At 43.0% G+C, this 55,437-nt stretch carries 66 protein-coding genes (1 of these 66 only partly in view); 41 read left to right on the top strand and 25 right to left on the bottom strand.

Features of this window, described 5'->3' with window-relative positions:
* The 4 genes from AB5Z12_RS10200 to guaA all read left to right on the top strand — a co-directional run.
* A protein-coding gene (locus AB5Z12_RS10200; RefSeq protein ID WP_118579365.1) for a V-type ATP synthase subunit B crosses the window boundary here: on the top strand, positions 1-1,297 show its 3' portion. It extends 86 nt beyond the left edge of the window; 1,297 of the gene's 1,383 nt are visible here — the last part of the coding sequence; the start codon falls outside the window, past its left edge; the stop codon is at positions 1,295-1,297.
* Between the two features lie 17 nt (positions 1,298-1,314).
* The gene (locus tag AB5Z12_RS10195; RefSeq protein ID WP_118579368.1) at positions 1,315-1,935 is read left to right on the top strand and encodes a V-type ATP synthase subunit D; all 621 of its coding nucleotides are present in this window, start codon (positions 1,315-1,317) and stop codon (positions 1,933-1,935) included.
* A 232-nt stretch (positions 1,936-2,167) separates the two neighbouring features.
* Positions 2,168-4,393, top strand: coding sequence for a hypothetical protein (locus tag AB5Z12_RS10190; RefSeq protein ID WP_368357187.1), 2,226 nt, complete (start codon positions 2,168-2,170; stop codon positions 4,391-4,393).
* A 673-nt stretch (positions 4,394-5,066) separates the two neighbouring features.
* Positions 5,067-6,644: a glutamine-hydrolyzing GMP synthase gene (gene guaA / locus AB5Z12_RS10185; protein ID WP_148462113.1), complete on the top strand. Its 1,578-nt coding sequence runs from the start codon at positions 5,067-5,069 to the stop codon at positions 6,642-6,644.
* Between the two features lie 77 nt (positions 6,645-6,721).
* Here the strand turns inward: guaA and AB5Z12_RS10180 are convergent, their stop codons facing one another.
* From AB5Z12_RS10180 to AB5Z12_RS10170, 3 genes are all read right to left on the bottom strand, one after another.
* Positions 6,722-7,903, bottom strand: a complete 1,182-nt coding sequence (locus AB5Z12_RS10180; protein WP_005333347.1) for a tyrosine-type recombinase/integrase — start codon at positions 7,901-7,903, stop codon at positions 6,722-6,724.
* 34 nt (positions 7,904-7,937) lie between these two features.
* On the bottom strand, positions 7,938-8,132 hold the full coding sequence (locus AB5Z12_RS10175) for a DUF3173 domain-containing protein (protein WP_005333349.1): 195 nt from the start codon (positions 8,130-8,132) through the stop codon (positions 7,938-7,940).
* A gap of 381 nt (positions 8,133-8,513) precedes the next feature.
* On the bottom strand, positions 8,514-8,831 hold the full coding sequence (locus AB5Z12_RS10170; protein ID WP_005333350.1) for a helix-turn-helix domain-containing protein: 318 nt from the start codon (positions 8,829-8,831) through the stop codon (positions 8,514-8,516).
* Between the two features lie 186 nt (positions 8,832-9,017).
* Between AB5Z12_RS10170 and AB5Z12_RS10165 the strand changes: the two genes are divergently transcribed.
* From AB5Z12_RS10165 to AB5Z12_RS10130, 8 genes are all read left to right on the top strand, one after another.
* Positions 9,018-9,212: a hypothetical protein gene (locus AB5Z12_RS10165; RefSeq protein WP_005333351.1), complete on the top strand. Its 195-nt coding sequence runs from the start codon at positions 9,018-9,020 to the stop codon at positions 9,210-9,212.
* Between the two features lie 398 nt (positions 9,213-9,610).
* A complete protein-coding gene (locus tag AB5Z12_RS10160) occupies positions 9,611-10,750 on the top strand; it encodes a hypothetical protein (RefSeq protein ID WP_005333353.1) in 1,140 nt (379 codons plus the stop codon).
* An 11-nt stretch (positions 10,751-10,761) separates the two neighbouring features.
* Entirely contained in the window at positions 10,762-11,802 is a 1,041-nt protein-coding gene (locus tag AB5Z12_RS10155; protein ID WP_259320787.1) for a YqaJ viral recombinase family protein, read from the top strand.
* A gap of 51 nt (positions 11,803-11,853) precedes the next feature.
* Complete coding sequence (locus AB5Z12_RS10150) at positions 11,854-14,091, top strand: ATP-dependent RecD-like DNA helicase (protein ID WP_005333356.1); 2,238 nt, start codon at positions 11,854-11,856, stop codon at positions 14,089-14,091.
* An 83-nt stretch (positions 14,092-14,174) separates the two neighbouring features.
* A complete protein-coding gene (locus tag AB5Z12_RS10145; protein WP_005333375.1) occupies positions 14,175-15,122 on the top strand; it encodes a hypothetical protein in 948 nt (315 codons plus the stop codon).
* A gap of 54 nt (positions 15,123-15,176) precedes the next feature.
* On the top strand, positions 15,177-16,397 hold the full coding sequence (locus AB5Z12_RS10140) for a CHC2 zinc finger domain-containing protein (RefSeq protein WP_005333381.1): 1,221 nt from the start codon (positions 15,177-15,179) through the stop codon (positions 16,395-16,397).
* Positions 16,394-17,176 carry a class B sortase gene (srtB, locus tag AB5Z12_RS10135; RefSeq protein WP_005333383.1) on the top strand — a complete coding sequence of 261 codons (783 nt, stop codon included), beginning with the start codon at positions 16,394-16,396 and terminating at the stop codon, positions 17,174-17,176. The genes AB5Z12_RS10140 and srtB overlap by 4 nt, the downstream gene beginning before the upstream one ends.
* A gap of 62 nt (positions 17,177-17,238) precedes the next feature.
* Entirely contained in the window at positions 17,239-17,655 is a 417-nt protein-coding gene (locus tag AB5Z12_RS10130) for a hypothetical protein (RefSeq protein ID WP_020436703.1), read from the top strand.
* Between the two features lie 577 nt (positions 17,656-18,232).
* Here the strand turns inward: AB5Z12_RS10130 and AB5Z12_RS10125 are convergent.
* The 3 genes from AB5Z12_RS10125 to AB5Z12_RS10115 all read right to left on the bottom strand — a co-directional run bounded on the left by AB5Z12_RS10125 (position 18,233) and on the right by AB5Z12_RS10115 (position 20,254).
* A complete protein-coding gene (locus AB5Z12_RS10125; RefSeq protein WP_005333388.1) occupies positions 18,233-19,039 on the bottom strand; it encodes a hypothetical protein in 807 nt (268 codons plus the stop codon).
* A complete protein-coding gene (locus tag AB5Z12_RS10120; protein WP_173769169.1) occupies positions 19,011-19,604 on the bottom strand; it encodes an RNA polymerase sigma factor in 594 nt (197 codons plus the stop codon). Before AB5Z12_RS10120 ends, AB5Z12_RS10125 begins: the two co-directional genes overlap by 29 nt.
* Positions 19,605-19,753: 149 nt before the next feature.
* The gene (locus tag AB5Z12_RS10115; protein ID WP_021650057.1) at positions 19,754-20,254 is read right to left on the bottom strand and encodes a hypothetical protein; all 501 of its coding nucleotides are present in this window, start codon (positions 20,252-20,254) and stop codon (positions 19,754-19,756) included.
* Between the two features lie 217 nt (positions 20,255-20,471).
* Between AB5Z12_RS10115 and AB5Z12_RS10110 the strand changes: the two genes are divergently transcribed.
* Positions 20,472-21,410: a ParM/StbA family protein gene (locus AB5Z12_RS10110; protein ID WP_020436706.1), complete on the top strand. Its 939-nt coding sequence runs from the start codon at positions 20,472-20,474 to the stop codon at positions 21,408-21,410.
* A gap of 4 nt (positions 21,411-21,414) precedes the next feature.
* Positions 21,415-21,786, top strand: coding sequence for a hypothetical protein (locus tag AB5Z12_RS10105; protein ID WP_005333400.1), 372 nt, complete (start codon positions 21,415-21,417; stop codon positions 21,784-21,786).
* A 150-nt stretch (positions 21,787-21,936) separates the two neighbouring features.
* On the opposite strand, the gene AB5Z12_RS10100 is transcribed toward AB5Z12_RS10105, so the two are convergent.
* Positions 21,937-22,266, bottom strand: coding sequence for a helix-turn-helix transcriptional regulator (locus AB5Z12_RS10100; protein WP_005333402.1), 330 nt, complete (start codon positions 22,264-22,266; stop codon positions 21,937-21,939).
* Between the two features lie 413 nt (positions 22,267-22,679).
* Here AB5Z12_RS10100 and AB5Z12_RS10095 point away from each other — a divergent pair, with 413 nt between their 5' ends.
* A complete protein-coding gene (locus tag AB5Z12_RS10095) occupies positions 22,680-23,120 on the top strand; it encodes a sigma factor-like helix-turn-helix DNA-binding protein (protein ID WP_023921559.1) in 441 nt (146 codons plus the stop codon).
* Positions 23,120-23,308, top strand: coding sequence for a helix-turn-helix domain-containing protein (locus AB5Z12_RS10090; protein ID WP_005333406.1), 189 nt, complete (start codon positions 23,120-23,122; stop codon positions 23,306-23,308). The genes AB5Z12_RS10095 and AB5Z12_RS10090 overlap by 1 nt, the downstream gene beginning before the upstream one ends.
* A 130-nt stretch (positions 23,309-23,438) precedes the next feature.
* On the opposite strand, the gene AB5Z12_RS10085 is transcribed toward AB5Z12_RS10090, so the two are convergent.
* Positions 23,439-24,794, bottom strand: coding sequence for an MATE family efflux transporter (locus tag AB5Z12_RS10085; protein ID WP_148462115.1), 1,356 nt, complete (start codon positions 24,792-24,794; stop codon positions 23,439-23,441).
* 210 nt (positions 24,795-25,004) lie between these two features.
* On the opposite strand from AB5Z12_RS10085, the gene AB5Z12_RS10080 reads away from it, so the two are divergent.
* Complete coding sequence (locus tag AB5Z12_RS10080) at positions 25,005-25,529, top strand: PadR family transcriptional regulator (RefSeq protein WP_005333410.1); 525 nt, start codon at positions 25,005-25,007, stop codon at positions 25,527-25,529.
* A gap of 153 nt (positions 25,530-25,682) precedes the next feature.
* On the opposite strand, the gene AB5Z12_RS10075 is transcribed toward AB5Z12_RS10080, so the two are convergent.
* Positions 25,683-26,024 carry a helix-turn-helix domain-containing protein gene (locus AB5Z12_RS10075; RefSeq protein WP_005333412.1) on the bottom strand — a complete coding sequence of 114 codons (342 nt, stop codon included), beginning with the start codon at positions 26,022-26,024 and terminating at the stop codon, positions 25,683-25,685.
* Positions 26,025-26,331: 307 nt separating this feature from the next.
* Between AB5Z12_RS10075 and AB5Z12_RS10070 the strand changes: the two genes are divergently transcribed.
* The 6 genes from AB5Z12_RS10070 to AB5Z12_RS10045 all read left to right on the top strand — a co-directional run bounded on the left by AB5Z12_RS10070 (position 26,332) and on the right by AB5Z12_RS10045 (position 28,694).
* Positions 26,332-26,589: a helix-turn-helix domain-containing protein gene (locus AB5Z12_RS10070; protein WP_005333415.1), complete on the top strand. Its 258-nt coding sequence runs from the start codon at positions 26,332-26,334 to the stop codon at positions 26,587-26,589.
* Between the two features lie 205 nt (positions 26,590-26,794).
* Entirely contained in the window at positions 26,795-27,454 is a 660-nt protein-coding gene (locus tag AB5Z12_RS10065) for a recombinase family protein (RefSeq protein ID WP_040015506.1), read from the top strand.
* Positions 27,455-27,500: 46 nt separating this feature from the next.
* Positions 27,501-27,722 carry a DUF5348 domain-containing protein gene (locus tag AB5Z12_RS10060; RefSeq protein WP_005333419.1) on the top strand — a complete coding sequence of 74 codons (222 nt, stop codon included), beginning with the start codon at positions 27,501-27,503 and terminating at the stop codon, positions 27,720-27,722.
* Between the two features lie 9 nt (positions 27,723-27,731).
* Entirely contained in the window at positions 27,732-28,088 is a 357-nt protein-coding gene (locus AB5Z12_RS10055; protein ID WP_005333420.1) for a hypothetical protein, read from the top strand.
* A gap of 2 nt (positions 28,089-28,090) precedes the next feature.
* Positions 28,091-28,348, top strand: coding sequence for a type II toxin-antitoxin system HicA family toxin (locus tag AB5Z12_RS10050; RefSeq protein ID WP_005333422.1), 258 nt, complete (start codon positions 28,091-28,093; stop codon positions 28,346-28,348).
* On the top strand, positions 28,332-28,694 hold the full coding sequence (locus AB5Z12_RS10045; protein WP_005333424.1) for a type II toxin-antitoxin system HicB family antitoxin: 363 nt from the start codon (positions 28,332-28,334) through the stop codon (positions 28,692-28,694). Before AB5Z12_RS10050 ends, AB5Z12_RS10045 begins: the two co-directional genes overlap by 17 nt.
* Before the next feature lie 63 nt (positions 28,695-28,757).
* On the opposite strand, the gene AB5Z12_RS10040 is transcribed toward AB5Z12_RS10045, so the two are convergent.
* The 4 genes from AB5Z12_RS10040 to ligA form a co-directional block, all read right to left on the bottom strand.
* Complete coding sequence (locus AB5Z12_RS10040) at positions 28,758-30,122, bottom strand: ATP-binding protein (RefSeq protein WP_005333425.1); 1,365 nt, start codon at positions 30,120-30,122, stop codon at positions 28,758-28,760.
* A gap of 89 nt (positions 30,123-30,211) precedes the next feature.
* The gene (locus AB5Z12_RS10035) at positions 30,212-30,685 is read right to left on the bottom strand and encodes an LPD11 domain-containing protein (RefSeq protein ID WP_005333427.1); all 474 of its coding nucleotides are present in this window, start codon (positions 30,683-30,685) and stop codon (positions 30,212-30,214) included.
* A gap of 21 nt (positions 30,686-30,706) precedes the next feature.
* The gene (locus tag AB5Z12_RS10030) at positions 30,707-31,210 is read right to left on the bottom strand and encodes an NADAR family protein (protein WP_023921566.1); all 504 of its coding nucleotides are present in this window, start codon (positions 31,208-31,210) and stop codon (positions 30,707-30,709) included.
* Positions 31,211-31,287: 77 nt separating this feature from the next.
* Positions 31,288-33,282 (bottom strand): NAD-dependent DNA ligase LigA, encoded by a 1,995-nt coding sequence (gene ligA, locus AB5Z12_RS10025; RefSeq protein WP_040015507.1) that lies wholly within the window; start codon positions 33,280-33,282, stop codon positions 31,288-31,290.
* Between the two features lie 277 nt (positions 33,283-33,559).
* Between ligA and AB5Z12_RS10020 the strand changes: the two genes are divergently transcribed.
* The 8 genes from AB5Z12_RS10020 (at position 33,560) to AB5Z12_RS09985 (ending at position 39,224) form a co-directional block, all read left to right on the top strand.
* Complete coding sequence (locus tag AB5Z12_RS10020; RefSeq protein WP_005333435.1) at positions 33,560-33,814, top strand: hypothetical protein; 255 nt, start codon at positions 33,560-33,562, stop codon at positions 33,812-33,814.
* Between the two features lie 73 nt (positions 33,815-33,887).
* Positions 33,888-34,136 (top strand): winged helix-turn-helix domain-containing protein, encoded by a 249-nt coding sequence (locus tag AB5Z12_RS10015; protein WP_005333437.1) that lies wholly within the window; start codon positions 33,888-33,890, stop codon positions 34,134-34,136.
* A gap of 94 nt (positions 34,137-34,230) precedes the next feature.
* A complete protein-coding gene (locus AB5Z12_RS10010; RefSeq protein WP_023921570.1) occupies positions 34,231-34,905 on the top strand; it encodes a response regulator transcription factor in 675 nt (224 codons plus the stop codon).
* Positions 34,893-36,095 carry a HAMP domain-containing sensor histidine kinase gene (locus AB5Z12_RS10005; protein ID WP_173736255.1) on the top strand — a complete coding sequence of 401 codons (1,203 nt, stop codon included), beginning with the start codon at positions 34,893-34,895 and terminating at the stop codon, positions 36,093-36,095. Before AB5Z12_RS10010 ends, AB5Z12_RS10005 begins: the two co-directional genes overlap by 13 nt.
* Before the next feature lie 70 nt (positions 36,096-36,165).
* Entirely contained in the window at positions 36,166-37,230 is a 1,065-nt protein-coding gene (locus AB5Z12_RS10000; protein WP_005333443.1) for an ABC transporter permease, read from the top strand.
* Positions 37,227-37,883: a hypothetical protein gene (locus tag AB5Z12_RS09995; RefSeq protein WP_022415113.1), complete on the top strand. Its 657-nt coding sequence runs from the start codon at positions 37,227-37,229 to the stop codon at positions 37,881-37,883. The genes AB5Z12_RS10000 and AB5Z12_RS09995 overlap by 4 nt, the downstream gene beginning before the upstream one ends.
* 4 nt (positions 37,884-37,887) lie before the next feature.
* The gene (locus AB5Z12_RS09990) at positions 37,888-38,760 is read left to right on the top strand and encodes an ABC transporter ATP-binding protein (protein WP_005333452.1); all 873 of its coding nucleotides are present in this window, start codon (positions 37,888-37,890) and stop codon (positions 38,758-38,760) included.
* A 62-nt stretch (positions 38,761-38,822) separates the two neighbouring features.
* Positions 38,823-39,224 (top strand): response regulator transcription factor, encoded by a 402-nt coding sequence (locus tag AB5Z12_RS09985; RefSeq protein WP_005333454.1) that lies wholly within the window; start codon positions 38,823-38,825, stop codon positions 39,222-39,224.
* A 32-nt stretch (positions 39,225-39,256) separates the two neighbouring features.
* On the opposite strand, the gene AB5Z12_RS09980 is transcribed toward AB5Z12_RS09985, so the two are convergent.
* From AB5Z12_RS09980 to AB5Z12_RS09925, 12 genes are all read right to left on the bottom strand, one after another.
* A complete protein-coding gene (locus AB5Z12_RS09980; protein ID WP_005333456.1) occupies positions 39,257-39,541 on the bottom strand; it encodes a hypothetical protein in 285 nt (94 codons plus the stop codon).
* Positions 39,542-39,596: 55 nt separating this feature from the next.
* Positions 39,597-40,205, bottom strand: a complete 609-nt coding sequence (locus tag AB5Z12_RS09975) for a hypothetical protein (protein WP_005333458.1) — start codon at positions 40,203-40,205, stop codon at positions 39,597-39,599.
* Positions 40,205-40,582 (bottom strand): hypothetical protein, encoded by a 378-nt coding sequence (locus tag AB5Z12_RS09970; protein ID WP_005333460.1) that lies wholly within the window; start codon positions 40,580-40,582, stop codon positions 40,205-40,207. Before AB5Z12_RS09970 ends, AB5Z12_RS09975 begins: the two co-directional genes overlap by 1 nt.
* Complete coding sequence (locus AB5Z12_RS09965; protein WP_005333462.1) at positions 40,563-41,141, bottom strand: hypothetical protein; 579 nt, start codon at positions 41,139-41,141, stop codon at positions 40,563-40,565. The genes AB5Z12_RS09970 and AB5Z12_RS09965 overlap by 20 nt, the downstream gene beginning before the upstream one ends.
* 5 nt (positions 41,142-41,146) lie before the next feature.
* On the bottom strand, positions 41,147-41,395 hold the full coding sequence (locus AB5Z12_RS09960; protein ID WP_005333464.1) for a hypothetical protein: 249 nt from the start codon (positions 41,393-41,395) through the stop codon (positions 41,147-41,149).
* 19 nt (positions 41,396-41,414) lie between these two features.
* A complete protein-coding gene (locus tag AB5Z12_RS09955; RefSeq protein ID WP_005333466.1) occupies positions 41,415-41,933 on the bottom strand; it encodes an AbrB/MazE/SpoVT family DNA-binding domain-containing protein in 519 nt (172 codons plus the stop codon).
* Between the two features lie 62 nt (positions 41,934-41,995).
* Entirely contained in the window at positions 41,996-42,682 is a 687-nt protein-coding gene (locus AB5Z12_RS09950; protein WP_005333468.1) for a hypothetical protein, read from the bottom strand.
* A gap of 16 nt (positions 42,683-42,698) precedes the next feature.
* Positions 42,699-44,816 (bottom strand): nitric oxide reductase activation protein NorD, encoded by a 2,118-nt coding sequence (locus AB5Z12_RS09945; protein WP_005333469.1) that lies wholly within the window; start codon positions 44,814-44,816, stop codon positions 42,699-42,701.
* The gene (locus tag AB5Z12_RS09940; protein ID WP_005333471.1) at positions 44,813-45,079 is read right to left on the bottom strand and encodes a helix-turn-helix domain-containing protein; all 267 of its coding nucleotides are present in this window, start codon (positions 45,077-45,079) and stop codon (positions 44,813-44,815) included. The genes AB5Z12_RS09945 and AB5Z12_RS09940 overlap by 4 nt, the downstream gene beginning before the upstream one ends.
* A gap of 9 nt (positions 45,080-45,088) precedes the next feature.
* Positions 45,089-46,900 (bottom strand): AAA family ATPase, encoded by a 1,812-nt coding sequence (locus tag AB5Z12_RS09935; protein ID WP_005333473.1) that lies wholly within the window; start codon positions 46,898-46,900, stop codon positions 45,089-45,091.
* 16 nt (positions 46,901-46,916) lie between these two features.
* On the bottom strand, positions 46,917-47,693 hold the full coding sequence (locus AB5Z12_RS09930) for a hypothetical protein (protein WP_022415111.1): 777 nt from the start codon (positions 47,691-47,693) through the stop codon (positions 46,917-46,919).
* Positions 47,694-47,834: 141 nt separating this feature from the next.
* Positions 47,835-48,536, bottom strand: coding sequence for a single-stranded DNA-binding protein (locus tag AB5Z12_RS09925; RefSeq protein WP_005333477.1), 702 nt, complete (start codon positions 48,534-48,536; stop codon positions 47,835-47,837).
* Between the two features lie 325 nt (positions 48,537-48,861).
* On the opposite strand from AB5Z12_RS09925, the gene AB5Z12_RS09920 reads away from it, so the two are divergent.
* From AB5Z12_RS09920 to AB5Z12_RS09875, 10 genes are all read left to right on the top strand, one after another.
* Positions 48,862-49,560, top strand: coding sequence for a response regulator transcription factor (locus tag AB5Z12_RS09920; protein WP_005333481.1), 699 nt, complete (start codon positions 48,862-48,864; stop codon positions 49,558-49,560).
* A 77-nt stretch (positions 49,561-49,637) separates the two neighbouring features.
* On the top strand, positions 49,638-50,564 hold the full coding sequence (locus AB5Z12_RS09915) for an ABC transporter ATP-binding protein (protein ID WP_008373911.1): 927 nt from the start codon (positions 49,638-49,640) through the stop codon (positions 50,562-50,564).
* Positions 50,557-51,408, top strand: coding sequence for an ABC transporter permease (locus AB5Z12_RS09910; RefSeq protein WP_005333484.1), 852 nt, complete (start codon positions 50,557-50,559; stop codon positions 51,406-51,408). The genes AB5Z12_RS09915 and AB5Z12_RS09910 overlap by 8 nt, the downstream gene beginning before the upstream one ends.
* Positions 51,409-51,459: 51 nt before the next feature.
* Positions 51,460-52,305 carry a sensor histidine kinase KdpD gene (locus AB5Z12_RS09905; RefSeq protein WP_243024529.1) on the top strand — a complete coding sequence of 282 codons (846 nt, stop codon included), beginning with the start codon at positions 51,460-51,462 and terminating at the stop codon, positions 52,303-52,305.
* Positions 52,306-52,426: 121 nt separating this feature from the next.
* Positions 52,427-52,717, top strand: coding sequence for a hypothetical protein (locus AB5Z12_RS09900; RefSeq protein ID WP_022415108.1), 291 nt, complete (start codon positions 52,427-52,429; stop codon positions 52,715-52,717).
* A gap of 3 nt (positions 52,718-52,720) precedes the next feature.
* A complete protein-coding gene (locus AB5Z12_RS09895; RefSeq protein ID WP_005333489.1) occupies positions 52,721-53,053 on the top strand; it encodes a hypothetical protein in 333 nt (110 codons plus the stop codon).
* A 229-nt stretch (positions 53,054-53,282) separates the two neighbouring features.
* Positions 53,283-53,717: a hypothetical protein gene (locus tag AB5Z12_RS09890; protein ID WP_005333491.1), complete on the top strand. Its 435-nt coding sequence runs from the start codon at positions 53,283-53,285 to the stop codon at positions 53,715-53,717.
* 3 nt (positions 53,718-53,720) lie between these two features.
* Positions 53,721-54,080 carry a YccF domain-containing protein gene (locus tag AB5Z12_RS09885; protein WP_173736254.1) on the top strand — a complete coding sequence of 120 codons (360 nt, stop codon included), beginning with the start codon at positions 53,721-53,723 and terminating at the stop codon, positions 54,078-54,080.
* Between the two features lies 1 nt (position 54,081).
* Positions 54,082-54,918 carry an EcsC family protein gene (locus AB5Z12_RS09880; RefSeq protein WP_005333496.1) on the top strand — a complete coding sequence of 279 codons (837 nt, stop codon included), beginning with the start codon at positions 54,082-54,084 and terminating at the stop codon, positions 54,916-54,918.
* A complete protein-coding gene (locus AB5Z12_RS09875) occupies positions 54,875-55,207 on the top strand; it encodes a DUF5301 domain-containing protein (RefSeq protein WP_005333498.1) in 333 nt (110 codons plus the stop codon). Before AB5Z12_RS09880 ends, AB5Z12_RS09875 begins: the two co-directional genes overlap by 44 nt.
* Positions 55,208-55,437 lie beyond the last annotated feature (230 nt).

Raw genomic sequence — 55,437 nt, 5'->3', positions numbered from 1 at the left:
CGTCTCCTTCCGTATGGATGACGGTACCGAAAAGCTTGGCCGTATTATTGAAATATACGAAGATAAAGCAGTAATTCAGGTTTTCGAGGGTACAGATAATATGTCCCTTGGAAACACTCATACACGTCTTAGCGGTCATCCTATGGAAATCGGGCTCTCTCCGGAAATCCTGGGACGTACCTTTAACGGTATTGGACAGCCAATCGATGGGCTGGGCGAGATCACACCGGAGGTAAGCCTGAACATCAATGGTCTGCCGCTGAACCCGGTTACCCGTGAGTATCCGCGTAACTACATCAATACCGGTATTTCTGCAATTGATGGTCTGACCACCCTGATTCGTGGACAGAAGCTTCCGATTTTCTCCGGAAACGGTCTTCCACATGATAAGCTGGCGGCACAGATCGTGCGTCAGGCATCTCTGGGTGCTGATTCCGATGAAAATTTCGCCATTGTGTTTGCTGCAATGGGTGTTAAGTATGATGTTGCAGAGTTTTTCCGCAGAACATTTGAGGAGAGCGGTGCTTCCGATCATGTTGTTATGTTCCTGAACCTGGCAAATGATCCGACTGTTGAGCGTCTTCTGACTCCGAAGATTGCCCTGACTGCAGCAGAGTATCTTGCTTTTGAAAAAGGTATGCATATTCTGGTTATCCTTACAGATATTACTTCTTTCTGTGAGGCAATGCGTGAGGTTTCTTCCTCCAAGGGAGAGATTCCTTCCCGTAAAGGTTATCCTGGATATCTTTACAGTGAGCTTGCTACTTTATATGAGCGTGCAGGTATTGTTTCCGGTGGTACAGGTTCTGTTACACAGATCCCGATTCTGACCATGCCTAATGATGATATTACCCATCCGATCCCTGACCTTACCGGTTATATTACTGAGGGTCAGATTGTTCTGGACAGACAGCTTCATGGACAGGGTATTTACCCGCCAATCAATGTTCTGCCGTCTCTTTCTCGTCTGATGAAGGATGGTATTGGTGAGGGCTTCACAAGAGCAGACCATCAGGATGTTGCCAACCAGCTGTTTTCCTGTTATGCAAAGGTTGGAGATGCGAGAGCCCTTGCTTCTGTTATCGGTGAGGACGAGCTTTCTCCTCTGGATAAGAAGTATCTGCAGTTTGGTAAGGCGTTTGAGGCTGAGTTTGTCGGTCAGACAGATACAGAGAACAGAAGTATTATCGATACTCTGAATAAGGGCTGGGAGCTTCTTGGTATGCTTCCGAAGGATGAGCTTGACCGTATTGATACTAAGATTCTGGATCAGTATTATCACGAGACTACCAAATAAAGAGTGAGGTGACTTGAATGGATCCGAATACCTTTCCTACCAAGGGTAATTTAATTCTGGCTAAGAATTCACTTGCTCTTTCCCGTCAGGGTTATGAACTGATGGATAAGAAGCGTAATATTCTGATTCGTGAGATGATGAATCTGGTTGATCAGGCGAAGGATATCCAGGGACAGATTGACGAGACGTTCCGGACTGCGTATGAGGCTTTGCAGAAAGCGAATATGGAGATGGGTATCGCGTTTGTGGATCAGATTTCCCATACGGTGCCGGTGGAGAATTCTATCCGTATTAAGACACGTAGTGTTATGGGTACGGAGATTCCGCTGGTAGAGTATGATAAGTCGGGAAATGTGCCGACATATGCTTATTATAGTACGAAGATGTCTCTGGATGAGGCGAAGGCGGCTTTTGAGAGGGTGAAGGAGCTTTCCATTAAGCTGTCTATGATTGAGAATTCGGCGATTCGGCTGGCTAGTAATATTAAGAAGACTCAGAAGAGGGCGAATGCGCTGAAGAATATTACGATTCCGAAGTTCGAGGCTCTGACCAAGGATATTTCCAATGCTTTGGAGGAGAAAGAGCGTGAGGAATTTACGCGATTAAAAGTTATTAAGAGGATGAAGCAGGGTGCATGAGGCACCCTGTTTTTTTTCTATATGTATGGTCAAGCGGATATTCCAGGTCCGCTTCGCTGCTTGCTCATAACCGAATGCTGCTTCGCAGCTTATGAGACATCAATTCACAGTTTCTTGCGAGATTCCCCATAGAATGAACACATAATGCCCATTTGTTGAACACATTTTGTCTGTATATTATTAGCCATAAGGAACACAAAACAAGGCAAATACAGAAAGGAATTAAATGGGTATGAAACGTAAATATGTGGCAGTTTTAATGGGAATTATGGTAGCAACTACTTCTGTACCGACGATGGTTTATGCTGAGGACAGTAAGACCGAGGCGGCTGCAGATGCAGTAGATACAACAGATGAAAGTGTTGAGGCGGATGCTTCGGGTGAGAGTAGTGACGAGAGTCAGGAGAATCAGGAGAGTCAGGAGAATGTGGTACTTGGTGAGGTTAAGTCGGTTTCAGTTTCCGATTCTGAGATTACCATTGCAGTTGGGACTATGAAGGAGATGGGACAGCCTGGTGATGATGGTCAGAACGGCGGAGAACCGAATAGTCAGGGTGGCGAAGCGCCGAGTGACCAGGACGGAGAGGCGCCTGAGAAACCAGAAGGTGACAATCAGGATGGCGAGGCGCCTTCTATGTTGGATCTGACTGGTGAGGAGCAGACGATTACGGTTACTGCAGATACTGTGATCACAAAACAGGCGGGCGGCATGCAGCCTGGCGGAGATGGACAGAATAGCGATGCACCGGAGAAGCCGGAAGGAGATGACCAGAGCGCAGATTCTTCTGATGGAGAAGCACCGGAGAAACCGGAAGGAGATGACCAGAGCGCAGATTCTTCTGATGGCGGAGCACCGGAGAAGTCGGAAGGAGATGACCAGAGCGCAGATTCTTCTGATGGAGAAGCACCGGAGAAACCAGACGGGGATGCTCGGGATGGCGGTGCTCCAGAGGAAAATGGACAGTCTGCAGAGGCTGAGGAAATTTCACTTTCTGATATTCAGGAGGGCGATACCGTTTCTGTCACGTTAGATGAAGATGGAAATGCAGCTTCCATTACAGTAATGTCCATGGAAATGGGTGGCCAGGGAGGTCCTGGTGGTGATGGTCAAGGTGCTCCGGGTCAGGGAGGTCCTGGTGGACAGTCTCAGGGTGTGGACAGCTATACTGCGGTAAATGAGTATATAGAAGATACAACTGTATCAAATGAGACAATTGAGTCAACAGGAACTGACGAGAATGCAGCATTGATTTCTTCCGGAGCAAACGTAACACTTGATAATGATACGATTACAAGAACTTCTGCAGACAGCCAGGGCGGAGACAATTCCAGCTTCTATGGCGTAGGCGCAGCAGTTCTGGCAACAGACGGTACTGCTTATGTGAAAGATGGCAGTGTGACTACAGATGCAGCTGGCGGTGCAGGGCTTTTTGCATATGGAGATGGAACTGTATATGCATCTGATACAACTGTAAAAACTGCCCAGGATACATCAGGCGGTGTTCATGTAGCTGGCGGCGGTACTCTTTACGGATGGAATCTGGATGTGGAGACAAATGGTGAGTCGTCTGCAGCAATCCGAAGTGACAGAGGCGGCGGAACAATGGTGATTGATGGCGGAAACTATGTTTCCAATGGCGTTGGTTCCCCGGCTATTTACAGTACAGCTGATATTGCGGTAAGCAATGCAACTCTGACAGCAAATGGTTCAGAGGCTGTTTGTATCGAAGGTCTGAATTCTATTCACCTTTATGATTGTGACTTGACAGGAAATATGAGTGATCTGGATCAGAATGATAATACCTGGACTGTAATCCTTTACCAGAGCATGTCTGGTGATTCTGAGGTCGGAAACAGTACTTTTCAGATGGATGGAGGCAGCCTGACTTCTGAGAACGGCGGTGTATTCTATACAACCAATACAGAGAGTACAATTACTTTAAATAATGTAGATATTAACTATAACGACGAGAATGAGTTTTTCCTGCAGTGTACAGGTAATACCAACCAGAGAGGATGGGGACAGTCTGGAGCAAACGGAGCTGACTGCCACTTTACCGGTATTAGTCAGGATATGCAAGGAAATGTGATCTGGGATTCTATCAGTGATCTGGATTTTTATCTCACAGATGGCAGCAGCCTGACAGGTGCAGTTGTAGATGATGAGAGTTATGCAGGCGAAGGCGGAGAGGGATACTGTAACGTTTATGTAAGCGCAGATTCCACCTGGACTGTAATTGGCGACAGTACTGTCTCATCTCTGGAAAATGAGGGAACAATTGTAGATAGTAATGGAAAAACTGTAACAATTCAGGGTACAGACGGAACTGTGTATGTACAGGGCGACAGCGAGTACACCATTACAACTGGTTCCTACAGCGACACAGCAGATCTGTCCGGAGCAACGGCGATCCAGGATCAGAGTGTTTATACAATTGAGAAACCGGATCAGCTTTAAAATTGGATAAAGAAACTCTCCAATTTGAAGATTATGGGCTTGATGAGTTATAAGAAAAAACACTGGGCTACACTTTATTGTGGCTCAGTGTTTTTTCGCTAAAAGAAGAGTGAACCTGAATTATAAAAATCCCGGTCAGAAAAGAAGTATCAAGACAGTTCTTTTCTAAAGACCGAGATTTTTTATGTTAAATTTAAAATCAAATTCGAATTCTCCGACGTAAGCAACTTCCGAAAATTCTCCTAAAAGAAGGAGGGCCGGACCTTTTGGCCCGGCAAGTATGAAAAAGAAAAAGTATATTTATAATCTATGTAAAAAAGCTTTCGCTTTATTTGTTTATTAATATACGCGGAATTTGTGATGAATCTGTGAGGACAAATTGAAAAATATATGAGGAAAATCTAAAGAACTTATAAACTGGAACGCACCTGAAGTGACCGGCTTAGGAATATACAGTATGAAAAAGCTGTGCATTTAAACCCAACTTCATGGTGATAAAATCTATCTACGATATATTGAAAATTTTATTCAGCTAAGAAAATTAGTCGTTGTAAAAGTTGTAATACTCATTTATAATGGAAAGAAGATTCAAGGTTATTGTTTACCGGAGATTTTCCAGCGTGAACAGTAACGATTCCAATGAGAATTTATAGGGAAAAACAGGAGGAAAACCTTGAAGAAAGAATTAGTTATTGTAATTGATTTTGGTGGTCAGTACAATCAGCTGGTTGCAAGACGTGTCAGAGAATGTAATGTATATTGTGAAATCTATTCTTACAAGACCGATCTTGAGAAGATCAAAGCCATGAATCCAAAGGGAATCATTCTTACCGGTGGACCGAACAGTTGTTACGAAGCTGATTCACCGACTTACCAGAAAGAATTATTCGAACTTGGTATTCCGGTGCTTGGGCTTTGCTACGGTGCACAGCTTATGATGCATGTTCTCGGCGGTAAAGTTGAGAAAGCAGATGTAAGTGAATACGGCAAAACAGAGCTGCTGGTTGACAAAAAAGACTCCAGAATTTTTGAAGGAGTATCAGAGAAAACAATTGTCTGGATGAGTCATACAGACTATATCTCCCAAGCAGCACCAGGATTTGAGATTTCTGCACATACAGCAGACTGTCCAGTGGCTACAGCCGAGAATGCGGAGAAGAAACTGTATGCGATCCAGTTTCATCCGGAAGTTCTCCATACAGTAGAAGGAAAGAAGATGTTATCCAATTTCGTACTTGGTGTATGCGAATGTGCCGGAGACTGGAAGATGGATGCATTTGTTGAGCATACAATTAAAGAAATCCGTGAGAAAGTGGGCGACGGCAAAGTCCTTCTGGCACTGTCTGGCGGTGTTGATTCTTCTGTAGCAGCAGGACTTCTTTCCAGAGCTATTGGCAAGCAGCTGACATGTGTGTTTGTAGATCATGGCCTTCTTCGTAAAGACGAGGGCGATGAGGTTGAGGGTGTATTTGGTCCTAATGGACAGTTTGACCTGAATTTTATCCGTGTGAATGCACAGCAGAGATATTATGATAAACTTGCGGGAGTTACTGAGCCGGAAGCGAAGCGTAAGATCATTGGTGAGGAATTTATCCGTATCTTTGAAGAAGAGGCTAAGAAGATCGGTGCTGTTGATTTTCTTGCGCAGGGAACCATCTATCCAGATGTGGTAGAGAGTGGTCTTGGCGGAGAGTCTGCAGTGATCAAGTCTCATCACAATGTAGGCGGACTTCCTGATTTCGTAGACTTCAAGGAGATTATTGAGCCGCTTCGTGACCTCTTCAAAGATGAAGTCCGCAAAGCAGGACTGGAGCTTGGAATTCCAGAGAAGCTGGTATTCCGTCAGCCATTTCCGGGACCGGGACTTGGAATCCGTATTATCGGCGAAGTTACTGAAGAGAAAGTTCGCATTGTGCAGGATGCTGATTTCATTTACCGTGAAGAAATTGATAAGGCAGCAGAAGCTTATAAAATTGAGAACGGCAAAGAACCATCCTGGATGCCGAACCAGTACTTTGCAGCTCTTACCAATATGCGAAGCGTAGGCGTTATGGGCGATTTCAGAACATACGATTATGCGGTGGCACTTCGAGCAGTGAAGACGATTGACTTTATGACAGCAGAGTCCGCAGAGATTCCGTATGAAGTACTGAACAGGGTTATGAATCGTGTTATTAATGAAGTTAAGGGAGTTAACCGCGTATTCTACGACCTGACCAGTAAGCCACCGGGAACGATTGAGTTTGAATAGTTGACGCTGGGCTACAAAGCCCGTAACCACGGGGCTTTGCGGCTTTGGGTGTTTGAAATTGCATTATCATTGCATTTTTATATTTCTTTGTGATACATTGCAGTATGCTGATTACTGGTATAATTAGCAATACTTTGAGAAGCTGACTGGTAGCTGAGAACCCCGGTCAGCTTCTTTGCAATCTCAATATTGGTGTTTGGATACAGATGACCATAAGTTCCTAGTGTCGTCTGTATTTTTTCATGTCCAAGACGCTCTTTAATCAGCAGTGGATTTTCGCCCATGCTGATAAGCAGGGAAGCATGCGAATGTCTCAGGGCATGAATTTTGATTCTGTGGACACCAGCTAAATTTGCCAATTTCTCTAATGCTCTTGGAAGCGTTGTTTTGCTGGTGGGTGTACTGTTATAACTCAGTACGAATCCACAATTTGGTAAAACCTTTGCCTGGACCGCCTTCCATTCTTGTAATTCCTTGATGGTATCAGCATCAATATAAATGGTACGGTTGCTTGCCTGCGTCTTAGGTTCAACGAATTTGTAGTCATTCATTGTTTTATAGTACAGTGTTTTACTAATAATCAGCATACCTGTTTCAAAATCAATATCATCCCACTGTAAGGCGGCAGCCTCTCCAATACGCATTCCAGTCATAAATAAAAGCCAGAACGAGATGAAGAGATAGTGCTCGTAGTAGTCACCTTTGTACAGCAGGGATATTACCTTCTGAAACTCCTCCAAAGTCCAGAAGTCGATCTTTACTTTTTTAGATTTGATATTGCCGATCATGCGGGCAGGATTCTTCTTTGCAAGTCCGAGGATAATCGCCCGGTCAAAAGCTAAACATAACATTCCCTGAACAATGCGTACATAGTTTGGACTGAATTGTTTTGCCAACTTGAGCTGCCAGGTCTGTACATTTATCGCTTCTATTTCGGACACTTTCTTCTTGTAGAAATAGGCAAAGTGTTTTTGAATGGTCGAGTAACGATTCTTGTAGGTACTTTCTTTCACCTGAGTTTTGTACCACGGAAGATAGATTTCTTCAATAAACTTTTTGAAGGTAATGTCTTCCTTCTTATCAGCTAATTCTTCCGTTGATGCAAGAATCAATTTGGAATACTCGGCACGGGCTTCTTTTTTTGTTGAGAATCCGCTGCGGTATTTTTGAATCTGTTTTCCGGTTACAGGATGATATCCGAGGTTGGCTCGAAAATAATAAGTGCCGTTTTCTGCTTTTTTAATTGGATCTTTTGCCATGATTTCACTCCTTACTAAAATGCAAAAAGCACGATCATTCTTGCTTATCGGGCAAAGTAATCCCTAATAATTCTTCAACGGCTTCTTTTGGAACCCTGTCTAATTTTCTGGATTGATAATAGGTATGCCCCTTTTCTACCATAAGTTCCTTTGCTTTTTTGATAATATCAGCAGCAAAGGAAGGACCGTAGCCTAATTCAATCAAATCCCTTTTTGTTACAGTTATCATGAATCTCCTTTCCACAGACAGGGAATCAACTTGATACCTGTCTATTATTATATCAAATTTTGAGTAAAAGTTCTCTAATAAAAGCGCTATAAGCTAAAATCCCAAAAGTCTATGTTATTCTTTCAGAAGCCAGTTCCTATGCCCGTTCCGGCCACGTAAAACGGTGTTACTTTGTAACTATTAAGCTGCAGGCGTGCGAAGATGCAAACTATCTGCAGTCACCTATATCAATCTCCCGAAAGATTTCTTTTGTTTTCAAGGTACGGCGAATGGATATATTACCCATTCAATTAAGGAATAGGGGGCTTTTCTTTAAGATTGAAAAATTTTAAGAAAAAATGATAAAAATAAAAGCTGCCTTGATTTGGCAGCCACGGAAATCTATTTGCGTTTTAGAGCCAGACGATTCAGCATGGAAATGAGCGCAAGCATATCCTCGTCATCGAGTTGTTTCATCAGATCAGTTGCTTTGTCAATCAGAGGAAGATTGTGCAGCTCTGAATCGAAGAACTGTTGAGGAGTGACTTCCAGATAGTCACAGATATCCAGAAAGCTCTGCATGGTAGGCAGAGAACGTCCGGAAGTGAGGGACTGGATGTAGCTTTTATTTTTGCCAAGATCCAGACTCATCTGATATTCAGATACATTTTTCTTTAAACGCAGTTCGCTGATGCGTTCTCCAATAAAGTTTTTATCCATACATTTACACCTCTCTTCCACATTTTAAACTATTTACTTACAGCAAATTACGGAATAAAATAGAGATATATTTGAAATATAGTGATTATTCCGTAATATAACCGTAATTTACTAAAATGATACAAAAAAAGAAATTATGGATGATAGAAAATGGATTTTGGGGTATGATGATAGCAAAGGAAGTGGATGTCTGTGCGGATTATAGGAAATGAGCAGGAAATTGAATGGGCGAAGGAAGCACTGCGGAATCAATGTAACGATTGTCCCTACTTGGACTGCTGTAATGAAAAGGCGAAAGAGGAGTCAAAGCAGTGTGGAACGGTTCGGTTTGGCTGCCGGGAGTATCTGAAAGAGAAGATTGAATTCGTAGTAGAAAAATAGATGTAGTATTTTGAACAAATATAAACACCATATATAGTATAAGCCTGAATTGACATGAGGAATATCTTGTGCTAGTATACTGATATAGTTTATTTTATGCACACCCTTTTTGGGGAGTTTCGGGATTCATAAGAATCTCCAAACTTACAGGAAACAGCAGGAGCTGATTCCTGGCATAAGTAGTTTATGTTTGTAGTGAGTGTCACGGTATGCCTTTTTTGGCTGCGTGGCACTTTTGTTTTTTCAGGAAGAAACCAGACTTTTAAGAATGAACAGAGAAAAGACTCTCTTTTCATTCTTTTTTTGTGCTTACATTTAGGTTTCGGCATAGTTGCATGCCACAACCAGCTTCGGCTGTTGATGGATAAATATTATTTTAAGAAAGGTGGAATAAGAACATGAATGAAGCAAGAGTGTATGCAGATGGATTTGAGAGATCCTTTGCAGAAGTAAAAGATCTGCTGGAGTTTCTGGCAGAGAGAGGAAGAAATGCCAAATGGATCAGAAAGCCAACGAATACGTTACGGCTGGCACCACTGGAAAAGGAGGCTCAAAATCTGGATGCGGCAGATGCATCCATGGAAGAAATTTTGGAGGATACAGAGAAGAATACGCAGCTTGTACTGAAAATGAGAGGAGAATCCTATCCGGTACGTGACTGTGCCATCCGCACCATTTTAAGCCGCGCAGGTGTCAATGGAGACGGGCTTCGCAAGCTGGATAAGGCAACATATGCGAAGGTAGTCAATTACTGCCTGCGGGTTGCAAAAGGGGATGCCCTGATTAAGATTGCGGACGGAAAGGTTTCCGCAGTACATGGCGGGGATAAACATGATTATTGCATCCTTGATATGAAAGCCATGTTTGAGACAACCTGCGAATATCTGAATCTGAATTTCAAAGGCAGTGTTTACATGGAGGGCTCTGGTATCTATGACCATTCCATTGTATCTGCCATGTGGAAGCTCGGAGGAAGTCAGGAACTTCTGGATACTTACCGAAAAGCACTGGATGCACACGGAATGGATGAGAAGATCCTGTCACCGGCACTTCGTTTTACCACATCTGACGTGGCAGCGAGCGGTGCAAATCTGTATCCGATGCTTTTGACAGACGGACCAAACGGCGTTATCAGTCTGGGAAGTCCAATCAAGCTGGCTCACGATAAAGGGGCAACGATTCTGGACTTCCGGAAAAATCTGGAGCAGGTATGCGCCCGCTATGTGGATGCGATGAAGAATCTTACTCAGCTTATGGACATTGAGATCCGTAATCCGGTGAACTGCCTGAAGCTGCTGATGAAGGAACTTGGCATTAAACAGAAGATCCGGAATGAGGTGGTGGAGCTATTTGTATCCCAGAACGGGGAAGGTGCCTGTACGGCACATGATCTTTATTATGCCATGAATGAAGCCTCCTTTTTTGCAGCCTGTGAAGGAATGTCCGGACAGGGCATCCTGAAGCTGGAGGAGGATATTACGAAGGCGCTTATAAAAGACTGGAAAAAATATGACGTTTATGGAGCAGTCAAATGTTAGGAGGAATTGGAATGAATAACAAAGCAGAGTATACACCGGAAAAGGTTGTGGATATCAGTAACCTGTCAAGAGAAGACTGGTTGGAATACCGCAAAAAAGGAATCGGCGGCAGTGATGTAGCGGCAATCATGGGGATCTCTCCATTTGCCACTATCCGGGATCTGTTTTACAACAAAACAGGTGTGCAGCCGGTCATTCAGGAGGAAGAGGAAAGCAACTGGGTTGCCAAGGAAGTCGGACACCGGCTGGAAGATCTGGTGGCAGAAATCTTTTCCAAAAAGACCGGACTGGAAGTATTTCCGGTACGTGTCATGTTCCGGCATCCATTATATCCGTTCATGCTTGCAGATGTGGATTTTTTTGTTCGTATGCCGGATGGGACATTTGCGATTCTGGAATGTAAAACCTGCAATTATAATGCGAAAGATAAGTGGGCTGATGAGGGTATTCCAGCTCATTATGTGCTGCAGGTAAGGCATTATCTGTCTGTGATGAATATGCAGAAAGCCTTTATCGCATGCCTGTATGGAAATAACGAGAATGAGTTTGTGTATCGCACCATTGAGCGTGATCTGATTGAGGAAGAAGACATCATTGATCAGGAAACGTATTTCTGGCAGGAACATGTATTGAAAAATGTAGTACCGCCGCATAACGGGAATTCCGATCTGGTTCTGGCAAATATCCGTAATTATGGTGGTTTTGCAGACAAATCTATTCCGGAAATTGTGCTTTCCGGTCTGGAATCAAAAAATCTTGAGAAGTATCTTACCCTTTCGGAGGAAAAGTCACAGTTGGAAAAACGGAAAAAGGAAATCGAAGCAGAACAGCGGGCAATCAGTGTTCCTTTTGTGGAACAGCTGGGGCAGGGCTGCAAGGCAGTGCTGGAGGACGGTACGAACCGTTACCGTATTACCTATAATCCGACCAGACGTACTTCGGTTGGGAAAGACCAGATGGAGAAGCTGAAAAACCAGCATCCGGATATCTATGAGGAATATACAAAAACAACGGAGAGCCGTACTTTCCGAATTAAGAAGGAGGCGGCGTAATGAGAAAACCAAATGAACGGATGCGGATAAAAAGCTGGAGGGATATAAACAATGAGGTGCAGATTTAAACATAAGATTTTCCAGAATGAGGAGAATGGGTATACGATTGCCATATTCACCACACAGGATACGTCTGTCCCCCTGTCAGCCAGAGACAAATATCTGGCATCCCGGAATATCATCGGCTTCTCAGCGATTGGATTCGGTCTTCCGCTTACAGACGAGATTGAGCTTGAGATGGAAGGCAGATGGGAGAGCGGAGAGCATGGAACTCAGTATCAGGTGGAAAATTTCATGGAGGTTGTACCACGGACAAAGGAGGGTATCTTAGGATACCTTTCTTCCGGTGCAATCAAAGGTATCGGTCCCAAGATGGCAGATACTATTTTCCGGAAGTTTGGGCTTCAGACACTGGAAATCATGGAAAACAACCCGCAGGAACTCTTGAAGATCCGTGGAATTTCCGAGAAGAAGCTGGCTGCTATTGTGGAGTCCTATGGAAAAAACCAGGTGTTCCGGGAACTGATGACGTTTCTGGCGCCTTTTAAGGTAACACCCAAAAAAGTGAATATGATTCTGAAGAAATTCGGAAATGAATCGGTGGATATTATCCGGCACCGCCCTTACATGCTGAGTGCAGTCAAAGGCTTCGGGTTTCTGACTGTGGATGCGATCGGAAGACAGTGCTGCTGTGCACTCAATGATCCCATGCGGATATCCGGGTGCATCGGACATATCATGAATCAGGCAATGAAAGAAGGACATCTGTTTAAGCAGCGTCAGGAGGTTATCAGGGAAGCACTGGAAATGCTGAACCGGGATCTGCAGGTCATGGCAGTATCGGAGCAGGATGTCAGTCAGGTGCTTTACCGGCTGGTGCTGCAAAAAAGCATTGTTGTGGAGGAAGAACGGATCTATTCTATCCGGCAGTATGAAGAAGAAACACAGACCGCTTCCATGATAGCCAGACGGCTTTTGGAGAAGCCGGTTTTGCTGTCCATTGAACCGGAGCTGGAAAAGGCACAGAAGACACTGGGGATCACGCTGTCAGAAACACAGAAACAGGCAGTGCGGATGGTGTTTGCACATCCCATCAGTATTATTACCGGAGGTCCCGGAACCGGAAAGACAACGGTTCTCAAGGTGATTCTCTATATCCATCAGGCGTTATGCAGGTCAGAGGTACAGCTTATGGCTCCGACCGGACGTGCGGCAAGACGTATGGTGGAGAGTACCGGCTGTGAAAATGCATCCACGATGCATCTGGCCCTGGGGCTTTTGGGAGATGATACGGATTTTGAACCGGATTTTGAGTACCTGTCTGCCGGATTTCTAAATGTAGATGAGGTGTCCATGGTGGACATGCATCTTGCCTATGAATTTTTCCGGCGGGTTAGCAGACATGCCAGAGTCCTTTTAGTCGGGGATAAGAACCAGCTTCCATCCGTAGGAGCCGGGGATGTGTTCCGGCAACTGATTGCCTGCGGGCTGATTCCGGTCACGGTACTGGATCTGGTTTACCGGCAGGGCGCTTTGAGCAGCATACCTTATAATGCAAAACTGATGCAGGAGAATAAGACTAATCTGAGCTTTGGGGAGGATTTTCAGTTCATTGCCTGTAAAGGAGCAGATGAAGCGGCAGAGATTGTCCGGAGGATTTATCTGGACGAGATTGCAAAAAACGGCATGGATCAGGTACAGATCCTGACTCCGTATCGGAAACGCAGTGCTGCCGGAGTGGATGAATTGAACAAATCTCTGGAGGATTTTGTAAATCCGCCAATCGCAGGGAAGAAGGAACTGCATATCGGCAGTCAGGTGTTCCGGGTTGGCGATAAGATTTTACAGAATAAAAATACCGAGATGGCGAGTAACGGCGATCTGGGCAGGATACTGGACTGTATCACGGATGAGGATGGAAATGCCAGGGCAGTGATCGGATTCCCGGATGGGCGGCAGGTGCAATATGAAGCTGACCAGATGGAAATGATCGAACATGCTAACGCAACAACCATCCATAAGGCACAGGGTTCCGAATGTCCGGTTGTCATCATCCCTTGGGTAAAAGCCTTTTATATGATGCTGAAGCGCAATATTCTCTATACCGGAGTGACCAGAGCGAAAAGCAAGGTTTATCTGGTAGGGGAATGGGCTGCAGTCTGTCAGGCAATCCATACGGATGACAGCGGGACAAGGAACACCATTCTGAGTGAGCGGATCGTACAGTATTACGATCAGTATCAGAGTGAACAGAAACCGGAAATGGAGCAGTTAAAACTTGTTGTTTAAAAATATTTTTCAATTTTTGAAATAAGCGGACTATTACTCTTATATAGGGGAACGTCTGCTTTTCTAAATGAAAGGAGCAGAGAATGAAAGAATTATTGTATAAGAAATCAGAGGCAGTTGCCGCTTTGAACCGTGTGGATGGCTTCCATCCGATGGAACTGGCAAGAAAGATTGGAGAAGAAGGGCAGGAGGAGCAGCTTTATCTGGATGTGAAATACCGGAAGCTATGGTTTCGTCTGGTCAATCCGGCAGGAAAGATCATCAGCCGGATTATCACTTTCACAGAGAACATGGCAGTTGTGGAAGCACGTATCTATCTGGATAAATGTGATCAGGAAGACAATTATGTAGCCAATTCCTTTTCGCAGAAATTCCGGAGCGATGACCCGAAGTTTGGAGACAAATTTCTGGAAATGGCAGAAACAGCAGCCGTAGGAAGGGCATTATCGGATGCCGGATATGGTGTGCAGTTTGCGGATGTGGGAGAGGAAAATGATCCTGCACAGGTAGATGCCGGAATTCCATATCAGAATCCACAGATGCCGGATTCAGGTGCCATGGAAAATGCAGCCATGCCGGATTCGGGTGTCATGCCAAATGCCCCTATGCCAACTTATGGAGAGATGCCAGGTCAGCCGGAATATGCAGGCCAGCAGATGATGAATCAGTTCTATCAGCAGGCACAGGCGGCGGGAAGCACCATTTACCATGGCAGTGGACAAATGCCTGGCTACGGTTCCGCTCCGGCTGCCTCTACGCCGCCAAAGACCGGACAGATGCTGCAGGGAGCATTACAGAATCTGGATACGTCCCTTCCGGTAGAAGAACTGATGAAACACATGAACTATGAAATGGCAGTCGGGACTGTGATTCCGGGAAAGGGAAAATACGGCGGAAAGACCATGGGACAGGTGGCAGTTGAAAGCCCGTCAACGATCCAGTGGTTTGCCGAGCAATATTCCGGACCGAACAATCTGGTTCCGGCGGCAGCAAAGGTAATTTTACAAAAAGCAATGCCGATGGCTGGTTAAGGAAGAACCCCGCAGAGAGCTTTTTTCTGCGGGGGAAAGGAGGAAGAGACCGGGATGTATTATGATATGTCTGGGTTTGATTATGGAATACTGGATGTGGTGCAGGTGCTGCATCTCAGAAAGCGGCGGGGAAACTATTATGACTGCCCGTTTTGTGGAGAGACGCATGGAAAACTGAATATCAATGTGGAAAAGAATGTATTCCGGTGCAACCGCTGTGATGCGTCCGGGGGGATGCTGAAGCTTTATGCGGATTTGCACAATGTTACACTCTCCGAAGCAAATCAGCAGATCCGGGAAGCATTAGGAAAAGGAGAATACCGGACGGATTATATCAAAGCAACGCCGGTACAGGAAGAAAAGGCAACGGCAGAGCTTGCACCCATAGAGGAAATCCACCGGACGTATCAGAGAATGCTGTCCATGCTCACGCTTAACAGGAAGCATCAGGAGGATCTGCAAAGACGAGGATTAAAACCGGAACAGATCGAAGCACAGCGTTACCGGAGTGTCCCGCTGTTTGGAATGAAGAAGCTGGTCAAAAGGCTGGCAGAAGAAGGATATATGGTGAAAGGCGTGCCGGGATTCTACCGGGATACAGACGGAAACTGGACGATTAACTTCAAAGCAGAAAACTCAGGAATCCTGATTCCCATAGTTTCTTTGGACGGGTTCATCCAGGGTTTTCAGATCCGGGTAGATCATGTGACTGACACGAAAAAATATATCTGGCTGTCCAGTGTCAATTATGACCAGGGAGTTTCCTCCGGAAGTCCGGTACATGTGATCGGTGATCTTGCCGCAGAACGTGTCTATCTGACCGAAGGAGCCTTAAAAGGGACCATAGCCCATTATCTGTCCGGCGCTACCTTTGTGTGCGTTGCCGGAGTGAACCAGTACCGGAATCTGAAACCGGTGCTGGAGCGGATGAAAGGATATGGGATGAAACAGCTTTTGGAGGCGTATGACATGGATAAGAAGATGAAAGTAGCCTGCAATAAGCATGACAGTAAGTGTGCGGTCTGTTTTGAGCGTTCCCCTGTTATCTGCCAGCATAAGGCGGAGAAACGGAGGATTATCCAGAACGGCTGCAATAAGGTCTATGAAATCTGCCGGGAGCTTTCCCTGCCGATGAACCGGATGGTCTGGGATATGGACGAGAGCGGGGAGTGGAACGGGAAACACAAGGGGATTGATGACTATTTAGCCGCCATCAAACAGAAGGAAGGAACCGGGGCACAGACTTCGGCTCTTCCGAAAGGAGAACAATCATGAGAAAAAAAGGAAATACGGTTCTTGCAGGACTCATTATCTGCCTGTTGCTTGTTTTTCTCGCAGCGGCAGGAAAACTCTTTGGTGCTTATCTGAAGTATCAGAAAGGGGACGTAAGTTACGAGAAACTGCAGGAATATGTTCAGGAACCAGAGGAAGAAGAATCACCGGAGTCTGAGAAAGAAAAGGAGGAACCTAAGAATAGGTATCTAGAAATTGATTTTGCAGGTTTAAAAGCGGTTAATCCGGATGTCATAGCGTGGATTCAGATTCCGGCACTGGATATTAGTTATCCGGTGGTACAGGGGAAAGATAATGCATATTATCTTCATCACCTTTTTTCGGGAGAATCCAATATCAACGGGAGCATCTTTGTGGACTGCCATAATCAGCCGGACTTTACGGATCAGAATACGATCGTGTACGGGCATAATATGAAAAACGGGAGCATGTTCGGAACTCTGGATAAGTACCAAGACAAAGAGCTATTTGAACAACATCCGGAGTTTTATCTCTATTTGCCGGACAAGATCCTCAAGTATCGTATCTTTTCCTGCTATGCGGGAAGAACCGGAAGTGAGGGATATAGGTATCATTTCCCGGAAGCGGAAGATTTTCAGACGTTTCTGGATACGGTGTCTTCTTATAGGGATTATGATACCGGCACCGAGCTGTCGGCAACGGATCGGATAGTTACGCTGTCTACCTGTGTCAATTCCAGACGGAATTATCGCTATCTGGTACATGGAAAATTAAGCAGTGAGATCATCACAGAGGAATAAAAGAATCGTGCTGGTGTGAGAAGAAATTTCTTATGCCAGCTTTTATTATGGGAGGAAATGTAATGGGAACAGCATTGGTTATGGAACATGCAAACGCACTGGCACAGATGATAGTCAGTGAAAAGGACAAGTTATTTGATGAAAGAGTGGAGGCTCTTGTAAAACTTTATAGAAGGGCGGAATTTTATCTGAAGCAGGGATTTCTGGAGAGCATCGTCTGCGAGTTCCATCGGAAGAAAGTGGAAATGATTATGCAGGCGGAAACAAAAGGAGAGATTACGGAAATACTGAAGTTATCAAAACCGCATTTTGACGGGAAAAAATTTGTCTATACCTCTCCGTATGCTGTGGAAGAGGAAGAGCTTCTCCTTTGGTCTCTGACATCACTGCAAGGTCCACTCCGGGATGAAGGGTATCGAAGATATCGGGAATTATTTGAGAAGTGCCTGCCGGAGATGGCAGAAAAGATTCCGGCGTAGAACAATGGCATAACAAAGGAACGAAAAAACTATCTTTTATTTTACTGTAATTTCACTCTTTATTGAATCTGCAATACTTTACAAAGTTTTTTACGGAAAAATGCTTCGGATTAATATACTTAACACCAGTATCTATCAGCTTAAATTTTGAATAACCAAACACCAGTGTTTCATTATTCACAAAAATCGTCATCTATCCAGAAAGCAGGTAAAATATGTTCACAATAATCAGAGTATTTTCTGCATTCAATACATTCTTCATCTAAAGAATCTACGCCGACATAATGAATATGATAATCTACAGTATCGTTTACAAATCTTTCAAGGAAGATGTTCAAAACAAAGGCTACTCTATCATCACAATAAACATAACCAATTAAATTCTTATGAATGATACAGTAAACGAGATAAACACAGCGTGTATCAACGATGCAGTTGAAATTGTATCCAGATTAAAGCCTATTTATACTTTAAAGCATGCACGGAGACAGCAAGAAGACCTATTCCTGTACGGAAGAGGTCTTCCTGTCCTTATACTAAAGTTAATTGGTATGCTGAAGTCCCGCAAAAGCAACATTTAATTTACCTCCAGATTACCGCTTTTAAGAGATAGATAATCGGAACTTCCGCTAAGCAGATAGAAAAAATATTCCCCTTTTTCATCTGGTGAGAAACTATATTTTCCACTCAGTTCATCGAACACTTCTCCTTCATACATTATCCCGTCTTTTACATAACCGATAATCAAATCTTGGGATACTGTAATGTCTGATTTATATTTATCAAACGAAATGACTATATTATCTTTATCAGTTAGTTCCCATCCCTTTCCATTGTCTTGTGTAAGTACACAAAGTGAATTGTTGATTAGAATTATTTCTGGAATGATATACATTTCATCTGATTTATCAGTAGGAATCTCTACTATTGATGATGGTATGAAATTAGGCATCAGACTGCTTTTAACAATTCTGCTTTCAGGAAATTCTGATGAAGATTTGGCTAATTCCTCAATATCAACAACTTTCCCCTTTTCATTGGTATATACACCGTCTTTTAATATGATGTAGCTTCTATCATTGGTTTCTGTCCCGATTAAATGTCGATTGCTGTCATCAATTAAAGCCGATGTTAACAGATGACTGATTGCAGCATATACAGGCATACACAAAAACACTGAAACCACAGTTACAATAATTGCAGTTCTATAAGTGAACTTTAAAGGCTTATGTTTTGAAGCTGTTTTACAAAATACATTTTGACGTATCTTTTGTTTGGAATATTTTTTCAGTATTTTATTGCAATCATGAAAATACACTTCCTCAATAAAAGATTCATCAATTTCACTCATTAACTCATTCAAAGAAAATTTTACAGTCTTCATATCTAAATCCCTTCTTTTCCATTTTTAGTTTTAATTTTTTACGTCCGCGTAACAGTTTGGATTTTACTGTAGATTCTTTTAATCCGGTTTCTTCTGCTATTACAGCGATTGTCTTAGTGTAATAGTAGTACGAGATAAAACATTTTCTTTCGTCAACTGATAGTTCATATATGCTTTCTTTTAAGCATTTGATTACTTCTTCTTTTAACGGCCCGTATTCAATATGTTCGTTCGTTCCAACCTGAAACGCATCTTCGTAATTTTCAAAATGCATCTTAGAGGTTTTTCGTAATGCGTTTTTTGCCATGTTTCTTGCGATTGTTCCTAAATAGGGTTTGAATGTGCTGTAGTTATCTGTATCTAAATCTGTACTGTAATTCCATAGAGCTACAAAAACATTAGACACGACCGCCTCCTTGTCTTCATATGGCAAAGCACTTCCAATAATATTCTCGACTATGTATACAACATATCTGTAGTATTTGTTCATACATATTTTTAAAGCGCGCTCATCTTTATTTTTTAGTTCGAGCATCAGTTGTTTCTCATCTATGTTAAATAACATGCTTCTACCTCATAAATTCAGTGAATACTATAGCAGTGGTTTAATAATGGGAATGTGTATTTTCAAAAAAGGGAACCGAGAAACCAAGTTAAAAAGCTTCAATTAAAATCAGGATAAGTACTCACCAGCACTTGAAATATTTTCCACTATTAAAATGTAATAGAAAATGATTTGATTGTAAAGGCATCAGAGGACAGATTAGTTACCATGCCGTAATAGTAATCTGTTGCCTGTGTCGTAAATCCTGAACGCAAACCACTTGCTGTAATCTCACGCACAAATTCTGATGAAGGTCCAGCTACGTATGCGCGTACTCTTGAACGATGAAAAGCAGAACGGCTCAAAGTGTAATTTATAGTTATGTATCTGCCGCTATTACAATAAAGTCCCATACTGTTATTTGATGGTGTTAATATGGCGACTTCGCCATTTTTCAATGTGATTCCGCGCCAAGTATATCGGGCATATGCATTTGGAATAACACCTTCTTCAACAACTTTCTGCAGGCTTTCGTTAGCAAACACAGTGTACTTCCATTCAATCATATTAGGGTCATCTGTAAGCGGCTCTGCTGCAAAAACATTAACACTTAGCGACAGCATCATAACGAGTGTTAGGATAAAACTGATTATTTTTTTATAAGCCTTCATATATGTACACGACTCCTTTCCAAGGTTCCCTTTGTAATAAGATACACAGTAAATATTGTAACGGTTGCATTTATTTAAAAAATTAAAAAAGATAATTTTTAATTTTTGTTTTTTGAATTTTTTGATTGGTAAAATAAGAAAATGGATTATAAAGAGTTGCACTCTAGGTACCTCCTACGTACAGAATAAGTATCAAATACAAAGGAGTGAAATCATTATGATTAAAAAATTAAGAGTAGCCGTGGATCACGGGAACCGGAACATGAAAACCTGTCATTTTATCTTTACCACAGGACTGACGGAACAGGATAAAAAGCCTGCCAGGGGAGAGAAGTATCTGAAATATCAAGGAAAGTATTATACCCTTAGTGAGAAGCGGATTCCGTACCAGAGGGACAAGACGCAGGACAGCCGGAACCGATTCTGGATTCTGACTTTATTTGCCATTGCAATGGAGCTGGAGCAGAAAAGCCAGATCCAGCCGGAGGATGTCATTCAGGTGGAACTTCCGATTGGGCTTCCGCCGAAGCATTTTGCAGAGCTTTGTGAGAGATATGAACGCTATTTCAAAGGGGACGGGAAGGTGCAGGAACTGTGCTTCAACGATAAAGTCTATCACCTCTGTATACAGAATGTAATGGCGTTTCCGCAGGATTATGCAGCCATGATGACGAGGATGATGGAAATCCGTGAGATTCCGAAAGTCGTAGGGATTGATATTGGCGGATTTACTTCTGATTATCTTCTGATGAGAAGTGGCAGACCGGATATGGATTATTGTGATTCTCTGGAAAAAGGTGTGATTACCATGTATAACGATATCATTTCCAGTATTAACAGTGAATATGACATGCTTCTGGAGGAGGCAGATATCGACAGTATCATCAAGGGAAAAACGCAGTATTATGAGGAAGCTGTTGTACAGGCAGTAGAAACCATGGTTCAGAATTTTGTTACCGATCTTCTGAACAGCATCCGAGAGCGGGGCATTGATACAAAATCTACTTATACGGTGTTTATCGGCGGCGGAGCAGTGCTTCTGGAACGATTTCTGGAGCAGGCAGACCGGTTGGGAAAACATACCTTTATCCGGGATATGAAAGCAAATGCCGATGGATATGATCTTTTGTATCGCATGACACAGGCTGGAGTGTGATTTTATGGGAAAGAAAAATCCGTTTGTATTCACTATTGGTTTTGATAAGTCGGATCCAGATCACGTGTATGTGACAGAACTTCTGAATACGACAGAGAAAAAAGCAAAACTGATCGTTGCGGCAATTCTGGCATATACGGGAAGAACGGATGAGACAGGTAATGGCAGTATAAGCATGGAACCGGATATGCTCCGGCCAATGATGCAGCAAATCATCCGGGAAGAAGTAAGAAAGGTATTGGAAGGGCAGGACGTTTCTAAGATAAATAGAGAAATGCCCACAGAAGTTGATTTGATGGAAGAAGAACCGCTGCGGATGGATCAGACTATGAGACAGAATGTAGTGGATGCTATCAGTGCATTTCGCAGGGCATAAAAAAGCAGGAGAGATACACATGCTTATGGCAGTGTACTCTCCTGTTCTTTGTATCAGAATGGGAATAGACAGAAAACTCACAGACTATTCACAGATTACTCACAGATTGTCTTTGTATAATGTGTAGATGATGAAGGATACGGGAGAGCCTTAACTTAGGTTCTTGAATCCATCCAGAAGTCCACGCAGTGTAGAAAGGGCAAGCTGTTTCTGCTCCTCCGGGCAGGAATTTAGTTCTGCCATGATTTGCTGCATGGTAGAATCCGGGTTCGTTTTCTGGTTAGAAAATATAGCATCTATGGAAATATGTAAGTAAGTTGCCAAGGCATAAAGTGTTTCCAACTGTGGATTGCCAATATAGTTTTCAATATCAGAGACAGTCCGTAAAGAAATCTTTGCCTGTTCCGCAAGGCTGTTTTGCGAAAGATTGCGGCGGAGACGTTCTTCCCTGACTGCATCTCCCAATAATTTTTTCACCATCTATATCACCTCACTTAATGCATATATTTTATCGTAGATTAACACTATACGAAATGCGTTAAAGTGCGTTATGATAAGCAGGATAACATATGCACAAATAGAGAAACATGGAAGTAAGTACGACAGACATGAATGGACAGCATAAGATAAAAGCCAAAGAGGAACTGAATCTGTTAAAAAAATCTTATCCATACAATGTGTCGGAGAGAAGTTAGAATATGCAGTATATGAGATACTATCATCGCATATCCTACACAATTACATAGAAAGAGAAGTATCGGCTGGACTACGAATAGAGTGGTCCAGCCTTTCTTTTTTTCGAAAAAATGAAGGCAGTGTCACGTTTTGTTGCCGCTCACCGCCATCCTCGGAATTTTTTGGAACGTGATAAAAAATTTCGGAGGATAAAACAAATGAACAAAAAAACATATACAGGATCAAAGATACAAAATCACTTTACAGCATATCTGATACAGTTTGTCCGTGGAAAACGACATGATTATCTGGAGAAGAAAATCCAGATGGCTGATGCAGAAGAACTGTTGGAGGATATTGGACAGATGGAGGCAAGAATTGTAATCGAAGAATTGCTGGAGAACCAAACGAGGGAGCAGCTTTTATTGCAGGAGGCACAGGGGAAATATCCAGAATGGAATAAGATGTCAGATGAAAGACTGATGAAAGCGCTTCATACGCTGCGGGATGAAGAACGGAAGCTGATTTACCAGCATGTGTTTGAAGAACGTACTTTTGAGGAAATGAGCAGGCTAAACGGGTTATCAGAGGAGCGATGCAAGGGTATTTATTATTATGCAATCCGGAAGATCCGCAAGGTGATGGGAGGTGAAAACTAATGAATTTTGAACGATTACTTTTAAAGGCAAAAGAAGGAAATGCAGATGCGGTACTGAAGATTTTAGAGATATATAAGCCGCTTTTAATTAAGAATGCGATTGTGAATGGCAGATTTGATGAAGATCTGTATCAGGAACTGGTAAGTACATTGCTTCAGTGTATCCAGAGATTCCAGATAATTGAGTAAGTTATCTTAAACAAAGGCTGCAATCACTCTCAGGGGAGTAACATCCTCTGGGAGTGATTGTTTTTTGAAGGGTGATATTGCCTCAGTTCGAAGCGGCAGACGGTGTTGATCTATTATGTTGCCTGATGCTTTAATGCTCTTTTGTTGTTGCCAGTTCTTTATGAAGATATAGAGCCATAAACACAGTAACAATAGCAGAAATTACATCGGCAATCGGTTGTGCATATAGTATTCCATTTATGCCCCAGAATGATGGGAGCAACAGAATGATCGGAACAAAGCAAATACCTTGTCGGCAAGCCCCAAGAACGAATCCGGCGGTGCCTTTTCCAAGTGCAAGAAACAGAGAAGAATACACTGTGTAAAATCCAAATACGAAGAAGGAAAATCCATTTGCCATTAGCGATTTTTGACCTACAGAAATCATCTCTGTATTGCCTTCTGTAAATTGCGAAATAATCTGTGTGGAAAATAGGGCTATTGTCAATCCCACAACTACACAAAATATTGTTGACCATAAGATAGAAGTTTTAATTGCTTCCCTGAGCCGATCAAACTTTTTGGCACCATAGCTAAAGCCGGCAATTGGTTGGAAACCTTTTAAGAAGCCGAACACAACCAGAGTTCCCATTGAAGTGATTCTTGTAACAGCGCCCATTCCGGCGATAACAGCATCTCCATAGATATTAGCTTCCCGGTTTATGAATGCGATAGAAAGGCTTGTAAGAAGCTGGAAAGTCAATGTGGGTATACCGATTTTCAGAATTTCAGTTATGATCTGCTTAGAAGGACAAAATTCCTTAATGGAAAATGTAAAAGCGCTTTTTTTCTGTAATGCATAAATTAAATATACAAGAGTAGAAGCCATTTGAGAAATTGCTGTAGCGATTGCCGCACCAGCAACCCCCATGTCGAGAGTATAGATGAAAATAGGATCTAAACCAATATTCAATACAGCTCCTAATAATAATGCACACATAGTTGTTTTTGCGGCGCCTTCACTTGCAACGATATTGTTCATCGTTACATTAAATACATTGAAAATACATGAAATAACATAGATTCTTCCATAAGAAAGGGCGTATGGCATAATCGTGTCTGTTGCACCTAACATGGTTAAAATAGGTTTCAAAAAAATTGCAGTTCCGATAATAATAACTGCGCCAATACAAACACTGCTGTATAATGCAGTACTGGCGACTTTACTTGCAGCTTCCCTATCTCCTCGCCCTAAAAGTCTTGATAAGTAGGAGGCGGCACCATTGCCAAACATCAGACCTAAACCAACAACTACTTGTCCTAAAGGAAACGCAATGGAAATTGCACCCATTTGACTCTCGCCAAGTCCTCCTATGAAATAAGCATCCACCAAATTGTAGAGAGCGTTAATAAGCATACCAATCATTATCGGTATACCAAGAGCCATTAGTGCTTGGGGAACAGGTGCATTTCCTAATAAATCCATTTTGTTGTTATTCTTGTTCATTTCAAATACTCCTTTCAATTAAGAATATAAATTATAGTAGTATAAATTATAGTATACTACGTGAGAGAATACTACTATAATTTATAGTAGTTGTCAAGCGTGTATCCTGCAATTTCCTTGACAAGAGGTATAAAATCAAATACTATAAATTACAGTATATATAACCGTAAGTATTTTATAGCTTTCGTGGATATAGAAAGTGGGTGAACTATGGCTACAATAGATTTAATTGTGTTAGGAATATTGAAAAAGGAACCGATGGGAGCCTATGATATTCAAAAATTAGTGGAATATCGTAATATATCAAAATGGGTAAAAATCAGTACACCATCCATTTACAAAAAAGCAATTCAGTTGGAGGAAAAAGGCTTCATTAAAGGAGAAATTGTGAAAGAAGGTAAGATGCCTGAAAAAGCAGTTTATTCATTAACAGATGAAGGCGAAAAAGAATTTGTAAAGCTTATGATGGAAACAGCCTCTAAACCCATTCACTTTTTTTTAGATTTTAATGCAGTAATTGTAAATTTGGATAAGTTACCGCCTGAAAGTCAACAATCATGTATTGCCAGTATTGAGGAAAATATTGAAATATTAAAAACTTATCTGGAGGAAAATCTTCGAGAGAAAGAGAATGATCCGGAAATCCCTAAGACTGGTATGGCAGTATTGCAACAGCAGATAGTTTTGGCGGATGCTATTGAAAAATGGATTATTTCTCTAAAAAAAGACTTTTGATGAAGAAGTCACTAGCTGATTTCTTATTAGGTCTGCAGGATTGGGAAGAAACAGGGATGGATGCCGACCTATGTTCCGGCTTTGTAGCCAGAACATAGAAATTTTCTTAGTGGGGAATCTCCCTCAAACCCGGTGCTCCTTATATCCTGCAGATTAAACTTCAAATTTATACCCATATCCAACTACTGTTTTTATGTAATTCTTGTCGCTGGAATACTTTTTTATCTTCTTGCGTATTTGAAAAATAGTGTTTTCCACGGCGTGGAAATAACCATTTGCTTTTTCATGCCAAACTGCTTCATAAATCTGTTGTTTAGTAAAAGCCATCCCTGGATTAGAATATAGCATATAAAGTACATCAAATTCTTTTACAGAAAAGTTAATGTCTTTTCGTACTATTAAGCCGTAGGTCGTAAAGGTCTGCGACTTTAACTTTACCCGGAAAGGAGCTGCCACATATATAGGCAGTGCTGTAATTTTAACAGTAACGGTCACCAATCTATGGGGATGGCTTGTATATCCGGCTGAAATGCTAAAAAATCAGTGGTTCTTATTTATCACTTCACTCTGCCCCGGTAATTATGTGTTTGCCGTTTCTGGCTCTTGCAGCTATTGCGATTCTACTGGTCTATTACCAGACTATTTGCAGGTAAAGCATTGCTCTGGTTTTGAATTTGAGTTTTGGCAGTCTAATAATAGCATTTTAGATTAGCTGTGATAAGGTGAAACAGATTAGGAGGAAAGTAAATTGCATTACAAAGACAAAAACCTACAGATAGATATTCGCTGTCATACTGTTTTTATGAATGATCAAAAGATTGAATTGAGTCTGAAAGAATTTACGGTACTAAAATATCTAACAGAACATCCTGGCTGGGTATTCTCTCACGAGGAGATTTATCGTAATGTCTGGAAGGAAGAACCGATTGACTGTGCTAATGCGGTTATGTGCTGCATTAGCCAGCTTCGTAAAAAGTTAAAAGTAGATTCACGGAACTGGAATTACATCCGCACCGTCCGAGGTGTGGGCTATAAGTTTCAACCACTCTCAGGGGAGTAACATCCTCTGGGAGTTTTTTGTCATATTTGTTGCACTTTTCGGCTCTGGTACGTACAGAAATAGAAAAGAAACATATCCCAAAATGTATACATTTTAGAAGTACGTTCCGGAAAGAGGGATTATATTTCAAAAAGGTTACACACACAGTTTTGAAATATACCAATAAAAGTGTGGATATTTTGGGACATGGAAAGGAGAAATGTGGATGCAGATATATGGATATCACCGTACCAGTACAAAGGAGCAGCATCTTGACCGTGGCATACAGGAAATTGAGCGGTACTGTAACGAGCATGAGATGGCACTTACGAATATTTTTACGGATCAGGAGACAGGGAAGAATTTTAATCGTCCGAGATATACCGTTTTAGTGGAGGATGTCCTGCGGCCGGGAGATATTTTGATTGTTACAGAATTGGACAGACTGGGAAGAAACAAGTATGACACCATGCAACAGATCCAGCGGATTAAGAACATGGGAGTGCGGCTTATGGTTCTGGAACTGCCGACTACGCTTATGGATTTATCTGTGATGGATAATGCGATGGCAAGGATGATGCTGGAAACAATCAATAACATGATGCTGGAGCTTTATGCTTCTATGGCGCAGGCAGAGCTGGAGAAAAAGGAGAAGCGACAGCGGGAAGGGATAGAAGCGAAGAAATTGCGGGGCGAATGGGATGATTATGGAAGACCAAGTGTGATGAAGCAGGAAACTTTTGATGAGAACTTTCAAAGCGTAGTTTCTGGAGAAACGACACCTACACAGCTTCGTAAAAATTTGGGAATGACGCACTCAACTTTTTATCGCTATCGAAAAACTTTTTATGAAAAATACCCGGAACTTTCAAATTCTGCAAATTAAAGTCCTATTACTTATATAGACCAAAGAATTTCAGGAGGAAAGAAATATGAGTGAAAAGAGAATAGGTACTTTAATTTATGATCCATCAATGGGAAGATTTGATATCCGGTTTGGGATTGAATCTTATTATGGAGGTCTTCATTGCGGAGAATGTTTTGATGTGAAGGTAAAGGATGCATGGATTCCGGTTCGGATTGAAATGGATGAAGACTGGTATCTGGTAGGGCTTCCTAAGACGAGTCTCAGTGGACTGACGGTTCGAATGTAGGAGGAGCATATGATGGAAGCTAAAAAGAAATATGAAAAGCCGGCATTCCGATTGGTGACAGATTTGGGGAGTATTTTGGAATGTCTGTATGAGGTATATGGAACGGATGGAACGATGTTGATTGCTGGGAACAAGTTATCGGATACGGTAATCTATCCGTTTATCCGCATGATTAAAAAGAAATGCAAAGCAGTGGATGCGGAAAAGCTGAATCTGATGCTCTGGAAGATTTATATGGTAAGTTCGAGAAAAGAAGAATTTGTGACGGCTGCTAAGAAAGAGCTGCAGCCTTATTTGACCAAGAAAGATGAAAAACAGATTGACACCACATATGACACCACATATACTATAGATAGGAGGCATTAAAGATGTCGAAATGGGATAAACTATTGACAAGAATTTGCTCATTATCGAAAGACCTTCGTTTTGATGAACTAAGAAAAGTATTAGAAAGTTATGGATATGAGATAAATGCTCCGAGAAGTGGGAGCAGCCATTATACATTCCGTAAAGCGGGATGCCAGCCGATAACAATACCGAAACACGAACCAATCAAGAAAATTTATGTTGAAATGGTAAAGCAGATTGTAGAAAGTGAGGCGAAAAACGATGAAGACACTGAATGATTATTTGGCAATGTCCTATCGCATGGAAATTGTGGAAGATAAGGATGAAGGTGGATTTGTGGTTTCTTATCCGGAACTGCCGGGATGCATCACCTGTGGAGAGACGATAGAAAGGGCAGTTGAAAATGCAGCGGATGCAAAAAAAGCATGGTTAGAAGCTGCACTGGAAGAAGGGATTGAGATTCACGAACCGGGAAGCCTGGAAGAGTATTCGGGACAGTTTAAAATAAGGATGCCACGCAGCTTACACCGGGATCTGGCGGAACACTCAAAAAAAGAAGGCATCAGTATGAATCAATACTGTATATATCTTCTTTCAAAGAATGATGCGCTGTTAGTAAAATAAATATACAAGAATATAGATGAAAAGAGCCGTCCGGATGGGCGGCTCGAAGTATTCTTTCTTTGATTAAAAATGATATTGTTCTAGCAGATAGATAGGAAGTGTTTGTACGTTTCCAACGGTTCCGCCTTTGGTATCACCTTTCAGATATAGTAGTTTATTGGCCTTCCCCTGTTCCAATGCCTTCAAGGCAGTAGATGCAGTTCCCTTACCGGCTTTAACTTCAATCAGATAGCGGATGTGAGTTTTCAATGTCTGAGCTACAAAATCAATTTCACCACCTTTATAAGTAGCAAAAGCCGGTGTCTCAAAGATAATTTCTTCCGGGAATTCCTGGCGTTTGGACAAGTTAATGTAAACATAGTTTTCGTTCAATGAGCCATCCATAGTTGATACAGTAGCACCAGTTCTGGAGAGATAATAATATGCAACTCCAAGATCCATGAAGAAGCAGCGGCTTCCCGGTTTGAAATTCAAGATGTCCAGTTCTGTGATTTTGCCACAGAAACCGATGATTCCAGAATGGTAAAGCCAGTTGATAGCACGATAGCAGGTTGCTTTAGAAAGATTACTGGAGTAATTCTTTGTAACGAGCTTTTGCAGTTCTTCACTTATACTGTCCTCATCTAATCCTTTCTTTTCACGAAGCAGAATACGGCAGATGCTTAAAAAGATGTTGGTAAAAACACTAATATCTGTGATGTCATCAAAGTACCGCATAGATTCGTTTAAGAAAATGCGGATGATTCTAACAAGCTCTTTTTGAGCTGCTTCCACGTCTTTTGTGTTAAGGTATGTTTCCACAACCTTTGGATAGCCGCCAATCTGTCTATAGATGTCGTAAACATTCTTTAATTCGTCATATAGTTCCGGTACGGTGTCATCTGCATGATCCAGTGGAAGTGATAGATACTTCTGAAAAAGCTGGTCATCCAATGCTTCCAAAAACTCTTTAAAGGAAAGGGTATAAATACGGATACTGGTAATATCTCCACTGGAGAATTTGAATTCCGGTTCCAGTACACGTCCCAGATAACTTCCAGTTACAATGAAATGCGCTTGAAAATAGCGGGTAAATTCTCGGATACGGTTGAATATCTCTGAGGATTCCTGAATTTCATCAATAATGATGACTGTATCGTTGGTATCTTCAAAATCCGGATCGAAGAGTTTAAAAGCATCGTGAAGCGGCTGCTCCGGTCGTTTTGTACCGGGAGTCCAGTCTGTGGCTTTTTTGTAACATTCCATAAATTGTTTGCCGGACAAATCAAACAGGTTAATGTAGATCTTGTGCCTGAAGTTCTCATCCGCAAATTTATTGATAATATATGTTTTTCCGACCTGTCTGGCACCATTCACTTCCAAGGTGCTGTGGACGGTATCGTTTTTCCAATCCAGAAGCTGATCGTAAACTTTTCTTTTCAGATACATGGGAAATGCTCCTTTCTTTCAACTGTTCCTATTATATCAAAATATGAATGGATAATATAGAGGGTAATTTCTGATAAATGATGAATTGTCTAGTCTGAGCAGTTCTTCACGGGTATTCCGGTTTCTGTCATTACTTTTTCGTACTGAAGAAGCTGTTCCCAGGTCAGCCATTCCGGTTTCTGATCTGTGGGAAAACCATTCCATAATTCTTTCATACGGGCAATATGGTTTTGAACGCTATGATTGCATAGGATAGACGGACTGCGATTTCCGTAGCCCAGATAGTATTCACAGTCAGACTGTAATTTACTTAACATCCGGTACTCGAATTCATAGGAACTTCTTTGATACGGAGCCGGATGAAATGTGTACTCCTGCTGTATGGGATGGGAAGGTTCTCCATCAATATGGTTAAAAGATAAAGAATAAAGATTCGGTTCAGGCTCTTTGCCAAGGTCAATATCCTTCCACAACTTTCCGAATTGGTCCTTATATACCGGACAGGAAAAATCATCCATGCCAGTATACTCAAGCACTAATTTTGTTTTTGCATTTTCATTCATTCTATTAGACCATCCTTTCCTTTATTGCAGACATTGAGGTATATTATTGGGCGCTGTTTCTGCATTCCACTGCAGCTTCGCACGTACATCCATCAGGATGATTCCTAACTGGTTTTCTCCGCAGTTATTGACTTTGCCCCAGAAATAGTCACCCCAGTTGTTTCCTTCAATAAGTGTGGACTCTCCGGTTGCAAGAAGTTTATCCCGGAGTTCCGGGTTCTGCATGAATTTGCACATGCAGATTTCATACATGAGCCGGACTTTCACTTTTTCCCAGTCCGGGCGTAATGTAAGATCTCTGCCGAGTTTCTTTGCATCAGAAGGATTATGCATCCGAAAAATACAGAATTTGCGTTGCTCTCTCGCAGAGAGTGTTTTCTGCGCTTGAAAAGCAGCTTCATTATTTGCATAGGTTTGTCCCATGTAAGAGACCGGTGCCGGATAGAAATTGCTTAGAAAAGCATAATCTCCCCGAAATTCATTGATCTGTGTAGGTATGCGCTTGCTTGTATTTGTTTGATTCATTATAAATTCCTCCTTTGTAAAAGAGGTGCGGCCTTTCAGCCACACCTCAAAATAATTCTCATCTATTGCAGAGATGGTTATGCAATCATCTCCAAAAATTCAGCTTCTGTAAGAATTGGAATACCAAGGCTCTGGGCTTTTGCCAGTTTGCTGCCGGCTTTTTCCCCGCAGATCAGGTAATCGGTTTTCTTTGTTACAGAGCTGCCAGGTTTGGCACCAAGCTCCAGAATCTTATCGTTGATACCGTCTCTGGTAAAATGCTCCAGTTTCCCTGTTGCTACGATGGTACATCCTGTAAATTTGTTTTCTTTTGTCATAATGGTCTCTTCCTTTCTTTGTTCAAATGTGAATTCGTTCTGTAAGTTTTTCCATAAATCAAGATTTGCTTCATCTGCAAACCAGGAATGGATGTTGTGATTTAAGATTTCGCCAAAATCCTCTAACTGAGTGAAGTCGTAATCTCCGACAGCCGCCTGTTCAAATGCAGTTAAATTTCCGGAAAATACGGTGTCCAGAATCCGGCTTTTGGTTCTGCCGATCATAGGAATATCCATGGAAACCAGATAGCGGACAAAGCTGGTCCTCCGGCTGGCGTTGATGGATTCCCACAAGCGGTCGAAAGATTTCTCACCATATCCGTCCAGTGCCACAATATCTTCCCGGTGTTCCTCCAGATGATAGATGTCCTGAAAAGAGTGCAGATAGCCCAGATTCAGGAATTTTTCTAAAGTGGCTTCTGACAGTCCTTCGATGTTCATTGCCTTCTTGCTGGCAAAATGGACAAACCTTCTTGTGATCTGGCTGTCGCACTGCGGATTATCACAATGCAGAGTTTCTACGGTGCGACCGTCGCTGGTCTTACGGCTGTAGGTTCTGGTTTTGGAACCACAGCAAGGGCAGACCGGAGGCGTGATGTCGGTATACCTTCCACGATCCAGATTATCCTCTATATGTGGGATGATCATGTTTCGTTTGGAAACAAGAATCCGGCATCCGGGTACAAGCTCCAGATTTTTGATAAAGGTCAGATTATGAAGGGAAGCTCTGGAAACATCACAGCCGTCAATCTCCACGGTATCGAAGATGCCGACCGGAGCAATCTCTCCGAATCTGGTCGGTGTCCATTCAATTTCACGCAAGAAAGTTTCGTAGGTATCATCCTCAAACTTATAGGCGAGGCCGTCCTTATAGTGGTGTCCGGTTTTTCCGCAGCTTTTGGAGTAGCTGAGACTGTCAAAAATCATGACAATGCCATCGATAGGAAGATGTAAATTTGCTGCTGTGGATACCAATTCCTGAATGAATTTCTCCGCATATTCTTTTGAAAGTCCGGTTCCTGAAATTGAGAAAAACGGGCAGTAACCAAAGCCCAGGTGTGTTAAACCTTCTAATTTGCAGGCTCTGCTGTCCGGGAAGGGAACATCCTCCATTCCTTCTAATACATTGAACGGAAGAAAGCGAACACAACGTCCGATACAGTTCTTCGGATCAAGACTTCGTACTGATCCGGAAGCAAAATTACGTCCGTTTTTATAAGGTTTTCCATTTCCATCACGCAGAGTATCTTTCAGACGTTCAAAATCATTGGTTGGTATAAAAGACTCACCGGTAATGACCAGACGTTCTTTGTGTGGAATGGTAAGCGGTACATTTAAAAATGCCGGGATATTGTGTGTAATATCTTCCCCCACTTCACCATCTCCACGGGTAGAAGCCTGAATCAGTCTGCCATCTTCGTAAATGAGTTTGGTAGTCAAACCGTCCAGTTTCAGCATAAAGAGAACTTCCTGTCCTTTCATGAAATCTAAAAGCTCTGAAATCAGTTTTGTTTTCTCAAGCGAGAGCAGTGGAATCGGATGGGTGACTTTGGCAAGTTCACTGACCGGATAATATCCAACCGTCTGTGTCGGAGAATTTGACAGGATGAAACCAGTCTGTTCCTCCAGTTCCTTCAGTTCGTCAAAGAGTCGGTCATACTCGGCATCAGATACCAGAGGGGCATCCTGATTGTAGTAGGCATGACGGTATTCATTGAGTTGTTTTACAAGATTCTTAATTCTTTTGACTGACATAGAGTCTCCTTTCTTTTGTGGCGTGCCAGTTCCGGAATCATTTGTTTCCGTAATCCTCCTTTCCCTGCGTTCAGGCATAAAAAAAGAGAATGACGCTTATGTTCATTCTCAAAATAGATGCAGTTTCCTGCAAAATAAAAAAAGCCAGAAGTCCCTGCTGCTTGTTGGGCATAGGAAAACTCCTGACTACGTTTCAAACCTAAACTGCGTGTGATAAATCCTTTCCGGATTGACACAAATAATTGATATAAGAACAGTATAACACTAGATGTAGTATATGTCAAATGAAATAGATTCCTCAATGAAGCTTTTGCCTTATGTTGATGACAAATTTGTCGGCTACAGGAATAAAAGCGTTCAGGATTTCAGATTTGCCCTAAGCGAAGGAATTCGTAGCCAGGTATTTTTTGCCACTTTCGTGGAGAAAGTCGAAAACCAGATAAAATCAATCTCTGTCATAAATGCCTCTAAACTGTTTTTACATCGTAGTGGTTATGCAAGTTCTAAATTTAAAAATAATTTTCACGAATAACTAACTTTTCTATATGCTGAATTGTCATAAAATATAGATTATTAAATTTGAAAGCAGATTGAAGGTGATAAACATGAGAAGTTATAAACGGTATACCAGGCGAAAGAGACTTTTGAAGCAAATCGCTGTGGTTGCTTTATCTCCTAATCGGGTATTCACGAAAGAACAGATCTATCAGCATATCTATGAGGAAGCGGAGTCAGAAGTGAATAACCGAATTTACGGTCTGATTAAGAACTTGAGAAAGAAAATAGAAGAAAATCCGGAAACACCGCACTACATAGAAACGATACGTGGTGTTGGTTATCGCTTTCGGGCATAAAAGGAGCCGTCCGGCAATGGGCGGCTCGAAGTGTTTCTCTTGTTGTTTATTTATTGTTTTTTTCGTTGTATACTGATAAAACGAGGTGATAAAAGTGGCATATAGAATTTTGATCGTGGATGATGACATCGAATTATTAAAGATGTTAAAGAACTATTTTGAAATCAAACGATATGATGTAATGATGGCAGAAGATGGCACAGATGCTTTGGAAAAAATCCATAAGAAACCGGATATTATCTTGCTGGACATCAATATGCCTAAAATAGACGGATTAGAAGTATGCAGACGTATCCGGGGCAAAGTAACTTGTCCCATTATCTTCCTGACGGCAAAAGTGGAGGAGCAGGACAGGGTAAACGGGCTTTTATCCGGTGGGGATGACTATATACTGAAGCCGTTTAGTCTGAAAGAACTGGATGCTCGTATTATTGCACATTTGAAGCGTGAGGAGCGTCATAAAGGGAAGTCTGAATACAGATTCCACGGAGACCTCAGTATTGATTATGGAGCAAAGAGGGTTCAGATCGGTGAAAATGATTTGGAGCTTACGAAGCTGGAATATGCAATCATTGAGTTTTTGTCCATGAATCCAGGACAGGTTTTTGACAGGGAGCGGATATACGAAAAGGTGTGTGGTTATGATGCGGAAGGTGACAGCCGTGTTGTTACGGAACTGATCCGGAGAGTGAGAAAGAAACTGGCGGAATATACGCAGACAGAATACATTGAGACAGTATGGGGGATGGGGTATCGATGGAAAAGATAAGAAATTTATCCTTGAAAAAGACAATGGTTTTATATACGATACTCAGCTTGATTGTCACTTTTTTTCTTTCTGTGTCAATTATTGAGATTGCCGGGCAGATACAGGAGGAGGTCTGGTGGAAGTACGAGGATCAGGACGAGTATTATCAGGCAATGAATGACCGCAATGAAAATTTTGAGGTAGTGGTACCGAGACCGAATCAGAGTAAAATGAGCAGAATGGACTGGCATATTTCAGAAACCTGTGATTTCCTTCAGACGTACGGAGTATTGCTTTTTTCTTTTGCCGGATGTGGAATTGCGGTCAGCCTGTTTTACAAAAATAAATTAAAGAGACCGATTCAGGAACTGAAGATGGCATCACAGATGATTGCGGAGGAAGATCTGGATTTTCATATGGCTTATGAGAACGAGGACGAGATGGGGATGCTGTGCAGGGAATTTGAAAGGATGCGTGGGCAGTTGGAAGAAAATAACCGTAGACTTTGGCAGATGATCGAAGATGAGCGGGTACTGCGTGCAGCGATTGCCCATGATATCCGCTCGCCGCTTGCAATCATGCGGGGATATCAGGAAATGCTTTTGGAATTTGTTCCGGAAGATATGCTTGATCAAGAGAAAATGATGGAGATGTTAAGGGGCGGTATGCTTCAGATTGAACGGATGAACCATTTTATTGATAGTATGAGGAAGATGACGAAATTGGAAGAACGGGAATTAAACTGTTCCGTGGTAGATATCCGGCAGTTGATAAACCAGATAGAAGCTCTGGCAGAAGTCGTGGTGGAAAAATCAGAAAAGAATTTTACAGTGACGACAGTGAGAGAATCTGAAATACTGACTGCGGATGAGGAAATCATCATGGAAGTAGCGGATAATCTGTTGGCTAACGCATTCCGCTATGCCAATCAGGAAGTTAGGCTGAAGCTGACAGTGACACCCCAATATCTGAAAATGAGTATCAGGGATGACGGAATTGGATTTCAGGAAAATATCGACAGGGTGACACAGGCGTTTTATCATGAGAATCCACAGGATGACTTAAAGCATTTTGGAATGGGTATGTATATCAGCCGTATCTACTGCGAACGGCATGGTGGGAAACTGCTGATAAAAAATGTAGCAGATGGCGGTGCGGAAGTTGAGGCAGTGTTTAAAAATTATGTATTAGAAGAACAACAGCAGAAATAAATGGCTGTTGTTTTTTTGTTGTGATTTGTAGGCTATGCTGTTTGTAGAAAAAAGAAAGGCGGGATGACTTATGAAAGCAATCATAAAAAGGAATCTGAAAAATTATCTTAAAAATCCGATATTCTGGATCGGTTTGATTGTTGTTTTAATCAGTATGTACCAGACACTTGCACCCTATCTGTCCATTCATTACGTGAAGTCGGATGAAACCTTCAGGAAGGTAAAAATGGCCTCCGATGGGGATGTTATGGAGGGATGTATTCCGGCAACACCGGATAAGGAGAGAGAACTGTGGGAGAAAGAGATTGTAAAGATACTTCAGGACACAGAGAATGGGTTTGGCATGTCGGAAGTAGAGGCGGAGGCAGTGATATCTGAGATGAAACAGATGAAGATTACGGAGGCGTGTCAGTATCTGAAAACGGAATACCACTTTAATGGTGCCAATTATGTGTATGAGGACGTTTCATGGTATCAGGGAAGCCCGGAGGAAGTCAACCGGTATATCAGAGAAAATCTTGAGAAACATCCATTCTCCTATTATTTCGGAAGAAAATTTACAGATTTTGCAAGCCTGCATATGGCATTCTTTGCAACGGTTCTGCTGGCGTTTTTATTTTTCCAGGATATGAGGAAAAATACTTATGAATTGCTGCACACCAAACCGATGACGGCTTTTCAATATATTGCCGGGAAAATAAGCAGTGGATTTCTCATTATGACGGCGGCACTGGTCATTATGAATATCGTATTTATCATTTTGTGTTACGCCACGGCAGTAAAATCAGGATTTGCTATGAACATACTGGATTTTGTTCAGAATTCGATCCTGTATGTCCTGCCGAACATCCTGATGATCTGCTGTGTGTATGCGGTTACAGCGCTGCTGTTTAAGAATCCGCTTCCAGCGGTTCCGGCGCTGGTTCTTTATATCATTTATTCTAATATGCTGACATGGGATAGCAAAGGACAGTGTCATGCAAGACCATTCTCTATTATGGTTCGATTTCCGGGGAATTTTTTTGAAACGGAATTGCCACATCAGGTATATCTCAATCAACTGCTTCTTGTGGCAGCATCCATACTGCTCATGTTTATAGCGGTGTGGATGTGGAAAAGGAGGAGAGTATATTGAAGAAAGAAGTAAAAATATGTATGCCATATTATAAAATTGCATATTCAATCGCTTTTGTTGTGATATTGAGTGCAATCCAGCCTGTTGTATATGCGAATGAAATCGGGCAGGCAGTAGAAAGAGCTGTTTCGCTTCTGGCAGTCGTTTTCTGTGCAGATACTTATCTGGTGGAAGTGCAGAGCAAACGCTCGGAAGTATTCTGCCTTTATAATCTAAAAAAGCAGGCAGGGGTAGTTTATAAAAGACTATTTGTGCAGGTAGCTTATCTGATTGGAATCAGTTTGTTGGCATATGGACTCTTTTATTGGCAGAAACCGGTGAATCTGACAGAAGAATTAGATGGCGGTGCCTTGTTTGGAATTTATTGTATTGCGATTCCCGGAACTGTTTTGTTTTGGAGTGTGCTTTCCGTAACTGTCAGCAATCTGGTTCGAAACAGATGGATTGGTATGGGTGTCGTGCTGCTTTTCTGGTTTTTCTCTATTTCCGGAAAGGCAACTCAGTTTTTGAAAAACTGGGGACCATTTTCCTACGGAACTTGTGATTTCGGTAAGCTGACAGAGTGGAGATGGCTTGGCGGGAAGGTGCTGTGCGTGGTATTTGCGGGGATGATGCTTGCATTTGTTCCTAAGATATTAAAGAAGAGAGGGTAAGATTATGAGTATAAGAATAGACGATTTAACAGTAACATTTAAAAATGGAGTGACAGCGGTAGATCATGTGGATCTGGAAATCCCACATGGGATATTTGGTCTGTTAGGTGAAAATGGTGCAGGAAAAACAACGTTGATGCGGGTGCTTACAACGGTGCTTGCACCCACAAGTGGAAAAGTTCTGTTAGATGGTACGCTATATTGCGAAGCAAATTACGAAAAGATACAGAAAAAGATTGGGTATCTGCCACAGGAAATTGATCTGTATCCGTCTTTGACTGTTCGAGAATGTCTGGAGTATATGGGAGATCTGGCTGGAATTGAGAAAAGAGAAAGCAAGAAAAGGATTGATTACTATCTGGAGAAGACCAGTCTTGCAGACCATCAGAAAAAGAAAATGCGGCAGCTTTCAGGTGGAATGAAGCGAAGAGTTGGATTAGTGCAGGCATTACTCCATGAGCCGGATTTTTTAATTGTGGATGAACCAACAACAGGGCTCGATCCGGAGGAACGCATCCGTATCCGTAATTTACTGGTAGATTTTGCAGAAGAACGCACCGTATTATTTTCAACGCATGTGGTGGAGGATCTGATGGCAACCTGTAATCAGCTTGCGGTTATGAAAAAAGGTAGATTCCTTTATACAGGAACAATGAGGGAATTATTGAATAAGGCAAGAGGGCATGTATGGGAATGCTGTACAGAGGACGAAAGCCTTGCAAGAGAATTAGAAAGAAAATATCATATTTCCAGTAAGCAGTATACGGAGGAAGGAATTAGATTAAGACTGTTAGGGGAGAATATGCCGTCAGAAAGTGGATGTATAGCTTGTGACGTAACTTTGGAAGATGCATATATCTATGTAACCAATCGATAAACATTGTTAATGAGGAGTGAAAGCTAAATGCTAAGAAAAGCAGGTGATGTTATGGGAAAGTGATGATTCTTACCATTTCTGATTCCGAAGAGGGAATCCTGAATAAAATTAAATCAGTTCTAGCCTGCGAAAGTACGTTAGAAGTTATGGAGATTACAAATTCTGAAAAGTTGACATTCCAAGGTTTGGAAATAGACCAGCTTCAGCGGAGCGTAATCAAAGATGGTAAGGTTGTGGAACTTACCAGACATGAATATGACCTGCTTTTTTATCTGGCCTTATCCCCCAATCGGGTATTTACAAAAGAACAGATTTACCAGCATATTTATGAGGATGTGGAGTCAGAAGTGGATAACCGTGTCTATGGGTTAGTCAAGAATCTGAGAAAGAAAATAGAAGAAAATCCGGAAGAACCGCACTACATAGAAACGATACGTGGTGTAGGCTACCGTTTTCGGGCATAAAAAGAGCCGTCCGATTGGGCGGCTCGAAGTATTTAAACAGCAGTTTTCTTCACTGCCTGTTTATAGTTACCGGTAGCATCGTAATCTCCAGAGAGGAGCAGATTCTGGCGAAATTGCTCCAGTTTGATCTTGAAGCGTTTCCCATCCTCAACAGTCGTAAGCATGGTAAGAGCTTCTAGCATTCCCTGAATATATCCGGTTAGCAGGTAATATCTGCAGGGTTCTTCCGATGGTGAGATATTGGACAGGGTTTCTTCCAGATGTTCCTGACGTTCCCTGAGCCATGCATCCCAGACATCCAGTTCCAAATCAGTCATGGTGTTCCTCCTTTAAATCTGATGATAATCGTCTTTGGTGTGGAGGGGAGAAGTTTCATGCACAAGCATTTTTCTGCTCCAGATCCAAATATGGATTTGTAAATTCAAAAATAATAAGTTCATCCGCATCGAACATGAGCTCCAACTCTTTTAGTGTAGCTGCTGGATATCCGCAATCTCTGAATCGTTCTAATACGTCTGTTTCCGTTTCAAATGGTTCACCGTCTTCCAGCTTTTCTCCGATTATTAAGCCACATGGAGTCAATAGGCTTTCTTCATATAAGCGGACACAATATCGGTCAGGGAAAAATAGGTGTGCTTCATCCGTGTTATAATAAATTCGTTCTCCAGGTTCTATGCTTTGCATCACAAAGGGAACATGATATGCAGCGGCTATCGCCTGATATGCTTCATAAAGTGGAGTCCATGCTGTCTCTAAAGAAAGTAGAATATACGTATCATTCCATTCCATGTAGCTGACATTTCCACGAAGAGATATTCCGGTGGAATCTATTTTCTTGTGGGAAAATAAATTGCCAATCCAGCATAAATCAGGATTCTGGTTCAGAATGATGTAGGTTTCCAGGTCCTCCCACAAGTCATATAGTCCTTCCGGATTTCCTTCTGTATAAAAGATCACATCATCACAGCAGATATTTGCCATTACACATCCACCTCCGTTCCAAAAGTTTCACCCATATTCTGGTTGGAAACCGTAAGGTTTACAGGGGATAAGGTGCCAGAGGCAAGCCATTGTTCGATTGCATCAATTACCTGCTCCAGCGTGTCGTTATAAGCCACATTGCAGTCTTCCAGTCGGAGAAACTGCAGGTATGCTTCATGAAGAAGGCTTGGATCATCACGCAGCGTTTCATATGGAAGGTTGCAGAGTCCGATTCTTTCCTCCAGACGTTCCATGGAGCGGCGGATGAAGTCGCAGGAAATAAATTGTTCCCGGTAGATGTTATAAGCAGCTTCAAGCTGGTCATAGGTCAAAATAAATGAGACTTTCTCGCAAGGATTAGATGGTTGTTCTTTCATGGTAAATTCCTCCATTCATACTATGATTGGCTGGTGGTACGGATTCTCTTTGTTCGGGAGTAAGATGTACCAGTAGTTTCCAGCGCAGGTCGATTTCTCGGTGAATCCAGGTATCATTTTCATAAACTTCATGTGTCAAAAAATTGTAAATTGTCGGTTCTTTTTCTATATCATCCAGATCTGCGACCAGACAAGTTGCCTGATTCACATAGGGCCAGAGTGCCTGTTCGACCATATGGCGTAGTTCCAGTATCAGAGGATATATCTGTCCTACATCATAGGTTTTGGACATGCAGGAGCTGATTTTCTTCAGCATCCCGGAAGTTTGTATCATCTGGTTGATGACGGTACATTGTTCCTCCACATCTGCATCCGGATTCAGGACCAGCCGGTGGAGCAGCACAGATTTTGCATAGGCAGAAGCGGTCAGGTTGATGTTTCTGACCAGTTCTTCATACGGCTGCTTATACTGTGTCTTCAGCACTTCCAGAGGCACATGTTCCCGGTTCTTCTTTAAGGTGGAGAGGAGCCCCGAAAGGCAGCTCTCCAGTTCTTCCATTCTTGTCAAGCACACATCGCCTCCAGCTCCATCGGAACACGGGTGTAGCTGAGACGGTAAATACTGTTGCAGGTCTCAAATACCACACCGTTTTCGGATACTTCCAGAATACTCTGCACCGGACTGGTAGCAAAGGTCTGGTTATAACTATAGATCCACGCCCGTTCTCCCAGATGGAGGGGCAGGGACAGGATTCCGGTGAGGACATATTCTTTCTTTTGGGTGGTGTGTAAGGTTATATTTGTATTCTTCATTGATTTCACGCTCCTTTCCTTACTTAATTTTGTTTGCAATTACGGCAGCGACCAGTTTAGCGCATCCCAATTCCATCTCGGATAAATGCTGTCCGGTTCTGGAACAGAGAAGAAGTGCCAGCGGCTCTCTGTCTTCCCTTAAAATCGGGAAAAAAGCACAAACCGGTTGACGGGTGTTGGATACCGGGTAGACAGGGCAGTTCTCAGCAGAGATCAGTTCCTGGCCGTCCGCAACCAATTCGGCGAGTTCTTCTGTAACGGGAGTGCCTTCCGGAAGATAGATGCCCGCAGATACGAGTATGTGAGCCTCACTGCAAATTGCGATACCACAGTGGATGACACTGTAGAGGACGGAAAGATAGGAAGCCATTTCCTCTTTTCCGTTTAAGTGGGTAGGGCATTTGCGTAAAAGCAGCTCCATTCCCACATTTTCCAGTTCCAGTGCATCTCCGTCTGAGAGCTTCATTTGTTTCCGGATTTCTGCAGGGATGACGATACGCCCCTGAGAGTCCATGGTCCGGATGAGTGCAATATTCATAACTAAAGTCTCCTTTCTTAAAAAGAGGAGAAGCAGTAAAGTACCGCTTCTCTTCTGAAAATTTAGGCAGCGTAAGGCGGAGCCTGTGCTGTCTGTTGCATTTGACTGTTCTGCTGGTCTGCCAGCATCCGTTTTCCGTTATTGATCAGTGATGCAGCAATCACCGTTTCCCAGTTGGAAATATAGGAATCCGTCCGCTTCAGAAGCGTGAACAGATCCATGTCGGTAAGCTGGATGGCTGTCGTCTTTTCGGACTGGAAGCTGCGTGGCTGCATGTAGGAACCACCGTTCTTATTCTGTGCTTTGATGCCTTTCCCATTTACAATCTGGATTTTCCATGGGCTTTTCATAGGCTGCCCTTTGGAATCATAGGGATGTCTGGAGATATAAAACATCTGGGCTGTGGAATAACCGTTCTGATCGGGATTGCCGTAGATCTTGCTCTGGCTCCATTCAAATTCCTGAAAACCGGAAGTGATCCGGGTTAAGAGGAACTGGATCTGTTCCGGTGCCAGGTTGAAACGGGTGATGATATTCCGGTCTCCGGTACCGTTGGAATAATCCTGAATGGTGATGCAGATTAAAGAATGTACTTTATGCCCGTTTTCCTGATATTCCCCTTTGGCATGTAGCTGTGCATAGTTGCCGAGTGGTGCGTAGCGGAGCCGGTCATAAAAGGCAATGAGTGCCCGGTCATTCTGGATCTTGCAGATCTGGTCGGTAATCCGGTTTTGATAAGTTTCATTCATGAGTATTCACCTTCCTTTATTTGAGATGCTGTTTGACAAGCTGTGCCATATTCTTTGGAAGCTCTTCCAGTTTCGTGATATCCAGGAATCCGTCCTTGTAAATCCTGCGGATATTTTCCTTATCGTCACCAATGGCAGCCGCAAACAGGATGACATCCCGTTTTTCGTATTCTTTCTTGATGCCCCGCAGATCTGCCTCTGCTTCCGTTCCGCTGTAGCCGTAATCGGCTGGCTGACCGTCAGAAATCAGGATCAGCAGCTTCTGAAGCTCCGGGCGTGTGCACAAATGCTCTGCTACGAAGCGGAGAGCTGCGCCGTCCCGGTTCCCGTTGCGGTCGCACATATCCATCAGCCGGTAACAGTCCTCATTGTCCACAGAATCAAATTCTGCATAGGAGTAAAGAGCAACGCCGCCTGCATCCGTGGAATGCCCGTAAATGGTGATAGGGATACCGAGGCTTTTACAGAAATCATAAAGGACAATGGCAGTCTTTCTTGCATGTGTCATCCGGTCACCCCAACCCATCGAACCACTCTCGTCAATCAGGAGGGCAACAGCCAGACGTTTTTCCTCTCCTGGAAGTCTGGTTCTGGTAAAGATGGTTCCGTCTGTCTTATAGAGAGCATGGGAGTCCAGACGTTTTCCAAACAGGAGATTCTTCTGCTTTCCGCCTTGCTGTTCTTCTTTCAAAAGCGGCAGGATGGTGCTTTGCAGCTTTTTGGAAGCCCGCAGGAGCGGGGGAGCAACTGTCTGGTATTCATTCTTCAGGTAATCGGAAACACTGGTCAGGCGATGGATGGTAACATGGATGCCTGCATGGGCATTGCCGTAATGAATATCATTGGCTGTTTTCTGCAGTTCCTCGGTCAGTTCCGTCTGACAGTCTTCCTGCACCTTTTCTGCAGCCACATCGTTCAAGATCCGGAACAGATCCTCTGCAGCATGCTCATAGCCGCTGCCCTGATACTGACTGACATAAGTGACGCCGGGGTTGTTTTCATCCAGAATGGTATTGGTCTTTGTAAGAGCGATGCGCCCGCCTTCTTCCGAAAGCACCTGTTTGGCTTCCTCTATAGCATCCTCTTTGGTACGTGGACCGGAAGGAGCATTGCCCTCATCATTCCCGCTTCCTTTTGGGGAAGCTGGTTTGATATTCTTTGGAATGGCACCGCTTTTTCCGGTCGGAAGAGGAGCGCCGCTGCTGACTTCATCCCCTAGAAGATCTTCCAGAGCATCGGCAGCGGAATCCTCGCCATGCATTTCCAATTCCTCCCGTGTTTTTTCGATGAGCGGCTGGATATAGTTCCAGGTCAGGGCTAAGAGCGCATTGGAAACCAGCATCCGGTCAGTGCCTTTTTCCGATTCCATTGCCGTATCCAGAAGATCGGTACAATCGGAAATGGTATCCAGATAATCCCCCTGATAGCCGGTGGGATTGTTGATGTTTCCGGTCCGGCAATAGGAAAGGATCAGGTTGGCAATGATGGAAAATGGCTGGTATTCTTTGTCAATTTGTTCCTGTATGGAAGGAATCTGTTCGGACATACGCAGGTTATTGAGTTCAATCCCCTGTCGGAAGGTGCCGTGGAATTCCTCACACATACGGTCTTCAATATGGATGTCTTCCAGAATGTTTTGAAAAGTTGCGGCGCATCGTGCCAGTGTCAGGCATCCGGCTTTGTCCTTTTCTTCTAACACTTCTTTGATCTCCTCCAGTGCTGTCTGATAAGCTGGAAGGGATAGCTCCGGCTCCTTCGGATAGAAGGAACCGTTTTCCAGACTCCTCAGATGAACAGCGTGGGCTGTGAAATCAGAATAGAGTAAGTGCCCCACTTCATGCCCGGTGAGCCCTGTCAGGCTCTGGGAACGTAAGAAACGGGTGGGGAAAGACTGGGTGATCGGGTTCGCTGCGTTGAGATGTACCTTATAATTGTCGGTATATGCAACGCCTGCCTGTTCGGAAATGTCCCAGTCCAGCAGTACCTGCAGTCCATACCGGTAACGTCCGGTAACGGCTCTGGCAAGGGAGGTCTGGTACTTCTGATAGGCAGCGGAGAGGAATAACTCCTCATCCGCAATGGAATCCTCTTTTGCCCGGATTAGTTTCTTTAAATTTCTTTGGCTGTGATTCACGTGATATTCTTCCTTTCTTTTCTTAGATTTTTTGTCAGCAGTTCCTCCATCGTGCAGCCGTAATACACAGCAAGGCGAAGGACGGCATAAGCCATCGGGGAGGAGTTTGCATTTTCATAATTCATAATGGTTTTCGGGGGAAGATTTAAGATTCTGGCAACTGCCTTTTGTGATAACTTCGGTGTTTTGGCTTGCCGGAGATAAGACAGATTATCTGCCAGATGCTTTCGGATCTGGGCTTCTGTGAGTGCTGCTTTTCTCATAGGCGTGTCCTACGCAGCAAGCACAGTATCCAGACAGCTTTCTTCCACTTCCGTACGGTTCTCAGCATCGGCAGAGGCAGAGGCAAGCACCGTGTAACGGGCCGCTTCCCGGATATCCCCGCAGACCATGTAGGACTGCACCCAGGAAATCAGCTCCCTCATGCCACAGCAGCCATCTGTAATGAGATTTTCCCGGCAGTAGACAGCCATGGATTTGACAATGCGTGTCATCAGACGTACCGTTTTTGCATCCTTGCATCCGGTAACAGCCATGGCACGTTCTACCTGTGTATCCTCATCCGGTTCATCCAGATCAATCACAAGGTTCATTCGGGAAATGACAGACTGGTTCATCTGTTTACAGCCTGCATAGTCATTGTTTGTGGTGATTACGATGGTCGTATCCGGATGACGGTGGATGGTTTCTCCGTTTGGAAGATATACGCTGTTACAGCGGTCTAAAAGGGAGTTAAGTCCAACCAGTACACCGGGATTAGCAATGACCGTAGGCTCCTGTATCTCAAGAATATACCCATAGCGGATGGCTTCGACTAGAGGCGTATCCACATACTGGAAGTTCTGTCCGGAGGTGTGTTCCTTATAATAGCTGTGCATTTCATCAAAAATCGTATCGATCAGCTTCTGGTAGGTGTCCTCGGCAGAAATTTCTTCATCATAGTTTCCGGTCAGCTTCTGATAGGCACCGGAGGGATCTAACTGGATTTCCTGAAAAGACGGGTACTGCCGCTGAAGCCGGGTGCGTTTTCCGTCCACATCCGGAAGAATCTGACCTAAAAGGTCGAATACCTCTGTATTTGCGGAACAGGTAATGCAGCGGTAAGGAAGGTGAAGTGCGGAAGCAATGGCTTTGGCTCCTTCGGTCTTTCCGGTACCTGCCGGTCCCCGTAAAAGAAAATTCCGCATCGGCTGTGTGGTATCCGTTGTCAGTTTTGCGTGTTCGCAGATCCGTTTGATTTCCGGAGGGATGATGTACCACTCTGCCAATGTCGGAACAGATACCTCCTCTTCCGGAGACAGCCTTCGGGATGCGGTCAGGATAAATTTCCCAACAAAATCATCTCTGGAAATGGCTGCCTGTGCTTTCTTAAATCCACTTCCTGGACGTAACACCTGAAAGTCTCCATGGAGCACTTCGGTTGGTGCATAGACCCCCTTCTGGATATTTAACGGTTTGATCAGCGACAATACGCCGTTTGCCGGAAGGTCAATCTTAACACCACCGGTCGGGAGACCTGATGCATAGCGGGTTCTCCGGTAAATGTTGTCGCAGAGAACGGCTGCTGTTTCCGCAGCGGCGTCCAGATCGGGATAACCGTTGTCCCGGTGCGCTTTTAATTCCTGATACTTTTCATTACACTCTTCATCTGCCAGAAAAACCGGCATCAGTGCGAACAGCAGAGCCGCACCGGACTGTTTGGAGTCTTTAAATTCGTATTTTTCCGGTGTGCTTTCCACATCCGGCGGAGGAGTATAGCAGCCTCCGTAAAACTTTCCGTTTAGCTGGTTGTAGACAACCACCTGAAGATCACCGGTTTTGCTCGGATATTCCGCCACAACAAAATTGTTGGATTGGGTACCGACCGCCCCAAGCTTTTCCGGCGGGGTACTGCCAACCGGGTTTTCCAGCTCCAGATAAGCAAGGACTGCCCGCAGGGTAGCTGCATGAAGCGTGGATTTTTTCCGTGGCTGAGTACAGTATTTGGATGCAATGTCATCAAAGATTGCATGGTCCGTATAATCCTCAAATGGTTCCGGGAGTTTGCGTTTGAACCCCCAGGTTGCTACGATGTTATTTGCCATGATTCGTTCCTCCTTCTTATGAGATCCAGGACAGTTCCAGTGCCTGCTCGGTCTCTTCTGTGGTCAATTCATCTTCAGTAAAAATCTCCGTCAATTCGCCCCAGTAATCTTTGGGCGGGAAATGTTCCAGCTTTCCCCGGACTTCCGGTTCAGTGCCGTTCAGAATATAGACATCTCCCTGCTCGTTGATAAACAGCTTTTCATAGCCCCTTGCCTGTAAGTCACCGACCAATTCCATCAGTAGCGGTTTCCCAATCAGGGAATACCATGATTTGGGATTAACGGCTGGTCTGGAATCCGGATTTCCTTCTGACGGTTCCTTTTTATGTAAGGATTCAATGGTCATCATCTGAAGCGTCAGACTGCCACGGGCATCCATGAGAATTTCCGCAAAATTATAACTTCCGGTATTCCGTGTGCGAATCCGTAATGGTTCCCCATCCAGTATCTGGGAGAGCGGTGGTTCTTTCACAAAATCCCATGTGGCATCCGGGAAGGCTTCCTTGAGCTTTCCGGTAATCTGGAATTTGATCTGTCTCCAGAGAATGGTTTCCAGATCAGGTGTTCCTTCCAGATGACGAGTTCTTTCTGGGCGTTTTCGTAGCTTATGCTCCCTGTTTTTCAGGCGTTCCGTGAAAAGCGGGAGAAGATAACTGAACAGCGTGACTCCGATACCGATCAGGGCAATGCCTGCAATCAGAAGCCGGTTGGCATCCTGTGGTACGAAAAGTGCTGCAAGAAACAGTACAAGCACGACAAACTGTAAGAATTTTTTTCGATTTGATTTTTTCATGAGCTGATTCCTTTCTGATTCATGATTCTTAGACAAGCCCGGAAGCTGGATGGGAAATCGCCGCTTCCGGACATGAAAAAGAGGAACTGCATCATCACAAAGATGATAAATGCAATTCCTCAACATAGGGTTCCTTGAGAGTTAATAGGGCAACTGGGATGCCATCTGTTCCGGCACATTTTGAAAGCCGTCAGTTGGCTGACTGCCCGGCATACCTCCGTAATTTGGCATTCCGGTATAACTGCCCTGCGGCGGGTAGCTGCTCTGTGGCTGACCGGTTCCGTTTGGCGGAGCCTGATACTGTCCGCCATTTGCAGGAGGCGTGTAGGCACCGTTAGCAGGAGCCATTCCCTGCTGTGGATAGCCGCCAGGCATTGCCTGATTCTGGTAGCTGCCATTGGGATTTCCCTGCATTGGGTAGCTGCCATTGCCGGCTGCACCGGGCGTTGCCGCACCACCATTCGGCTGGCTGTTCTGGTTTGCACCCGGATGTCCGGTATTGCTGTCAGAACGGTTGGATGGTACAAAGTGCCAGTCCTTGACATTGATCCTCGGACCGGCATTTGCCTGCCCCGCATTCTTTCCTTTCTGATAAATGAACGGATGAAGCTCCAGATCACCATAGATCATCAGCCCGGTTCCTTTCTTTACGCCTGCTTTTGCTAAGCGTTCTGCAAGGAACTTGTTAAAATAGCACTGATAGTAAATGGTTTCTTCCTTTCCATCCTGGCCTCGCTGTGAAACTGCAATGTCCAGAGAAACATATTCCGTACCGGAATTTTTTCCTTGCTGCATCTCAGGATCTCTTGTGGCCCTCCCTAAAATTGTTAAAATTGCTGACATAAAAATTCTCCTTTCTGCCTCTTTGGGCGTTAAAATAGATTAAAATAAAAAAAGTGCCATTATAGCACCGTATAAAACGGCAGTATAATGACACGATTTTCCAAACTTAAACTGCATATGCTTCTGGATGAATGGTCCAGACTCCCATGACGGGACAGCACAAAAACTTAAATACAAGATTATATTAACACAAGATATAGCATATGTCAAAAGAATTAGAACTATATATAGCATATGTAGACGAGGTGGAAGGATAATATCAAAAGAATTTTGGACATAGTTATAAAAGTGCAATATAATATTGTTTAAATCGGAAAATGGAAGGATGAGAAAAATGGAGCAGAAAAACAGAATTCTGATTGTAGAAGACGATACGGATATCAATAATCTTTTATATACGGCATTACAGAAAGCAGGGTATGAGACGGTACAGGCTTTTTCCGGGACGGAAGCGAGGATGCTGTTCCAGATGGATAAGGCGGGCTTTTCTTTGATTCTATTGGATCTGATGCTTCCGGGAATTTCAGGAGAAGAGGTGCTTGCCCAGATTCGGAAACAGGGCAATACGCCGGTTATTGTCCTGACAGCCAAAGACGGATTGGATGAAAAAATCGGGCTTCTTACCAGTGGGGCAGATGATTACATTACAAAACCGTTTGAGATACAGGAGGTGCTTGCCCGGATTCAGGTTCAGCTCCGCCATATGCAGCAGGAGCCGGAACATAAAAGCGTGTCATATAAAAACCTGGAACTGGACCGTGAGCGCTTTGAAGTCCGAATTGCCGGAGTGCTGCTTCCCAAAATTACAAAGCAGGAATTTGCAATTCTGGAGCTTTTACTGGAGCATCCGAAACAGGTCTTCAGCAAAGAAGAGATTTTTGAATATGCGTGGGATGAACACTATATGGGAGAGACAAAGACACTGGATGTACATATCAGCAATATCCGGAAAAAGATAAAAGCAGTAACGCAGGAGGAATATATTGATACCGTATGGGGAATCGGCTACCGTCTGCATTCTTAATCTTTACTCTTTTTTTACTATTTATTTGCGTTTGATTAGGATTTATCCGATATGATAACAGCAGATAAGAAAAGGAGATGAAAGCATTGAGTGAATTGTTATTAAGTACAAATGGATTGACGAAGCAGTATGGTCATCATAAGGCAGTGGATAAAGTAAACCTTCACATAAAAAAGGGTGCTATCTATGGATTTATCGGACGGAACGGTGCGGGAAAGACGACTTGCCTGAAGATGATCAGTGGACTTGCAAGACCGACAGCCGGAGAGATTGAGATGTTCGGGTGTAAAGGAAAAGAACTGGAGAGGATTCGTTCTCGTGTGGGGTGTCTGATTGAAGCACCGGGGCTGTATGGCAACATGAATGCATATACAAACCTGAAAATAAAATGTGAATTGTTTGGTATTCGGAAAAAGGGATACATCGAAGATATCTTAGAGACGGTCGGACTGGAAGGTGTCGGAAAGAAAAAAACGAAACATTTTTCCCTTGGAATGAAGCAGCGTCTCGGAATCGGGCTGGCACTGGTCGGGGAGCCGGATCTCCTGGTCCTTGATGAACCGATCAATGGGCTTGATCCCCAGGGAATTGCAGAGGTGCGTGATACCATACAGAGACTGCGAGATGAACGGAATATGACGATTTTGATATCCAGTCATATTTTAGAGGAATTATCTAAGATTGCAACGGATTATGGAATTATCCATAATGGAAGTCTTCTGCAGGAGCTGACAAGCGAAGAACTGATGAAACGCTGCAGTGAACGGATTGAAATAGAGTTAATCCATCCGGAGCAGGCAGTCCCGATTCTGGACAGAATGGGATTTACCAACTATCAGGTTACAGATAAGAGCCATATCCATATATTTGAACGATTGAATGAAAGCGCCAATGTCAATATGGAACTGGCAAAAGCAGGAATTTTGGTCAATGGAATTTCCATTACCAGTGAAGAACTGGAAACCTATTTCTTGAATCTGACAGGAGGGAATCAAAATGCTTAATATGATAAAAATGGATCTGTACCGGATGGTCCGGACAAAAAGTATGTATGTGGTATGGATTGTGATGGCGGCAGCTATATTCTTCTCCACATCCATGTCGAAATTGGATATTGATACGATGAACAAGGAAGCGGAACAACAGCAGACAGAAAACATTGCAGAAACAGTGAAACCAGAAACCATCAATATGGGAATGTCCGTATTCCTGCCGACACAGCCGGGAGAAAAAGTAACGGTCTTTGATCAGGTATATGCAAACCTGCAGGCGAAGTTTGTGGCGTTGTTTCTGGTGATTTTTACAGTGCTGTTTTCCAGTGCAGATATAGGAAGCGGTTATATTAAAAATATCGGCGGGCAGGTAAGGAGCCGGAGAAACCTGATCTTTTCCAAAGCTTCCGTGTTGTTTGTGTATACGACTGTTACCATGCTGCTTTATTTCATCATTCAGATTATTGCACAGCAGATGTACTTCGGATATCTGGAGTGGGGGAATGGAAGCGAGTTGCTGAGATACTTTGGTATTCAGATTTTGCTTCATTATGCACTGGTACTAATCAGTATGGCGATTGCGGTGGTTTTGAACAGCAACGTGTTCAGCATGACGATTGTTATCTGCCTGTGCATGAATACCATGATTGTCTTATACGGAGTGATCAATCATTTGATCCAGAAGGCAGGTGTGGAGAATTTCCAGATTTTGAAATATACAGTGACAGGAAAGATTGCACTTTTATCCATGTCACCGACCAATAAGGAATGCCTGACGGCAGTTGTGATTGCGGCGGCGTTCGGAATCGTGGTTACATTACTGACAGCATGGGTATTCAGAAAGAGAGATATCTAAATGATAAAACTAGGGTTCGTGCTATTGATAGCAGTGATACTGGTACAAGGAATGTTATTTTGGAAATACCAGCGGCAGGTGAAAGACATCTGCCGCCAGTTGTCGTTTCTGATGAAGCACGACAGCAACATGCTGATTACCAGAGAAATGGATTTTGGAGGCATTGGTGAGTTGGCAGATGTTTTAAACGAATGGCTGGAACTGAAGCGAAGGGAAAAGAAGGAATACTTGAAGAAAGAGGAGATGATTTCGGATACATATACAAATCTCTCACATGATATCCGTACTCCTTTGACATCCCTTGACGGATATTTTCAGTTAATGGAAACCTGTGAAGACCAGGAAGAGCAGAGACGGTATATGAAGATCATACAGGAGAGAATCGGCAGCCTGAAAGAAATGCTGGAAGAATTATTTACTTTTACAAAACTTAAAAACGATTCTTTTCATCTGGAAATGTCATCCTGCTGTATCAACAAGATTTTGAAAGATACCATATTTTCCTACTACGATGAATGGACGGGCAGAGGAATTGAACCGGAGATACAGATTACAGATAAACTGCTGTTTATGAACGGAAATGAACAGGGAATCCAGAGAATTTTTCAGAATATCATAAAAAACGGACTGGATCACGGGGAGAAGAAAATCAGTATTTCACTGGAAGAAGTTGAAAACAACATCCGGATACAGATAAAAAATCAAGTATGTCATGTGGAAAAAATAAATGTAGATCAGGTGTTTGAACGGTTTTATAAAGCGGATGAAGCACGCAGTAAGACTTCCAGCGGTCTCGGCTTATCAATTGCGAAAGAGCTGGTACTTCGTATGGATGGGAAAATCAGCGCCCGGATAGAAGGGAATGAGTTCTGTGTGGAGATTGTGTTTCCAAAATAAAAGGAAAAATTTATATTAAAGCAAGTGAAAATGGGGAATGACTTTATATAGGTTTCATGGTAGAATTACAGTAGAAAGAGAAGAGTCACTCAGTCATTTGTTGTATGAAAGGATGAGTATAATGTATAAAGTAGAACTTAAATTTGATACAAGCAAGCTCGCTCCGGAAACGGTAAATCAGATGTGTGAACAGGCAGATCAGATTTTTGAGCAGGAGGATTTAAGCTGTGCAGTCAAAGCCCTTGGAAGCAGGATTTATCTTGACCGGGGACGCAAGCAGGACTATGGAAGATTCTGGGCAGCAATCTTTCAGTTGAAAAACTCCGTAGGAATTGCAGAGAATTTGTTAGAGTGTTTCTGGTATAACGGAACAGAAAAGGAGAACCTGATTACAGACTTTATAAGGAACTAACAGATGGACAGCTTACAGAGGAAAGGCATCAATTTTGACCTGAATACACAAGCACTAAAGGAATATTATCCGAAAGGTGACTGGCATAATGCATATGCGGATGTAAGGGACTTTTTTGAAGCAAACGGATTTGAGCATATTCAGGGATCGGGATATCATTCGGTGGAAGCAATGTCAGAAGCAAAAGCCATGGCAGTTATTTATCAGATGACAAAAGAATTTCCATGGCTCAATTATTGTGTGAATGTGTGTACCATATCAGATGTACCGGAACTGTTTGATATCTCGCATGTATTTGCCAGAGAAGCGGAACGGTTGGAAAAGAAAAATGCATGATTTGACAAATTATTTCCAATATGTTATATTCATCTCAAGCAAAAAAGGGAGTAGCTGAACGCCTTGAAAGAGGTGGTTTTGTAACCGACAACCGGTATCGAGAGATACCCGTAGCAAATGAGATAGCAAGACTTTTATTGTGGCAGAGGTCATGATAGGAGTCTTTTTTTATTATGAAATATAGAAAATCTGCCGCAATAGTCTGCTAAAAAGAAAGAGAGGATAAACGATGAGTAACGAAATGATGAAACGGGAAATGCAGGAAGCAGTACAGGCAGGGGAGCGGGCGCTTCAGAGCCTTTACGCAGCAAGGGATAAGTTGGGAAGTGCGAGAAACTGGGGCATTTTTGATATGCTTGGAGGAGGCTTTATCAGTGACTTTGTGAAGCATTCTAAAATGAATGACGCAGCTGCGTTGATGGAACAGGCGAAAAGCGATATTCAGCGTTTTCAGAGAGAATTAAGAGATGTGCAGGTTTCCTTGGATCTGCGCATGGAAATCGGCAGCTTCCTTTCCTTTGCGGATTTCTTTCTGGACGGGCTGGTGGCAGATTATATGGTGCAGAGCAAGATTGCAGATGCAAGAGAACAGGTGGATGATGCCATCAACCGGATAGAAAAGATACTTGCTGATGTGAAAAATCGGATGAATGGGGAGGTGTAGCATATGGGATGCCTGGGAAATGTGTTGTGGTTTGTGTTTGGCGGCGCAGTCAGTGGGCTGAGCTGGTGTCTGGCAGGTTGTCTCTGGTGTATTACCGTTGTGGGGATTCCGGTGGGGATGCAGTGTTTTAAATTTGCGGCGCTTAGTTTTTTCCCCTTTGGAAAAGAGGTGCAGTATGGTGGCGGAGCTAGTTCGTTCCTTTTGAATATCATCTGGCTGATTGTATCCGGTCTGCCTCTTGCACTGGAGCATCTGGCGTTGGGTACAGCTTTATGTGTGACGATTATCGGAATCCCGTTTGGTTTACAGCAGTTTAAACTGGCGAAACTGGCATTGATGCCGTTTGGTGCGGAGGTGTATTAAGATGCGATTATTTGATAAAAGGACACCGCTTCAGAAGGAGTGGGAAAAGCTGGAAGTACAGGAGCAGAGATTCCTTCAGAAGCGTTCAGAGAAAAGGGAGAGCATTCTGAATCAGAAACTGGAGGAAAAGATACCGCCGAAACTTCAGAAAACATTGGATACCGCTTTTGCGAAGGCATTTGCTCTGATTTTCGAGAAAGGAACCGGGGTTATTGAAAAGACGTATCAGCGGACAAAACTGGAGCAGGATTATCAGGTGCGGCAGTATATGGCGGATGTAAAGCAGAATTCCAAATCCCTCCGCTCTTTTTCTAAAAAGGCAAGAGATACGGGAACAAAGAATTTACTGCTATCCGGTGTGTCTGGAATCGGGATGGGCGTATTGGGAATCGGTCTGCCGGATATTCCGGTATTTACAGGGATGATTTTAAAGAATATTTATGAGACTGCTCTGCAGTATGGATACAGCTATGAAAGCAGGGAAGAAAAATATTTTATCTTATTATTGATCCGGGGAGCAGTATCCTATGGGGATACACTTTGTGAGATTGACGGGAAAGTAAATGAATTTATCAGAAACGGAATACTGCCGGAAGAGTATCAGGATAAGGAGCAGATCGAACAAACGGCGGGAGCTTTGTCAAAAGAGCTTCTGTATATGAAGTTCTTACAGGGAATTCCGGTGGTTGGTGCTGTAGGCGGAGCTTATGATGCAGTCTACATGAAACGGATCACAGAGTATGCAGAGCTGAAATACCGGCACAGGTATCTGGCGGGGCGGAAAAAGGCAGAGAATGGACAATTATGTAAAAGGTGTAAAAGTTATAGAGATATATGATGCCGCAAATAAGGAATTGCTGGTAAAGTATGATGATAAGCATAATATAGACAAGGTTATTTCTGCTTTAAATATAAAATCATGGAAAGAGACAGAAAAAAGCATAGGTATGAACCCTAAATATACCATAAAATTTTATTGCGATACTACGAACCAAGATGAAGAAAAAGATATAAAAGAAATTACCCTTTATGAAAATGGGGAATATGCTACGATTTTTATTACTTCTCCTGGCGGAGTAAAACAAAACTATAAAACGAGCATTGATATTTCTGAATTGGTTATCTAATAATATTTGTGTAATGAGAATGAAAATCTAATTCTTTCAAGTTTAACTAAGACATTCCCGGAGCAAATGCTCATGGCATTGAAGCGGATACAAACACTATTGTTTGATAGAAATAAGAGAGGTTATTTATAATAAAATGAGCCGCCAGAACTGTATGATATGATACCTCTAAAGTAGACAGATTAAATATAAAAATCTGTTACTTTGGAGGTATTTTTCATGCCAAAATC

Source organism: Ruminococcus sp. RTP21358st1_G6_RTP21358_211008, from assembly GCF_040908885.1.
GTDB classification, from domain to species: Bacteria; Bacillota; Clostridia; order Lachnospirales; family Lachnospiraceae; genus Blautia_A; species Blautia_A faecis.
This window is presented reverse-complemented; position numbering and strand designations above follow the sequence as displayed.

Bases quoted from the DNA above. Each gene is read 5' to 3' on its own strand.
- AB5Z12_RS10085 (WP_148462115.1), bottom strand. From the start codon at position 24,794: ATGAACAAGAATAACAACAAAATGGATTTATTAGGAAATGCACCTGTT.
- AB5Z12_RS09885 (WP_173736254.1), top strand. From the start codon at position 53,721: ATGGGATGCCTGGGAAATGTGTTGTGGTTTGTGTTTGGCGGCGCAGTC.
- AB5Z12_RS10175 (WP_005333349.1), bottom strand. From the start codon at position 8,132: ATGATAACTGTAACAAAAAGGGATTTGATTGAATTAGGCTACGGTCCT.
- AB5Z12_RS10065 (WP_040015506.1), top strand. From the start codon at position 26,795: ATGCAGATATATGGATATCACCGTACCAGTACAAAGGAGCAGCATCTT.
- AB5Z12_RS10015 (WP_005333437.1), top strand. From the start codon at position 33,888: ATGAGAAGTTATAAACGGTATACCAGGCGAAAGAGACTTTTGAAGCAA.
- AB5Z12_RS09960 (WP_005333464.1), bottom strand. From the start codon at position 41,395: ATGAAGAATACAAATATAACCTTACACACCACCCAAAAGAAAGAATAT.
- AB5Z12_RS10040 (WP_005333425.1), bottom strand. From the start codon at position 30,122: ATGTATCTGAAAAGAAAAGTTTACGATCAGCTTCTGGATTGGAAAAAC.
- AB5Z12_RS09955 (WP_005333466.1), bottom strand. From the start codon at position 41,933: ATGAATATTGCACTCATCCGGACCATGGACTCTCAGGGGCGTATCGTC.
- AB5Z12_RS09930 (WP_022415111.1), bottom strand. From the start codon at position 47,693: ATGAAAAAATCAAATCGAAAAAAATTCTTACAGTTTGTCGTGCTTGTA.
- AB5Z12_RS09900 (WP_022415108.1), top strand. From the start codon at position 52,427: ATGTATAAAGTAGAACTTAAATTTGATACAAGCAAGCTCGCTCCGGAA.
- AB5Z12_RS09890 (WP_005333491.1), top strand. From the start codon at position 53,283: ATGAGTAACGAAATGATGAAACGGGAAATGCAGGAAGCAGTACAGGCA.
- AB5Z12_RS10140 (WP_005333381.1), top strand. From the start codon at position 15,177: ATGTATTATGATATGTCTGGGTTTGATTATGGAATACTGGATGTGGTG.
- AB5Z12_RS10070 (WP_005333415.1), top strand. From the start codon at position 26,332: ATGAATGATCAAAAGATTGAATTGAGTCTGAAAGAATTTACGGTACTA.
- AB5Z12_RS09925 (WP_005333477.1), bottom strand. From the start codon at position 48,536: ATGTCAGCAATTTTAACAATTTTAGGGAGGGCCACAAGAGATCCTGAG.
- AB5Z12_RS10045 (WP_005333424.1), top strand. From the start codon at position 28,332: ATGAAGACACTGAATGATTATTTGGCAATGTCCTATCGCATGGAAATT.
- AB5Z12_RS10160 (WP_005333353.1), top strand. From the start codon at position 9,611: ATGAATGAAGCAAGAGTGTATGCAGATGGATTTGAGAGATCCTTTGCA.
- AB5Z12_RS10000 (WP_005333443.1), top strand. From the start codon at position 36,166: ATGAAAGCAATCATAAAAAGGAATCTGAAAAATTATCTTAAAAATCCG.
- AB5Z12_RS09950 (WP_005333468.1), bottom strand. From the start codon at position 42,682: ATGAATGAAACTTATCAAAACCGGATTACCGACCAGATCTGCAAGATC.
- AB5Z12_RS09935 (WP_005333473.1), bottom strand. From the start codon at position 46,900: ATGGCAAATAACATCGTAGCAACCTGGGGGTTCAAACGCAAACTCCCG.
- AB5Z12_RS10180 (WP_005333347.1), bottom strand. From the start codon at position 7,903: ATGGCAAAAGATCCAATTAAAAAAGCAGAAAACGGCACTTATTATTTT.
- AB5Z12_RS10165 (WP_005333351.1), top strand. From the start codon at position 9,018: ATGTCTGTGCGGATTATAGGAAATGAGCAGGAAATTGAATGGGCGAAG.
- AB5Z12_RS10190 (WP_368357187.1), top strand. From the start codon at position 2,168: ATGAAACGTAAATATGTGGCAGTTTTAATGGGAATTATGGTAGCAACT.
- AB5Z12_RS10105 (WP_005333400.1), top strand. From the start codon at position 21,415: ATGGGAAAGAAAAATCCGTTTGTATTCACTATTGGTTTTGATAAGTCG.
- ligA (WP_040015507.1), bottom strand. From the start codon at position 33,282: ATGTCAGTCAAAAGAATTAAGAATCTTGTAAAACAACTCAATGAATAC.
- AB5Z12_RS09980 (WP_005333456.1), bottom strand. From the start codon at position 39,541: ATGACTGATTTGGAACTGGATGTCTGGGATGCATGGCTCAGGGAACGT.
- AB5Z12_RS09975 (WP_005333458.1), bottom strand. From the start codon at position 40,205: ATGGCAAATATCTGCTGTGATGATGTGATCTTTTATACAGAAGGAAAT.
- AB5Z12_RS10155 (WP_259320787.1), top strand. From the start codon at position 10,762: ATGAATAACAAAGCAGAGTATACACCGGAAAAGGTTGTGGATATCAGT.
- AB5Z12_RS10095 (WP_023921559.1), top strand. From the start codon at position 22,680: ATGAACAAAAAAACATATACAGGATCAAAGATACAAAATCACTTTACA.
- AB5Z12_RS09985 (WP_005333454.1), top strand. From the start codon at position 38,823: ATGATTCTTACCATTTCTGATTCCGAAGAGGGAATCCTGAATAAAATT.
- AB5Z12_RS10145 (WP_005333375.1), top strand. From the start codon at position 14,175: ATGAAAGAATTATTGTATAAGAAATCAGAGGCAGTTGCCGCTTTGAAC.
- AB5Z12_RS09965 (WP_005333462.1), bottom strand. From the start codon at position 41,141: ATGGAAGAACTGGAGAGCTGCCTTTCGGGGCTCCTCTCCACCTTAAAG.
- AB5Z12_RS10195 (WP_118579368.1), top strand. From the start codon at position 1,315: ATGGATCCGAATACCTTTCCTACCAAGGGTAATTTAATTCTGGCTAAG.
- AB5Z12_RS10030 (WP_023921566.1), bottom strand. From the start codon at position 31,210: ATGAATCAAACAAATACAAGCAAGCGCATACCTACACAGATCAATGAA.
- AB5Z12_RS09990 (WP_005333452.1), top strand. From the start codon at position 37,888: ATGAGTATAAGAATAGACGATTTAACAGTAACATTTAAAAATGGAGTG.
- AB5Z12_RS10055 (WP_005333420.1), top strand. From the start codon at position 27,732: ATGATGGAAGCTAAAAAGAAATATGAAAAGCCGGCATTCCGATTGGTG.
- AB5Z12_RS10100 (WP_005333402.1), bottom strand. From the start codon at position 22,266: ATGGTGAAAAAATTATTGGGAGATGCAGTCAGGGAAGAACGTCTCCGC.
- AB5Z12_RS09940 (WP_005333471.1), bottom strand. From the start codon at position 45,079: ATGAGAAAAGCAGCACTCACAGAAGCCCAGATCCGAAAGCATCTGGCA.
- AB5Z12_RS09910 (WP_005333484.1), top strand. From the start codon at position 50,557: ATGCTTAATATGATAAAAATGGATCTGTACCGGATGGTCCGGACAAAA.
- AB5Z12_RS09970 (WP_005333460.1), bottom strand. From the start codon at position 40,582: ATGAAAGAACAACCATCTAATCCTTGCGAGAAAGTCTCATTTATTTTG.
- AB5Z12_RS09880 (WP_005333496.1), top strand. From the start codon at position 54,082: ATGCGATTATTTGATAAAAGGACACCGCTTCAGAAGGAGTGGGAAAAG.
- AB5Z12_RS09915 (WP_008373911.1), top strand. From the start codon at position 49,638: ATGAAAGCATTGAGTGAATTGTTATTAAGTACAAATGGATTGACGAAG.
- AB5Z12_RS10130 (WP_020436703.1), top strand. From the start codon at position 17,239: ATGGGAACAGCATTGGTTATGGAACATGCAAACGCACTGGCACAGATG.
- AB5Z12_RS09905 (WP_243024529.1), top strand. From the start codon at position 51,460: ATGTTATTTTGGAAATACCAGCGGCAGGTGAAAGACATCTGCCGCCAG.
- AB5Z12_RS10110 (WP_020436706.1), top strand. From the start codon at position 20,472: ATGATTAAAAAATTAAGAGTAGCCGTGGATCACGGGAACCGGAACATG.
- AB5Z12_RS10050 (WP_005333422.1), top strand. From the start codon at position 28,091: ATGTCGAAATGGGATAAACTATTGACAAGAATTTGCTCATTATCGAAA.
- AB5Z12_RS10060 (WP_005333419.1), top strand. From the start codon at position 27,501: ATGAGTGAAAAGAGAATAGGTACTTTAATTTATGATCCATCAATGGGA.
- AB5Z12_RS09920 (WP_005333481.1), top strand. From the start codon at position 48,862: ATGAGAAAAATGGAGCAGAAAAACAGAATTCTGATTGTAGAAGACGAT.
- AB5Z12_RS10090 (WP_005333406.1), top strand. From the start codon at position 23,120: ATGAATTTTGAACGATTACTTTTAAAGGCAAAAGAAGGAAATGCAGAT.
- srtB (WP_005333383.1), top strand. From the start codon at position 16,394: ATGAGAAAAAAAGGAAATACGGTTCTTGCAGGACTCATTATCTGCCTG.
- AB5Z12_RS10080 (WP_005333410.1), top strand. From the start codon at position 25,005: ATGGCTACAATAGATTTAATTGTGTTAGGAATATTGAAAAAGGAACCG.
- AB5Z12_RS10125 (WP_005333388.1), bottom strand. From the start codon at position 19,039: ATGAAGACTGTAAAATTTTCTTTGAATGAGTTAATGAGTGAAATTGAT.
- AB5Z12_RS10115 (WP_021650057.1), bottom strand. From the start codon at position 20,254: ATGAAGGCTTATAAAAAAATAATCAGTTTTATCCTAACACTCGTTATG.
- AB5Z12_RS10035 (WP_005333427.1), bottom strand. From the start codon at position 30,685: ATGAATGAAAATGCAAAAACAAAATTAGTGCTTGAGTATACTGGCATG.
- AB5Z12_RS10120 (WP_173769169.1), bottom strand. From the start codon at position 19,604: ATGTTATTTAACATAGATGAGAAACAACTGATGCTCGAACTAAAAAAT.
- AB5Z12_RS10170 (WP_005333350.1), bottom strand. From the start codon at position 8,831: ATGGATAAAAACTTTATTGGAGAACGCATCAGCGAACTGCGTTTAAAG.
- AB5Z12_RS10005 (WP_173736255.1), top strand. From the start codon at position 34,893: ATGGAAAAGATAAGAAATTTATCCTTGAAAAAGACAATGGTTTTATAT.
- AB5Z12_RS10150 (WP_005333356.1), top strand. From the start codon at position 11,854: ATGAGGTGCAGATTTAAACATAAGATTTTCCAGAATGAGGAGAATGGG.
- AB5Z12_RS09895 (WP_005333489.1), top strand. From the start codon at position 52,721: ATGGACAGCTTACAGAGGAAAGGCATCAATTTTGACCTGAATACACAA.
- AB5Z12_RS09875 (WP_005333498.1), top strand. From the start codon at position 54,875: ATGGACAATTATGTAAAAGGTGTAAAAGTTATAGAGATATATGATGCC.
- AB5Z12_RS10020 (WP_005333435.1), top strand. From the start codon at position 33,560: ATGTCAAATGAAATAGATTCCTCAATGAAGCTTTTGCCTTATGTTGAT.